Origin of the sequence: Streptomyces sp. NPDC051913, assembly GCF_044593635.1 — a bacterium.
Classification (GTDB): domain Bacteria; phylum Actinomycetota; class Actinomycetes; order Streptomycetales; family Streptomycetaceae; genus Streptomyces.
In genome coordinates, this window is the sequence record NZ_JBIUCI010000010.1 from 303,394 (window position 1) to 352,953 (window position 49,560).

Annotated in this window: 43 protein-coding genes (1 of these 43 only partly in view); 19 read left to right on the forward strand and 24 right to left on the reverse strand. The window is 70.2% G+C overall.

Annotated features, from left to right (window positions below; translation table 11 throughout):
* A protein-coding gene (locus tag ACIHIX_RS29560; RefSeq protein WP_399961360.1) for a CGNR zinc finger domain-containing protein crosses the window boundary here: on the forward strand, positions 1-68 show its final stretch. 523 nt of this gene lie to the left of the window's left edge; only the last 68 of its 591 coding nucleotides appear in the window; its start codon lies off the left edge, out of view; its stop codon occupies positions 66-68.
* Positions 69-168: 100 nt separating this feature from the next.
* Here the strand turns inward: ACIHIX_RS29560 and ACIHIX_RS29565 are convergent, their stop codons facing one another.
* Positions 169-1,512 carry a UDP-glucose dehydrogenase family protein gene (locus ACIHIX_RS29565; protein WP_399961362.1) on the reverse strand — a complete coding sequence of 448 codons (1,344 nt, stop codon included), beginning with the start codon at positions 1,510-1,512 and terminating at the stop codon, positions 169-171.
* Positions 1,513-1,716: 204 nt separating this feature from the next.
* Between ACIHIX_RS29565 and ACIHIX_RS29570 the strand changes: the two genes are divergently transcribed.
* Positions 1,717-2,874 carry an acyl-CoA dehydrogenase gene (locus tag ACIHIX_RS29570; RefSeq protein ID WP_399961364.1) on the forward strand — a complete coding sequence of 386 codons (1,158 nt, stop codon included), beginning with the start codon at positions 1,717-1,719 and terminating at the stop codon, positions 2,872-2,874.
* A 55-nt stretch (positions 2,875-2,929) separates the two neighbouring features.
* On the opposite strand, the gene ACIHIX_RS29575 is transcribed toward ACIHIX_RS29570, so the two are convergent.
* On the reverse strand, positions 2,930-3,478 hold the full coding sequence (locus tag ACIHIX_RS29575) for an acyl-CoA thioesterase (protein ID WP_399961366.1): 549 nt from the start codon (positions 3,476-3,478) through the stop codon (positions 2,930-2,932).
* A 119-nt stretch (positions 3,479-3,597) separates the two neighbouring features.
* Between ACIHIX_RS29575 and ACIHIX_RS29580 the strand changes: the two genes are divergently transcribed.
* Positions 3,598-4,911 (forward strand): LCP family protein, encoded by a 1,314-nt coding sequence (locus tag ACIHIX_RS29580; protein WP_399961368.1) that lies wholly within the window; start codon positions 3,598-3,600, stop codon positions 4,909-4,911.
* A 56-nt stretch (positions 4,912-4,967) separates the two neighbouring features.
* On the opposite strand, the gene ACIHIX_RS29585 is transcribed toward ACIHIX_RS29580, so the two are convergent.
* The 3 genes from ACIHIX_RS29585 to ACIHIX_RS29595 form a co-directional block, all read right to left on the reverse strand.
* Positions 4,968-5,336, reverse strand: a complete 369-nt coding sequence (locus ACIHIX_RS29585; RefSeq protein WP_399961371.1) for a four-helix bundle copper-binding protein — start codon at positions 5,334-5,336, stop codon at positions 4,968-4,970.
* A gap of 173 nt (positions 5,337-5,509) precedes the next feature.
* Positions 5,510-6,334, reverse strand: a complete 825-nt coding sequence (locus tag ACIHIX_RS29590; RefSeq protein WP_399961373.1) for an SAM-dependent methyltransferase — start codon at positions 6,332-6,334, stop codon at positions 5,510-5,512.
* 123 nt (positions 6,335-6,457) lie between these two features.
* The gene (locus ACIHIX_RS29595) at positions 6,458-7,909 is read right to left on the reverse strand and encodes an LCP family protein (protein WP_399961375.1); all 1,452 of its coding nucleotides are present in this window, start codon (positions 7,907-7,909) and stop codon (positions 6,458-6,460) included.
* A 140-nt stretch (positions 7,910-8,049) separates the two neighbouring features.
* Between ACIHIX_RS29595 and ACIHIX_RS29600 the strand changes: the two genes are divergently transcribed.
* Positions 8,050-9,078: a glycosyltransferase family 2 protein gene (locus ACIHIX_RS29600; RefSeq protein WP_399961377.1), complete on the forward strand. Its 1,029-nt coding sequence runs from the start codon at positions 8,050-8,052 to the stop codon at positions 9,076-9,078.
* A 70-nt stretch (positions 9,079-9,148) separates the two neighbouring features.
* On the opposite strand, the gene ACIHIX_RS29605 is transcribed toward ACIHIX_RS29600, so the two are convergent.
* From ACIHIX_RS29605 to ACIHIX_RS29660, 12 genes are all read right to left on the reverse strand, one after another.
* Positions 9,149-9,616, reverse strand: coding sequence for a hypothetical protein (locus ACIHIX_RS29605; protein WP_399961379.1), 468 nt, complete (start codon positions 9,614-9,616; stop codon positions 9,149-9,151).
* 48 nt (positions 9,617-9,664) lie between these two features.
* Positions 9,665-10,078, reverse strand: coding sequence for a spore-associated protein A (locus tag ACIHIX_RS29610; RefSeq protein ID WP_399961381.1), 414 nt, complete (start codon positions 10,076-10,078; stop codon positions 9,665-9,667).
* A gap of 35 nt (positions 10,079-10,113) precedes the next feature.
* Positions 10,114-10,533 (reverse strand): spore-associated protein A, encoded by a 420-nt coding sequence (locus ACIHIX_RS29615; RefSeq protein WP_355747234.1) that lies wholly within the window; start codon positions 10,531-10,533, stop codon positions 10,114-10,116.
* Between the two features lie 30 nt (positions 10,534-10,563).
* The gene (locus tag ACIHIX_RS29620; RefSeq protein WP_399961383.1) at positions 10,564-11,013 is read right to left on the reverse strand and encodes a hypothetical protein; all 450 of its coding nucleotides are present in this window, start codon (positions 11,011-11,013) and stop codon (positions 10,564-10,566) included.
* A gap of 14 nt (positions 11,014-11,027) precedes the next feature.
* Positions 11,028-11,504 (reverse strand): hypothetical protein, encoded by a 477-nt coding sequence (locus tag ACIHIX_RS29625; RefSeq protein ID WP_399961385.1) that lies wholly within the window; start codon positions 11,502-11,504, stop codon positions 11,028-11,030.
* Positions 11,505-11,624: 120 nt separating this feature from the next.
* The gene (locus ACIHIX_RS29630; RefSeq protein ID WP_399961387.1) at positions 11,625-13,193 is read right to left on the reverse strand and encodes an LCP family protein; all 1,569 of its coding nucleotides are present in this window, start codon (positions 13,191-13,193) and stop codon (positions 11,625-11,627) included.
* 273 nt (positions 13,194-13,466) lie between these two features.
* Positions 13,467-13,904, reverse strand: a complete 438-nt coding sequence (locus ACIHIX_RS29635; protein ID WP_399961389.1) for a serine/threonine protein kinase — start codon at positions 13,902-13,904, stop codon at positions 13,467-13,469.
* Positions 13,905-14,078: 174 nt separating this feature from the next.
* The gene (locus tag ACIHIX_RS29640) at positions 14,079-15,746 is read right to left on the reverse strand and encodes an LCP family protein (RefSeq protein WP_399961391.1); all 1,668 of its coding nucleotides are present in this window, start codon (positions 15,744-15,746) and stop codon (positions 14,079-14,081) included.
* A 114-nt stretch (positions 15,747-15,860) separates the two neighbouring features.
* The gene (locus tag ACIHIX_RS29645) at positions 15,861-16,238 is read right to left on the reverse strand and encodes a spore-associated protein A (protein ID WP_399961393.1); all 378 of its coding nucleotides are present in this window, start codon (positions 16,236-16,238) and stop codon (positions 15,861-15,863) included.
* Positions 16,239-16,510: 272 nt separating this feature from the next.
* Positions 16,511-18,259, reverse strand: coding sequence for an LCP family protein (locus tag ACIHIX_RS29650; RefSeq protein WP_399961395.1), 1,749 nt, complete (start codon positions 18,257-18,259; stop codon positions 16,511-16,513).
* A 230-nt stretch (positions 18,260-18,489) separates the two neighbouring features.
* On the reverse strand, positions 18,490-19,674 hold the full coding sequence (locus ACIHIX_RS29655) for an LCP family protein (RefSeq protein WP_399961397.1): 1,185 nt from the start codon (positions 19,672-19,674) through the stop codon (positions 18,490-18,492).
* Between the two features lie 200 nt (positions 19,675-19,874).
* Positions 19,875-20,630: a TIGR03089 family protein gene (locus ACIHIX_RS29660; RefSeq protein ID WP_399961399.1), complete on the reverse strand. Its 756-nt coding sequence runs from the start codon at positions 20,628-20,630 to the stop codon at positions 19,875-19,877.
* A 140-nt stretch (positions 20,631-20,770) separates the two neighbouring features.
* Between ACIHIX_RS29660 and ACIHIX_RS29665 the strand changes: the two genes are divergently transcribed.
* Together ACIHIX_RS29665 and ACIHIX_RS29670 are read left to right on the forward strand one after the other, a co-directional pair.
* Positions 20,771-22,162 (forward strand): N-acetylmuramoyl-L-alanine amidase, encoded by a 1,392-nt coding sequence (locus ACIHIX_RS29665; protein ID WP_399961401.1) that lies wholly within the window; start codon positions 20,771-20,773, stop codon positions 22,160-22,162.
* Positions 22,163-22,340: 178 nt separating this feature from the next.
* The gene (locus ACIHIX_RS29670) at positions 22,341-23,423 is read left to right on the forward strand and encodes a sugar phosphate nucleotidyltransferase (RefSeq protein ID WP_399961403.1); all 1,083 of its coding nucleotides are present in this window, start codon (positions 22,341-22,343) and stop codon (positions 23,421-23,423) included.
* Between the two features lie 151 nt (positions 23,424-23,574).
* On the opposite strand, the gene ACIHIX_RS29675 is transcribed toward ACIHIX_RS29670, so the two are convergent.
* The 4 genes from ACIHIX_RS29675 to ACIHIX_RS29690 all read right to left on the reverse strand — a co-directional run bounded on the left by ACIHIX_RS29675 (position 23,575) and on the right by ACIHIX_RS29690 (position 27,472).
* Positions 23,575-24,582 (reverse strand): DNA-3-methyladenine glycosylase family protein, encoded by a 1,008-nt coding sequence (locus ACIHIX_RS29675; protein ID WP_399961405.1) that lies wholly within the window; start codon positions 24,580-24,582, stop codon positions 23,575-23,577.
* Between the two features lie 68 nt (positions 24,583-24,650).
* Positions 24,651-25,988, reverse strand: a complete 1,338-nt coding sequence (locus ACIHIX_RS29680) for a coenzyme F420-0:L-glutamate ligase (protein WP_399961407.1) — start codon at positions 25,986-25,988, stop codon at positions 24,651-24,653.
* Positions 25,985-26,944, reverse strand: a complete 960-nt coding sequence (cofD, locus tag ACIHIX_RS29685) for a 2-phospho-L-lactate transferase (protein WP_399961409.1) — start codon at positions 26,942-26,944, stop codon at positions 25,985-25,987. The genes ACIHIX_RS29680 and cofD overlap by 4 nt, the downstream gene beginning before the upstream one ends.
* A gap of 33 nt (positions 26,945-26,977) precedes the next feature.
* The gene (locus tag ACIHIX_RS29690; protein WP_399961411.1) at positions 26,978-27,472 is read right to left on the reverse strand and encodes a cysteine dioxygenase; all 495 of its coding nucleotides are present in this window, start codon (positions 27,470-27,472) and stop codon (positions 26,978-26,980) included.
* 607 nt (positions 27,473-28,079) lie between these two features.
* Here ACIHIX_RS29690 and ACIHIX_RS29695 point away from each other — a divergent pair.
* The 3 genes from ACIHIX_RS29695 (at position 28,080) to ACIHIX_RS29705 (ending at position 33,685) form a co-directional block, all read left to right on the forward strand.
* Positions 28,080-28,343, forward strand: a complete 264-nt coding sequence (locus tag ACIHIX_RS29695; protein ID WP_010986447.1) for a WhiB family transcriptional regulator — start codon at positions 28,080-28,082, stop codon at positions 28,341-28,343.
* A gap of 180 nt (positions 28,344-28,523) precedes the next feature.
* On the forward strand, positions 28,524-32,162 hold the full coding sequence (locus ACIHIX_RS29700; protein WP_399961413.1) for a glycosyltransferase: 3,639 nt from the start codon (positions 28,524-28,526) through the stop codon (positions 32,160-32,162).
* Complete coding sequence (locus ACIHIX_RS29705; protein WP_399961415.1) at positions 32,159-33,685, forward strand: DUF5719 family protein; 1,527 nt, start codon at positions 32,159-32,161, stop codon at positions 33,683-33,685. Before ACIHIX_RS29700 ends, ACIHIX_RS29705 begins: the two co-directional genes overlap by 4 nt.
* 17 nt (positions 33,686-33,702) lie before the next feature.
* Here ACIHIX_RS29705 and ACIHIX_RS29710 read toward each other — a convergent pair whose 3' ends face one another.
* Complete coding sequence (locus ACIHIX_RS29710) at positions 33,703-34,155, reverse strand: metallopeptidase family protein (RefSeq protein ID WP_399961417.1); 453 nt, start codon at positions 34,153-34,155, stop codon at positions 33,703-33,705.
* 290 nt (positions 34,156-34,445) lie between these two features.
* On the opposite strand from ACIHIX_RS29710, the gene ACIHIX_RS29715 reads away from it, so the two are divergent.
* The 7 genes from ACIHIX_RS29715 (at position 34,446) to ACIHIX_RS29745 (ending at position 42,109) form a co-directional block, all read left to right on the forward strand.
* Positions 34,446-34,820, forward strand: coding sequence for a DUF3499 domain-containing protein (locus ACIHIX_RS29715; protein ID WP_399961419.1), 375 nt, complete (start codon positions 34,446-34,448; stop codon positions 34,818-34,820).
* Positions 34,821-35,001: 181 nt separating this feature from the next.
* A complete protein-coding gene (locus tag ACIHIX_RS29720; protein WP_399961421.1) occupies positions 35,002-36,618 on the forward strand; it encodes an L-lactate permease in 1,617 nt (538 codons plus the stop codon).
* A 102-nt stretch (positions 36,619-36,720) separates the two neighbouring features.
* The gene (locus ACIHIX_RS29725) at positions 36,721-38,085 is read left to right on the forward strand and encodes a phosphomannomutase/phosphoglucomutase (protein WP_399961423.1); all 1,365 of its coding nucleotides are present in this window, start codon (positions 36,721-36,723) and stop codon (positions 38,083-38,085) included.
* A 338-nt stretch (positions 38,086-38,423) separates the two neighbouring features.
* Positions 38,424-38,594 carry a Trm112 family protein gene (locus tag ACIHIX_RS29730; protein WP_078936097.1) on the forward strand — a complete coding sequence of 57 codons (171 nt, stop codon included), beginning with the start codon at positions 38,424-38,426 and terminating at the stop codon, positions 38,592-38,594.
* A gap of 82 nt (positions 38,595-38,676) precedes the next feature.
* A complete protein-coding gene (locus ACIHIX_RS29735; RefSeq protein WP_399961425.1) occupies positions 38,677-39,807 on the forward strand; it encodes an SIS domain-containing protein in 1,131 nt (376 codons plus the stop codon).
* 41 nt (positions 39,808-39,848) lie between these two features.
* On the forward strand, positions 39,849-41,000 hold the full coding sequence (manA, locus tag ACIHIX_RS29740; RefSeq protein ID WP_399961427.1) for a mannose-6-phosphate isomerase, class I: 1,152 nt from the start codon (positions 39,849-39,851) through the stop codon (positions 40,998-41,000).
* A 125-nt stretch (positions 41,001-41,125) separates the two neighbouring features.
* Positions 41,126-42,109 (forward strand): cation diffusion facilitator family transporter, encoded by a 984-nt coding sequence (locus ACIHIX_RS29745; RefSeq protein ID WP_399961429.1) that lies wholly within the window; start codon positions 41,126-41,128, stop codon positions 42,107-42,109.
* Positions 42,110-42,256: 147 nt separating this feature from the next.
* On the opposite strand, the gene ACIHIX_RS29750 is transcribed toward ACIHIX_RS29745, so the two are convergent.
* Complete coding sequence (locus tag ACIHIX_RS29750) at positions 42,257-44,356, reverse strand: fructose-specific PTS transporter subunit EIIC (protein ID WP_399961431.1); 2,100 nt, start codon at positions 44,354-44,356, stop codon at positions 42,257-42,259.
* Positions 44,357-44,827: 471 nt separating this feature from the next.
* Here ACIHIX_RS29750 and ahcY point away from each other — a divergent pair, with 471 nt between their 5' ends.
* Both ahcY and ACIHIX_RS29760 read left to right on the forward strand, forming a co-directional pair.
* Entirely contained in the window at positions 44,828-46,285 is a 1,458-nt protein-coding gene (gene ahcY / locus ACIHIX_RS29755) for an adenosylhomocysteinase (protein WP_399961433.1), read from the forward strand.
* Between the two features lie 137 nt (positions 46,286-46,422).
* Positions 46,423-47,037, forward strand: coding sequence for a hypothetical protein (locus ACIHIX_RS29760; RefSeq protein WP_399961435.1), 615 nt, complete (start codon positions 46,423-46,425; stop codon positions 47,035-47,037).
* A 33-nt stretch (positions 47,038-47,070) separates the two neighbouring features.
* Here the strand turns inward: ACIHIX_RS29760 and ACIHIX_RS29765 are convergent, their stop codons facing one another.
* A complete protein-coding gene (locus ACIHIX_RS29765) occupies positions 47,071-48,036 on the reverse strand; it encodes an RDD family protein (RefSeq protein WP_399961437.1) in 966 nt (321 codons plus the stop codon).
* 130 nt (positions 48,037-48,166) lie between these two features.
* Here ACIHIX_RS29765 and ACIHIX_RS29770 point away from each other — a divergent pair, with 130 nt between their 5' ends.
* Positions 48,167-49,174, forward strand: coding sequence for a stage II sporulation protein M (locus ACIHIX_RS29770; RefSeq protein WP_399961439.1), 1,008 nt, complete (start codon positions 48,167-48,169; stop codon positions 49,172-49,174).
* The last annotated feature ends 386 nt before the right edge of the window (positions 49,175-49,560 follow it).

Sequence of the window (49,560 nt, forward strand, 5' to 3'; positions counted from 1 at the left end):
GCGGCCGCTGGTGCTCGATGCAGGTGTGCGGGGCGCGCGCGAAGATGCGGCGCTACCGGGCCAAGTAGTTCACCGGATGCCGCACAGGCAGGTGGTGCAGAATGCAACAAGACGCCGGTTCGGCCGACTGAGCCTCGGCCGAACCGGCGTCGCCTTCCGGGGAAGGGATCAGGCGGTCGGCCGGCCCATCGCCCGGTACGTCCATCCGGCCTTCCGCCACAGCACCGGGTCCAGCGAGTTCCGCCCGTCCAGGATCAGCCGCACCGCCGCCGCCTCGCCGAGCGCCGCCGGGTCCAGCTCGCGGAACTCCCGCCACTCCGTCAGATGCAGGACGACATCGGCGCCGCGCACCGCCTCCACGGCCGAGTCGGCGTAGCCGAGGGTCGGGAAGAGCCGGCGGGCGTTGTCCATGCCCATCGGGTCGTAGACCGTGACCTGACCGCCCTGGAGATGGATCTGCCCGGCCACGTTGAGCGCGGGCGAGTCCCGGACGTCGTCCGTGTCGGGCTTGAAGGTGGCACCGAGCACCGCGACCCGCTTGCCCAGGAACGGCCCGCCACCCAGCGCCTGCCGCGCCAGCTCCACCATCTGCCCGCGCTGCCGCATGTTGATCGAGTCGATCTCCCGGAGGAACGTCAGCGCCTGGTCCGCGCCCAGCTCACCGGCGCGCGCCATGAAGGCACGGATGTCCTTCGGCAGACAGCCACCGCCGAAGCCGATCCCGGCCCGCAGGAACTTCCTTCCGATCCGGTCGTCGTACCCGATCGCCTCCGCCAGCTTGGCCACATCGCCGCCCGCGGCCTCGCAGACCTCCGCCATGGCGTTGATGAACGAGATCTTGGTGGCGAGGAAGGAGTTCGCCGAGGTCTTCACCAGCTCGGCCGTCGGGAAGTCGGTGACCACGAACGGCGTGCCCTCCGACATCGGCGTCGCGTACACCTCCCGCAGCAGCCCCTCCGCCCGCTCGCTGCGCACCCCGACCACGATCCGGTCCGGGTGCAGCGTGTCCTGCACGGCGAAGCCCTCCCGCAGGAACTCCGGGTTCCACGCCAGCTCGGCGCCCGCCCCGGCGGGGGCGTGGTCCGCGAGGTAACGGGCCAGCCGGTCGGCCGACCCGACGGGCACGGTGGACTTGCCGACGACGAGCGTGGGCCCGGAAAGGTGCGGCGCGAGCGAGGCGACGGCGGAATCGACGTACGACATGTCGCACGCGTACTCGCCGTGCTTCTGCGGCGTGTTGATGCACAGGAAGTGCACATCGCCGAAGGCGCCGACCTCGGCCCAGTCCTGGGTGAACCGCAGCCGCCCGCTCGACCCCTCGATACCGGCCACATGCTTGCGCAGCAGCTCCTCCAGACCGGGCTCGAACATCGGGGCCTCGCCCCGCTGGAGCATGGCGATCTTCTCCGGTACGACATCGAGCCCCAGCACCTCGAAACCGAGCTCGGCCATGGCCGCCGCGTGGGTCGCGCCGAGATAGCCGGTGCCGATCACGGTGATCTTGAGGGCCATGGATGCTCCAGAGGTGGACGGTGTTCGATGCGCTGACCGAGCATAGTCGGGGCGTGCGAGCCCGCCCCTCCGGGCAGCCTTCGGGGGCAGCTTTCCACCTGTCGCCAAGCTCACGTATCACTCCCGTGGGCGGCCCTCTAAAATTTGAGTTACTTAACGGTAATTAGCGTCGACCACCGCAGCGCACTGGGAGCGTGAGACACCTTGGCCGGATCGGCTGACTTCGACCTGTACCGCCCGTCCGAGGAGCACGACATGCTCCGCGACGCCATCCGCTCACTGGCCGAGGCGAAGATCGCGCCGCACGCCGCAGCGGTGGACGAGGAGGCCCGCTTCCCGCGCGAGGCCCTTCAGGCACTGGTCGCGAACGACCTGCACGCCGTCCACGTGCCCGAGGAGTACGGCGGCGCCGGCGCGGACGCCCTGGCCACGGTGATCGTGATCGAGGAGGTGGCGCGCGTCTGCGTCTCGTCCTCCCTGATCCCGGCCGTGAACAAGCTCGGCTCCCTGCCCGTCATCCTCTCGGGCTCCGAGGAGCTGAAGAAGAAGTACATGACCCCGCTCGCCAAGGGCGAGGGCATGTTCTCCTACTGCCTCTCCGAGCCCGACGCGGGTTCCGACGCGGCCGGCATGAAGACCCGGGCGGTCCGCGACGGCGACCACTGGATCCTCAACGGCGTGAAGCGCTGGATCACCAACGCGGGCGAGTCCGAGTACTACACGGTGATGGCGGTCACGGACCCCTCGAAGCGCTCGAAGGGCATCTCCGCCTTCGTCGTCGAGAAGTCCGACGAGGGCGTCTCCTTCGGCGCCCCGGAGAAGAAGCTCGGCATCAAGGGCTCCCCGACCCGCGAGGTCTACCTCGACAACGTCCGCATCCCCGCCGACCGCATGATCGGCGAGGAGGGCACCGGCTTCGCCACGGCGATGAAGACCCTGGACCACACCCGCATCACCATCGCGGCCCAGGCCCTCGGTGTCGCCCAGGGCGCCCTCGACTACGCCAAGGGCTATGTCCAGGAGCGCAAGCAGTTCGGCAAGGCCATCGCCGACTTCCAGGGCATCCAGTTCATGCTGGCCGACATGGCCATGAAGATCGCCGCCGCCCGCGCCCTGACCTACCAGGCCGCGGCCGCCTCCGAGCGCGGCGACAAGGACCTCACCTTCCAGGGCGCGGCGGCCAAGTGCTTCGCCTCCGACGTGGCCATGGAGGTCACCACCGACGCGGTCCAGCTGCTCGGCGGTTACGGCTACACGCGTGACTACCCGGTGGAGCGCATGATGCGCGACGCGAAGATCACGCAGATCTACGAGGGCACGAACCAGGTCCAGCGCATCGTCATGGCGCGCAACCTGCCGTAACGGCTGATCGCGAAAGGGGCGCCCGGAGATCCGGGCGCCCCTTTTCTCGTAGGCGTCAGTCCTCGAACCCCTCAGCCGCCCGCTTCTCCCGCAGCTCCATGATCGCGCGCCGCCGGGCCAGCCGATGGGTGCGGCGGATCTGGGCCTCCTGGTAGCGGCGCTTGTCGCGCTCGGTCTCCGGCACGACCGGCGGCACCAGCCGGGGCTTGCCGTCGGCGTCGACCGCGGCGAAGACGAGATACGCGGAGCCGACCTGGGTGGCCGGGTTCGACTCGTTCCAGCGCTCCGCCAGCACCCGCACCCCGACCTCCATCGAGGTCCGCCCTGTCCAGTTGACCTGGGCCTTCACATGGACGAGGTCGCCGACGCGGACCGGTTCCAGGAACGCCATCTCGTCCATGGAGGCGGTCACCGCGGGCCCGCCGCTGTGCCGTCCGGCCACCGCGCCCGCCGCGTCGTCGACCAGCTTCATGATCACGCCACCGTGCACGGTCCCCAGCAGGTTGGTGTCGGCGTGGGTCATGATGTGGCTGAGCGTGGTGCGCGACGCGGAGGTCGGCTTGCCCGGGATGTCGGACTCCGTCGAGGGGGCCTGATCTGTCATGGCCTCCACCTTATGCCGAGGCCTGGATCGCGGACTTTGTGTTGGGTTCGCAACAGCCGTGCCCTGATTTTCCTACGACCCTTGTAAAGGGCACAGCCCATCCCTGCACACTGGGCCCCATGAACGATTGGCCCGAGGCATGGTCCGACGAGAACCGCGGCGACCGGTACGGACGCGGCAGCGCGAGCGCACAGCCTGAGGGCGCGCGCGCCATGCGGCAGGTCCGCAGGCCCGCCTCGGGCGCGTACGGGGGCGGCCCCGGCCAGTCCGCGCCGCGCCAGTCCGCGCCGCCCTACGGCGGCGGGGTCCCGCAGCAGCCGGCGTACGGCAACGCCGGCTACGCCGACGACACCGCCGTGGACGGCTACGACAGCGGCTACAACACCGGCCAGGTCTACGGCGGTGGCGGCCCCGCCGGTCCCGGCGGCCGGGCCCGCGGTGAGCGGCCCGCGCCGAACTGGCGGCGCCGGATCAAGTGGACGGCGATCACGGTGGTGACCGTGCTCGTCGTGACGACGATCGGGACGTACTTCTGGGCCGACTCCAAGCTCAACCGCGAGGTCGACCTGTCCAAGGTCATCGACCGGCCGGACGCGGGCGAGGGCACCAACTACCTGATCGTCGGCTCCGACAGCCGCGCCGGCATGTCCGCCGAGGAGAAGAAGAAGCTCCACACCGGCTCCGCCGAGGGCAAGCGCACGGACTCGATGATGATCCTGCACACCGGCAGCAACGGCGACACGCTGATCTCCCTGCCGCGCGACTCGGACGTGGAGATCCCGACGTTCGTCGGCTCCGAGTCCGGCAAGACGTACAAGGGCACCGGCCGACACACCAAGCTCAACGCGGCCTACGCCGAGGACGGCCCCGAGCTGCTGGTCCGCACCGTCGAGTACAACACCGGTCTGCACATCGACCACTACGTCGAGATCGGCTTCGCGGGCTTCGCGAACATCGTGGACGCGGTCGGCGGCGTCGAGATCACCATCCCGAAGGGCGGCATGAAGGACACCAAGTCCGGCGCCGACTTCGAGGCGGGCAAGCAGACCCTGAACGGCGAGGAGGCCCTGGCCTTCGTCCGTACCCGGTACGCCCTCAAGGCCTCCGACCTGGACCGTACGAAGAACCAGCAAAAGTTCCTCGCGGCCCTCGCCAACCAGGTGGCGACGCCGAGCACTGTCCTCAACCCCTTCAAGCTCTACCCGACCATGAGCGCCGGCCTCGACACCCTCATCGTCGACAAGGACATGGGCCTGTTCGACCTCGCGGACATGTTCTGGGCCATGAAGAGCGTCAACAGCGGCGACGGCAAGTCCATGAACATGCCGATCTCCGGCTCCACCAACGGCAACCTCGTCTGGGACAAGGCGAAGGTGAAGACGCTGGTGGACGAGTTGAAGAACGACGAGAAGGTCACCGTCTCGGGCAACTGAACGACGCGGCTCAGGGCACCCCACCGGGTGCCCTGAGCCGTTTCAGGCCGAGGGCCTCACATCGTGGCGCCGGCCATCGTGCGACACATCTCCGCGCAGCGACGACACGCCTCCGCGCAGCGCATCATCATCGGGTCGTCCGGCATGGCCATACACGCTTCGGCACACATGTCGCACGCCTTGGCGCACATCGCGCACATCTCCGCCGACATCGGCGAGCGGCGCATCATCATGTCCGCGCACATGCGGGTCATCTCGGAGCAGTCCAGGAGCGCGCGCATGATCTGCATCTGGGCCTGCCCGCCCATCTGCATGCAGGAGCTCATGGCCTCCTCGCACATGCTGTGGCAGGACATGCACGCCTCGACGCAGTCCTGCATCTCCTTGCTCATGGCGGCCGTTCCGGTCATCGCGGGCTTGGTCATGGCTCCTCCTCGGGGGGTCGCGGAGCCCGGGGCGGGCCCCGTGTGCGTTTCCGTCCTACGCCCGCCCGCCGCCCGGCGCCATCGGGCGGACGGTAATAATCCGGAACGTAGTCGACGTAATCACCCCGATCCGGGCTGTTACGACACCGGTCGCCGCCGCGCCGCCATTGGGGTTACGGCTTCCTGCCCACCCCGGCGAAGTGCGTGACCTCGGCGATCTCGTCCTCCGGCCCCTCCGGCCGCCAGCGCGAGCAGGAGACGATGCCGGGTTCGAGGAGCTCGACGCCCTCGAAGAGGCGGGCGAGGTCGGCGCGGCTGCGCAGGGTCATCGGGGCCGAGCCCTGGCTGTTCCAGTACTCCACCGCCGACTTCATCGCCTCGCCGTCGACCTCGGTGGTGGGGTGGGAGATCACCAGGTGGCTGCCGGAGGGCAGGGCGGCCAGGAGCTTGCGCACGATCGCGACCGCCTCGTCGGTGTCCATGACGAAGTTGACTATGCCGAGCATCGTGACCGCGACCGGCTGGGTGAGGTCGAGGATCTCGGCGGCGCCCCGCAGGATCGCCTCCGGGTCGTGGACGTCGGCCTCGATGTAGTCGGTGGCCCCTTCGGGCGTGCTGGTGAGCAGGGCGTGCGCGTGGGTGAGGACGAGGGGGTCGTTGTCGACGTAGACGATCCGGCACGAGGGGTCGACGCGCTGGGCGACCTCGTGGGTGTTGTCGGCGGTGGGCAGACCGGTGCCGATGTCCAGGAACTGCCGTATGCCCGCCTCCGCGGCGAGATAGCGGACGGCGCGGGCCAGGAAGGCGCGGTCGGCGACGGCCGAGCGCGGCAGGGCCGGGACGAAGGACAGGATCTGGTCGCCGACCTCCTCGTCCACGGGGTAGTGGTCCTTGCCGCCGAGCCAGTAGTTCCAGATCCGGGCCGAGTGGGACACGTCGGTCCGCAGCCGGGCCATGCGGGCGACACCTTCGTCACGGGGCACTGCGGGGTCGGACATGGGTCTGGTCTCCTTCGGGCGGCACTGACCGGACGTGACCGGTCTGGATGCGCACCAAACTAGACACAAGTCATCAGTCCTGGCCGGAAGTTGACCGAAGTTCCGGACTTTCGGCGGCTGTGCCTACACACAGCCCACCTCGTCGCCCGTCACCACCCCGAACTCGCCCTGGTACGGGTCCTCCGCCCGCACCTTCCGCACCTGCCTGAAGTCCGCCCCGGCGATCACCTTCAGCATCGCCCCCTGCCCCGGCACGGGCCGCAGCTCGCTGCCCGGCAGGGCCGCGGCGAGGGACTTGGCGGAGCGGTCCCAGCGGGGGTCGTAGGCGATGACCGTGCGCTTGACCGTGCGGTTCGCCGAGGTCACCGGCTGGTGGGTGGTGCGGAAGCCGGTCGCGGCGAGCTGGGCGTCGACGCGCTTGCCGAGCCCGGCGGTGGCGGTGCCGTTCTCGACCTGGACGCGGATCTGCTGTGGGGCGACGGCGACCCGGACCGCCTTGCTCTTCGGCTTGTGCACGGCCAGCGGCTCGTCGTCGCGCAGGGCCTGGAAGAGGCGGCCTGCCTTCTTCGCGTCCCACTTCAGGGTGGAGCCGACGCCCTTGACGACGTACCCCATCTGCCCGATCGGGACCGTCGTGAACTCGGACGACGAGGGCGAGAAGTTCCGCATCGCCCGCCCCAGATCGAGGAGTTCGCCGGTGCCGAACTCCTTGTCGGCCCGCACCGAACCCAGCACGGCCCGCGTCACGTCCCGGAACTTCATGGGGTTCAGGAGGATGCCGGAGGAGGTCGCGCGGTCGATCAGCGCTGCCATGAAGCGCTGCTGGCGCTTCATCCGGCCGAGGTCCGCCGCCCCGTCGATGTGCCGGGAGCGGACGTACTGGAGGGCCTCGCCGCCCATGAGGGTGTGCGAGCCGGCGGGGAGGTCGAGGCCCGTGTACGCGTCCTTCAGCGGTTCGGTGGTGCAGATCCGCACGCCGCCGAGCACGTCCACCGTCTTCATGAAGCTGGTGAAGTCGACCTCCAGATAGTGGTCGATCTTCACGTGCGTCATCGTCTCGACGGTCCGCACGGTCAGCTGGGGGCCGCCCTCCGCGTAGGCCGCGTTCAGTTTGACGGGGTGGCCGTGGTGCTCCTCACCGGTGGTCCGGTCGGTGTGCGGGGGTGTCATCGCGTACGAGTCGCGCGGCAGGCTCACCACACTCGCCCGCTCCCGGTCCTCCGAGATGTGCACGATCATGATCGTGTCGGTGCAGTGACAGGGGGCGCCGCCGAGGCGGTACTTCTGCCGCTCGGCCTCGGTGATTTTGTCGCGTCCGTCGGTGCCGACCAGCAGCACGTTCATGCCGTGCCCGGCTCTCGGCCGGTTCTTCATGTCCTTGAAGGGGTCCACCCGCGCGATGTCCGCGTCCAGGCTGGAGAGGACGCCGTGCCCGATGCCGGCCGAGGCGAGGATCACCACGGAGAGCGTGGTCACCGCCCGACCGGCCCAACGCGGCTTCCGCCGTCGTACGGGTGGTTTCGGCCGCGGCCGGGGCCGGGCGGCGGCAGGGGAGCGGCGGGGCGGTGTGGACATGGGGGGCACCTCCGCGGGGACCGGACCTGAGGGCCTTACATGGGATCTTCAGCACCGTAGGCCGATACGATCTGCGGCCCGGGGCGCCGCCCCGACCGGGGCGCACCGGTGTCCCCCGTTCGCGGTAACGTGAGCCCCCTATGAACGCCAAGCCCGACGTGCAGCTCCCCGCCGTTTCTGTGATCATGCCCGTCCTCGACGAGGAACGGCATCTGCGCGGAGCCGTCCAAGCGATCCTCGCGCAGGAGTACGCCGGCGAGATGGAGGTCGTGATCGCCCTCGGTCCTTCCAAGGACCGCACGGACGAGATCGCCGCCGAGCTCGTACGGGAAGACCCCCGCGTCCACACCGTCCCGAACCCGACCGGCCGCACGCCCGCCGCCCTGAACGCCGCGATCAAGGCCTCCCGCCATCCGATCGTCGTCCGCGTCGACGGCCACGGCATCCTCTCGCCGAACTACATCGCGACCGCCGTACGGCTCCTGGAGGAGACCGGCGCGCAGAACGTCGGCGGCATCATGCACGCCGAGGGCGAGAACGCCTGGGAGGACGCGGTCGCCGCCGCGATGACCTCCAAGATCGGCGTCGGCAACGCGGCCTTCCACACGGGAGGACAGGCGGGCCCCGCCGAGACGGTCTACCTGGGTGTCTTCCGCCGCGAGGCCCTGGAGCAACAGGGCGGCTACAACGTGGAGTTCATCCGCGCCCAGGACTGGGAGCTGAACTTCCGCATCCGTGAGGCCGGCGGCCTGATCTGGTTCTCGCCCGAGCTGCGGGTGTCGTACCGCCCGCGCCCCTCGGTGAAGGCGCTGGCCAAGCAGTACAAGGATTACGGCCGCTGGCGGCATGTGGTCGCCCGCTACCACTCCGGCTCCATCAACCTGCGCTACCTGGCCCCGCCGGTGGCGGTGTGCGCGATCGCGGCCGGCCTCGTGGTGGGCGCGGCCCTGACCCCGCTCGGCTTCGTGATCCCGGGCGGCTACCTCGCGGCGATCGCCCTCGGCTCGCTCCCGGCGGGCAAGGGGCTGTCCCTGAAGGCCCGCCTCCAGATCCCGGTCGCCCTCGCCACCATGCACATGTCGTGGGGGTACGGATTCCTGACCAGCCCGAGGTCACTGGCGCGGAAGGTCATCGCGTCGCGGCGGCCGGCGGTGTTGACGGAGGCGTAACGGCGCTGGACTGGCCGAAGGCCCCCTTCCGGACTGCCGGGAGGGGGCCTTCGCCATGTGCCGGAAGGGCTCAGCCGCAGTGGAAGTAGCCCGACGGGGGGACGTGGTCCTGAAGGAAGTTGGAGCCACCGTTGGGCTTCCACATGTCGAGCTCGAAGGCGATGCAGGTGTTCCTGCCATTCACCTTGACGGGGCCTGCCTCGTAGCTGAAGTTGCCGTTGTCGTTGTCGTGCCCGCCGGCCTTGGACCACAGGTCCAGGTTCATGCGGGAACTGATGCCGTAGTAGGAGCCCGCCTTGACGGACCTCGCACAGTTGTAGGTGCCGTCCCAGTACAGGTAGGTCGTGGCGACGTGCGGGTGCGAACTCACCGAGTAGTCGTAGTGGTTGATCTGGTCGATCAAGGTCCCGCTACAGCCGGCGGTGGCGGCGGCGGACGCGGTGGGGGCGACGGCCATGGGGACAGCGACGCCCAGGCCGAGGGTCATCGCCGCGGTGGCGATCCAACGGGTGGTTCTGAACTTGACGTGCTTGGACATCAGTGGGAGACCTCTCATCTCGAGACGCAACGGCTTGAAAAGGGGGCCTCAGCCGCAGTGGACGCCGTAGTCGACGCGCGTGTAGTTGGAGGCCGCGGCGCCGCCCCAGTCGATGCACCTGCCGGCGGCGGAGACATAGAGCGGACCCGCGTAGTAGCTGTACGTGCCGTAGTCGACCTCGACGCCCTGCTTCCACACCGTGTCGGTGCGGTGCAGCCGCAGACGGGCGTCCAGGACCGTGGGCGTGCCCGTCCTGTCCGGGACCGTGACGACGCAGTTCTTGCCGGTGGAGCCGCTGTACGTGAGGTAGGCGGTTCCGTCACCGACGTCCATCGTGTCGATCACGCTGTAGCCGGACCCGCAGGTACCGGCGTAGGTGGCCGCCGAGGCGGTGCCGGTGGCGGCGATCGTTCCGGCTGCGGCGAGGCCGATGACGGCCGCGACGGAGCCAAGTCGCTTCATCTTGAACACGTTTGAATTCCTGTCGGTGGTGGGGCTCAGCCGCAGTGCACGTTGTAGTTCACATGCCAGGTCTCGGTGCCTGCGTTGCCGCCCCAGTCGATGCACCTGCCTGCGGCGGAGGCGTAGACCGGGCCCGCGTAGTACTTGAAGAAGCCCGCGTCGTACTCGCTGTCCGCCCAGTCGAGGTTGGTGCGGTGCAGCCGCACTCGGGCGTCCAGGAGCATGGTGGTGCCGGGTGTGTCGGAGACGGTGACGACACAGTTCTTGCCGCTGGAGCTGCTGTAGGTGAGATAGGCGGTTCCGGTGCCGACGTCCTTCGTGTCGATCACGCCGTAGCCGGATCCGCAGGCGCCGTTGTAGGAGGCCGCCGAGGCGGTGCCGGTGGCGGCGATCGTTCCGGCGGCGGTGAGGCCGATGACGGCGGCGGCGGAGCCGAGTCGCTTCATCTTGAGCATGTCTGAGTCCTTGTCAGTGCGCGGGCGGGTTCAGCCGCAGTGGTTGAAGCCACCGGCCGGAACCCGGTCCTGGAGCATGTCCGCGCCGCTGGTGCTCCACATGTCGAGCTCGAAGGCGATGCAGGTGTTCTGGCCGTTCACCTTGACCGGGCCCGCGTAGTACTTGAAGTACCCGCTGTCCGGGTCCGCGCCGCCCTTCTGGCTGTAGATGGTCAGCGACATGCGCGAGCTGACGCCGTAGTACGAGCCGACCTTGTCGGCGCGGACACAGTTGTAGGTGCCGTCCCAGTACAGGTAGGACGTCGCCACGTGGGTGCCGCTGTAGTTGTAGTGCTTGAGGGTGTCGATGACGCTGCCGGAGCAGCTGCCCGACGCGGCCGAGGCGGCCGGCGCGGTGGCCACGGGGCCCGCCACGGCGACACCGAGCAGGACCGTGGTGCTCGTCAGCCAGCGGGCGGCCTTGGACTTGAGGATGCTCATGTCGGATTCCGTTCTCAACCGCAGTGGAAGTAGCCGGAGTTCGGCACGTGGTCCTGGATGATGTTGTTGCCGCTCAGGTTCCACACGTCCGTCTCGACGGCGATGCACCGGCCCTTGCCGTAGAACTTGAAGCTCGCGTAGTAGAGGTACTGGCCGTCGTCACCCGGCGAGACGTAGCCGTCCTTGTCCGTCCAGGCGTCCACGGCGATACGCGACTTGACGCCGTAGTAGGAGCCCTGCTTCACGGCGGCGACGCAGTTGTACGTGCCGTCCCAGAACAGATAGGTCTTGGCGTACGTGGTGCCGTTGTAGGTGTTGTTCCAGCTGTCGATCTGGGACCCGTTGCAGCCGTAGGTGGCGGCGCTGGCGGCCGGAGCCGTGACCAGCGAGTAGCCGGCGATCGCGGACAGCATCATGACCAGAGACGTGACGGATCTGGCCGCCTTGCTCTTGAGCTTCAACTTCTCCCCCTGGAGCGCCTGTTGCTTCATTCGTGGTCGAAGAGCGCTCAAGATCCTGTCATGTTCAAGTAACAAATATGACCACGGTGTAAAGCATTGGCCAGAAATTGATCACCCTGGCCGAAAGCGCTCTCAGGGGGGAGGGGGCTGCTACCAGGTGTAGTCGGGATCGACGTGCATACAGGCCTTGGTGTCCGCGCCGTTGAAGGTGTCGTCCGACTCGGGCAACGAGTCGTCCTCCTTCGCGGCCTTGTACTTCGTCCCCGAGCGCCAGTCCGCACCGACGACCAGCGTGACGCCGGAGACTTCCGTCGACTTCTTCACCGAACTCATCGGGATTCCGAGGGACTTGGCGACTCGCTGGGCGTCGCCCTCCAGGTCGGCGCTCGGATAGCGGACGAGGGTCTTGTCCTCGCTGAGGATCACCGAGGAGTCCGCCTCGGACGCGGTGAAGCCCTTGCCGACGAGCAGCTCGGTCACATCGGTGGCACGTCCGCTCGCTGCCGCCTGCGTACTGGTCCGGGTGCCGTTCTGCACCTGCACGGCGATCTTGTCGTCCGCGGCCGCCGGATCGTCGGAGGTCTTGTCCTCCGTCGAGGTCTTCTTCTTGTCCTTGCCGTCGAGCGCGATGTCCTCACGGACGAGCCGGAAGACCTTCTCGGCCTCCTCCGGCTTGGGCACCACCCGGTTGCCGTCCGAGGCGTACTGCCACGGCATCGTCGTCATGGTGATGCGCTTCGTGGGGACCTTCCGCAGTTCCTTGCTCAGGTCGTACAGCTTGGTCACGGTGCCGAGCCCGTCGTCCACCGTCACTGCCTCGGTGGCCGTCTCGGCGAGCTTGCGCAGCTTGTTCGGGCTGCTCAGAGTCGCGTTCTCACGCAGTTCGCGGACCATCGAGTTCATGTACTGGTGCTGGGCCTTGGCCCGCGCGATGTCGGTGCCGTCCTCGAAGCCGTACCGGGTGCGCAGCCACTGGAGGGCCTGCTTGCCCTTGATGGGCGTGGTGCCCTCTTCCAGCCGCAGGCCGGAGCCGTGACCGGTTCTGGTGTGCGAGTAGATGTTGGCGTCCACGCAGACCGGTACGCCGCCGATCGCGTCCGCCATCGACACCACACCCGCGAAGTCGACCATGATGAAGTGGTCGATGTGGATGTCGGTCAGCTTCTCCCAGGTCGCCACCGTGCAGCCGGGGCCGCCACGACCGAGGGAGTCGTTGGTCATCGCCGAGGTGAGCGCCGAGTAGACCTTGTCGTTGTCGGGGTCGGTGCACTTCGGTATGTCGAGCAGGGTGTCGCGCGGCATGCTGACGACCGACATGTTGGAGCGGTCCGCCGAGAGGTGCAGCAGCATCTGGACGTCCGCACGCGGCGCGGTGTTGTACGTCTCCTTGGCGCCGCCGAGCTTCTGGTTCTCGGCGTTGTCCCGGGCGTCCGAGCCGATCAGCAGGATGTTCAGCGGCGTCTGACCGGCGGCGTTCGCCTCTGTCTTGGCCGCCCTGTCCTTCTCGTCGCCGATGTTCAGGTCGTCCTTCTTGATGTTGCCGTTGAGGTGCCGGTAGTAGAGGTACCCGGCGCCTGCGGTGCCGACTATCACCACCGCCAGCACCATCGCCGACCAGCGCAGGAAACGCCGGCTTCGCCGCCGGCCGCGGCCACCTCTGCCGCGCCGTCCCCTGCCGTGTCCGGCGGGCGGCTCCGTGCCCTGCGGTGTGAGAGACATCGTGTCCTCGACCGCGGGGACCTCTCCGCGCACGCTCTGCGCCAATTCCCTGTCCTCCCCACCCTGCGGACTGCCGAGCCTCCCCAAGCCCGACGACCGGCCTTTATGCCTCGTCCGCCTGGTCGGAAAGCGTACGCGAGAACCACTGTCGAATGCGGTGTCGAATTCCGATCGAGCTCTCGGACGTGAGCACGCTTCATCATTCTGCAGGGAGTTAGGAGTTTGCTGTGGGGTGCGACCTCGGCTCACACCCGCCGGGCCGCACCCGCCGGGTCAGTTGCAGCCCATGGCGTTGCTGGTCCATGTGAGCTCGGGCGAGGTGAGGCGGAGGTAGACGCAGGTGCTGGGTGCGTAGACGTACACGGGACCCGCGTACTTCGTGTAGTTGCCCAGGTCTTCGTGCCAGCTGCCACCGGCCGCCCTGATGCCCATGCCGATGCCGCTGGACCTGCCGTAGTCGGTGTTGTTGCTGTCCTTGACGTTGACGGCGCAGTTGTAGCCGGAGGACGGGTTGTAGAGCAGGACGCTCCAGTAGTACTGCTTCGGGATGCCCATGTCGCCGGCGTCGACGGTGACCGTGTACCCGGATCCGCACACCGATCGCGCCAGGCTCACGACGTCGCTCCTGGTCGACGCGCTCGCGTTCGTCGCCAGGGGGGCGACGACGAGGGCCAGTGCCGAGAGCATGACGGCGGCCAGTCTTCTGCGCATGGGGGACTCCTCGGTAGAGCGGGAAAGATCGTCCGGGTGATCTCACCATCGAACACGCGTCGCAATGTTGCTGTGAGGCCCCTGTGACCATTAACTGATCATGGAATGGCTTGTTCCGGGTGCCCGTGATCGCGTCCACCGCGCGCTTCACGGGCCACCGCTGCCCGCCGACGGTTACCAGCGGTACCGCTGGTACACGTCCATGCACTGATCGCTGTCCGCGCCGTTCATCTCGTCGGCGTTGCTCGGAAGGTCCCCGGCCTTCGGGGAGGACTGCTTCGGATAGGTCGTACCCGAGCGCCAGTCGGCGCCCACGACGACGGTGACACCGGAGACGTCGGTCGACCTCTTCACCGAACTCAGCGGAATTCCCAGTGACTTGGCGACCCGCTGGGCGTCGCCCTCCAGGTCCGCGCTCGGGAACCGCACCACGGTCCGCTCCTCGGCGAGCGCCGCCGAGGTGTCCGCCGAGGCCCGGGCGAAGCCCTTCTGCACGAGCAGCCCGCTGATCGCCCCGGCCCGCCCGGAGACCGGACCGAGCGTGGTGGACCTCGTCGCGTTCCGCACCAGGACACCGATCTGATCGTCGGCTGCCGCCGGGTCCTTGGAGACCCTCTCCTCGTCCGACTTCTTCTTCTCCGAGGGCGTGCCCTTGTCGTCGAACGGCACGTCGTCGCGGAGCATCTGCCACATCTTCTCGGCCCCGGCGTCGTCGGGGACGAGATGGTTCCGGTTCTGGTCGTCCTCGACGGTCGGCAGAGTCGTCATGGTGATCCGGTCCGCCGGCACGGACTTGAGCTGCATGCCCAGGTCGTACAGCTTCTTGACGCTGCCGACCTCCTCGGAGACGGTCAGCGACTTCGTGGCCGCCTCGGCCAGCTTCATCAGCCGCCCGGTGTCCGTGAAGACGTTCTGCTTCTTCAGCGTGCGGATCATCGAGTTCATGTACATGTGCTGGGCCTTGGCGCGGCCCAGATCGCTGTAGAAGGCATGGCGTGTGCGCAACCACTGCAACGCCTGCTTGCCCTTGACGTCCTTCCGGCCTGCCGTCATCTTCAGGCCGGAGCCTCCGGGCACGCCGGGCATCGGGCGGTCCCACACGTTCTGCTTCACACAGACCTCGACGCCGCCGATGGCGTCCGCCATGCTCACCACGCCCGCGAAGTCGATCGTCATCCAGTGGTCGATGTAGACGCCGGTGAGGTTCTGCCAGGTGGCCAGGGTGCAGCCGGCCCCGCCGCGGGCCAGCGACGTGTTGATGATGTCGTTGGTCGCCGGGTACGTGGCGCCCGTCTTCGGGTCCTTGCACTTGGGAATGTCGACGCGGGTGTCCCGCGGGATGCTCACCACCGCGGCACTCTTCCGGTCCGCGGACAGGTGGATCAGCATCTGCACGTCGCCCAGCGGTGGGTTGCCGCGAGTGTCCTTGCTGCCACCGAGCTTCACGTTCTCGTCGGAGGAGCGGCTGTCGGAGCCGATGAGAAGAATGTTCAGCGGGGTCTGGCCGGCGGCGTTCGGCGCGGCCTTGTTCGCCTTGGAGTCGCCGCTGCTGCGCTCACCCTTCTCGATGTTGCCGTTGAGGTGCTGGTAGTACAGGTAACCGGCGCCCGCCGTGCCCAGTATCAGCACCGCGAGCGTGGTCGCGGACCATCTGAGCGCGCGATGACCGCGTCGCGGTCGCCGTCTCCCGTGTTGTCCAGCGCCCTTCGGTCCTGAGGCCTTCGGCTCTGCGCCCTTCGGTCCCGCGCCCTCGGACGGGCTGTCGGTCCGACCCCGTCCGAGAGCGGGCTCGACGCCCGAAAACGTGCCTCTTCCCTGCCCCCGCACACTGTTCTGCGGCACCGTCCCACCCTCCCCGCCCCACACCTGACATGGCCCTGTCTTGCGTCAAGTGAGACGTGAGACAGGGCCACTTGGTGCATTCAAGATTCATCATTCTGCGGTGGGACGCGAGGCTCAGCCGCAGTGCACGTCTTCGTAGACGGCCAAGCCGTGGTCGGCCCCCGTGCCACCGCTCGTGTAGTTGAGCTCGCCGTAGATGTCGATGCAGCTGCCGGCGGCGTAGACGTACAACGGGCCTGCGTAGGAGGTGTAGTTGGAGTTGGTCCCGTCGAGCTTCCAGGTGCTGGACCCGCTCTTGCGGATGCCCGCGATGATGTGGTTGCCCCCGCCGACCTCGCTGTCGTTCGCGCGGGTGATGACGCAGTTGTTCCCGTTCGAGCTGTTGTAGTAGACGTCGATGTAGCCGACGGTGGGATTGGGGTACCAACCGTCCTTGATCGCCCAGGACTTCAGGAAACCGTAGGAGCTTCCGCAGTAGTTGACCCGGGACATCGCGTCAGCCTGTCCGGCTGAGATGCCTACCAGTCCGGCCGTCAGCAGCGTGACTGCTCCAGCCGCCGAAGTGATCCGCGTGCGCAACAGACCGCGCATAGCAACCTCCAAGGATCTCAATAGAGTTGACGCGCGATCAGTTAACCTGCGGACGCCACGGCCCGGTGATCAAGACAGTCTTTTGTGACCTTCGCCTCACGTGGGGCGGGACAGCGAACGGGCCCGCCACGCGTCCGGTTCGACGTGTGACAGGCCCGTGAGACCGCGGTCTCTCAGCTAGCGCACTTCACCTCGTTCGCCGTGGTCTTGTCCACGTTCACCGGCGCCGCGGTGGAGTTCATCTTCACCCCGGCGCCCTTGAAGTCCTCACCCAGCGTCAGCGTGATGGTCGGCAGACCCTGGGAGTTGGTGACGCTCTTGCCCGGCTTCATCATCGACCCGGACAGGCCCATGATCGCGGCCAGCCTGCGGGCCTGATCGGCCTGGTCGGGGGCGTACTCCAGCGTCGTCTTCGCCTGGGAGGCGCCGGCGTTGCCCGCGTTCTCCGACTTGGTCACGCCCGCCTCGGTCTGGAGGTAGGTGAGCTCCTCCTGGGCGCTGCCGGCCGCGGCACCACCGTTGAGGATCCGCACCCGCACCTCGGAGGCGTCCGACTTGCTGCCCTTCAGCCGGGCGGCGACGGCGGCCTTCTCCTTCTTCTCCTTGGCCTTGACCGCGGTGAAGGAGGTGTCGCTCTTGATCATGTTGAAGACCTGCGAGGCGTTCGGCTCAAGGGGCACGACGGTCGCCTTGACCACCTCGGCGGGGTTGTCCTTGACCGGGACCGTGGTGAAGGTGATGTTCTTCATCGGCACCTTCTTCAGCTCCAGGGCCACGTCCTTGAGCGTGCTGGCCTTGCCGATGCCCGTGTCGACGGTGAGCGCCTTGGTGGCCGCGTTGGCCAGCTTGATCAGCTTCGTGGGGCTGGTCAGAGTGTCGCCCGAGGTCATCTTGCGCATCAGCGAACTCATGAACTGCTGCTGGACCTTGATGCGGTCCAGGTCGCCCTGGTTGCCGAAGCTGTGCCGGGTGCGGACGAAGGCGAGTGCCTCCTCGCCCTCGATGGTGTGCTTGCCGGCCGACAGGTTCAGATGCGAGTCGGGGTCGTTGACGTCCTTGGCGAGACACACCTCCACACCGCCCACCGCGCTCGTCAGCGTCTTCACCGCGTTGAAGTCGGCCATCGCGAAGTGGTTCACGTCGATGCCGGTGAGCTCCTCGACCGTCTTCATGGTGCAGCCGGGGTTGCGGCCGAACTGACCGAGGCTGGTGTTGAAGCGCTTGTCCTGGGTGCCCGGGATGACCTTCGTGGTGCCGTCCTCGGTGACCTCGCAGTCCGGTACGTCGACGATCAGGTCCCGGGGGATGCTCATCGCGGTCGCGTTCGTACGGTCCTTCGAGACGTGCAGCAGGATGTTGGTGTCGGCGTGCCCGACGCTGCCCTTGTCGCCGTAGCCCCCGTTGCCCGAACCGGTCCGCTTGTCGGTGCCGATGATCAGGATGTTGAAGGCCTCGTCCTTGCTGAAGCCGTCGTCGGCCACGTTGCCGACGTCCTCGGTGGTGACGTTGCCTTCGAGGTGCTTCAGATACAGGTAGGCGGCTCCCGCCGTGCCGACCAGCACGAACGCCATCACACCGCCGGTCCACAGCAGTATTTTCTTGCCGCGCGCCTTCTTCTTGACCGGCCGCCGGTTGCGGCGCCCGGGCGGCGGCTCCTCCGGCGCACCACGCCGGCGACGGGGCGGCGGTACGTCACGGCCGGGGGCGTCGGCGGGCGACGTCCGTCCCGGCGCGGCCGTTCTGCCGCGCGGCGCTCCGGAAGGGCCCGCCGCACGAGAAGTCGTTCTGCTGCGTGGTCCCGGAACCGCTGATTGCGGTGCGGAAGGAGTCAGTCGCAGTTCGTATTCGCCAGTGTTCGGATTGAGCACCCACTGGTCTGCGGGGTCGATGTCGTCCGCCCGCCCACGGCCTTGCGCGTCCACGGTTGTCTCAATCCTCCGTCGGGGCCACGCGGCGCCTTCCCCCTCAAAGGCGCTCGGGTCTCGGTCTCACAGTGCACGACCTCAGGAAGACCTATCGGCCTGCTGCACCGGATCGCTCACACTATCCGGCCAGTTCATCGGCAAGCGACGACGGTGACAAATTCCACGTCCCTACAACTGGGCAATCCACCCATTTCCTTGAACAGATGTACGTCGCCTTGGTAATCGCTTTACTTACAGGTGTCCTCGGCGGCCGTGTTTCCGCGAAACGTGGGCGCGGGTGAAGTCGTCGCGGCGGGCCGGTCGGCGCCGGACTTCTTCCGCGGAACCTCCTTGGCGACCGCCACCGGCGCGTCCGTGCGCAGCCGGGCGAACAACTGCTCCGCCTCGGCTTCCACGAGCTGGTCGCGGTTGGCGTTGTAGGCGTACGACTCCCTTGGCACGGTCAGGAATTGCACACGTTCGGTGGGGATGTCGCGCAGCCCCCGCACGAGGTCGTACAAACCACGCAAGCTCGCCAGATCCGGGTCGGTGGTGAGCGACGAGGTGGCCGCGTCCAGCACCGGATAGAGGCGGACCGGATTCAGCAGGACGTCATTGCTCTGCACCTTGTTGACGAGGGCCCCGAGGAACCGTTGCTGCCGGTCCATCCGGTCGGTGTCGCTGCCGTTGCCGATCGACTTGCGGGCGCGGACGTAGCCGAGGGCCTGCTCCCCGTTGAGCGTCACCTTGCCCGCCGGGAGCTTCAGCTTGGCGGCCTTGTCGTTGATCGGCTTCGTCAGACAGATCTCGACGCCGTCCACCGCGTCGACCATGTCCTTGAAGCCGTGGAAGTCGACGACCATGTGATGGTCGATCCGGACGCCGGTCAGCTTCTCCACGGTCCGGATGGTGCAGGCCGAACCACCCTTCTGGAAGGCGTAGTTGAACATCGCGAACATCGGCTCGGTCCGGCTGCCGTCCGGCTCCAGACAGGCCGGTACGTCCACCATCAGATCACGGGGGAGCGAGACGGCCGTCGCGCTGCGCCGCCCCGCGGACAGGTGCAGCAGGATCGTCGTGTCCGACCGCTCGGTCCCCGAGTCCCGCCCGTAGCGCGCGTTCCCGTCCCCGGAGCGCGAGTCCGAGCCGATCACCAGGATGTTCTGCGCGTCCTTGACGAGCGCGGTGGGCCGCTCCTTCTCGTACCGGGCGAGTTCCGCGGCGGCGGCGTCGTCGGGCGTGATGTTCCCGTCGAGCTTGGCGTAGATCGCCCACCCGGCCCCGACGGCCGCCACGACGAGGACCGTCACCCCGACGGCCCCGCCTCGCAGCCAACGGCGCCGGCGCCGCCGTATCAGCCCCCGCCCCGTGGCGGACGCCCCCGCTCCCGGACCGAGGGTGCCTTTGCGGGGCGTACCTGCGGTGTCGGTCACGGCTGATCCACCCCTCATGACGTACGAGCGTGTGGTGCGGTTCGCTCTTACGACCATGGCGTGGAGGGCGGGGGGAGGCGTGTCGGGTTAGGCCGGACGGGCGACTGAGGGCACCTTTTGAAGGTCGGCGCGGAGGACGCTTTCAGGGGCGCGGGGAACTGCGCGACCAGCCACAACGGACCCGCACCCACCAAACAACCTCAGTGAGCGGTAGCAGTCACCCGCTCACTCTCCACCCGCTTCGCCAGCCCTTCCTCCCCCAACCGCTCCAGATTCCGGCACAACACCACGGACCCCCCGGTGGCCAGCGGCGAGTACAGCCCCGCGCACAGCCCCTCCCAGGTGTCGTACGCCAACCCCGACAGCAGTCGCGAGCCGGGCCCGGTAAGCCCGAGACCGGACGCCTCCGCGGAAGCCCGCTCCACCACCTCCGCCCCGCTGAACTCCCGCCCGGCCACGACGAGCGCGGGCTCGTCGGGGTCGACCGGTGCGAACGGGGCGAACCGGTCGCCCTGCCCCGGCACCTCGACCGCGTAGTCGGCGAAGCCGTCCGGGGTCTGCGGGAAGCGGCCACCGAGCGGGCGCAGCGCGAGGGCGATGCGCGAGCCCGAGCACGCGCGCGCCGCGTCCAGGGTGTCGGGCCCGCTCACCACGATGTCCGCGGCCTTCGGATCGCCGGCGACATCGGCGACCACGCCCACCGAGGAGCACGCCAGCAGCCACACCGCCGTCTGCCAGTGCGCGGGCAGCAGCAGCGCGACCCGGTCGCCGGGCTCCGCGGAGAGCTCGCCCTGGAGGAGATTGGCGGTCTTGGCCACCCAATTGGCGAAGGTGGCGACGGACAGTTCGACGCGTTCGCCCGTGGCGTCGTCGTAGAAGGTCACCAGGGGGCGTCCGGCGTCCGCGGCGAGCGCGGAACGCAGCAGGTCGGCAGGGGTGCGATCGGTGGCGTTCACCCGGGCAAGCGTACGCGGGCGCACGGCGGGGCGACGACGGACCGGCCCGCTGCCGGCTCACCGGTTCGGGGGAACGGGAGCCGACGATCCGTCAGTTCCCGGATGGACAGATATGTATGACTATGTCCAACATTGTTGGCATGCGCGGATTTCTTGCTTCCTCGATCGGTGTCACCTGTGCGGCCGCTCTCGCCCTGCCGCTGACCCCACCCGCCGCCGCGACCGTCGCGCGCCCGGCGCCGACCGCGCAGGTGTCGGCCCGGAGCGTCGGTTCCGGCGCCGCCTCGGCGGCGGTCCCCGGCAGCACCCAGTCGCTGCCGCTCACCCCGCTCGGCGCCGACCGCTCGCTCGGGTCGGCCGCCGTCCAGGGCCTGCCCCGCCGCGATGTGCACCGCTTCTCGATGGTCGGGGTCGTCTGGGACGACCCGGAGACCGCACTGCACGGCCGCGTCGAGGTACGCGCGCGTGCGCTCGACTCGGGTACGTGGTCCGCCTGGCAGGACGTCGAGACGCACTACGCGGACGACGGCGCCGACCCCGACACGGCCGAGCGCACCTCGGGCCGGGTGCGCGGAGCGACGGCACCGCTGTGGGTCGGTGACTCGGACGGCGTCGAGGTACGAGTGCGTGCCGCGGCCGAGACCCGCGAACTCGGCGCCGAGGCGACCGCGCTGCCGTCGGGGCTGCGCCTCGAACTCGTCGACCCCGGCGAGGCCGCCCTCCCGCAGGGCACCCCGGCAGGCGGCCCCCGGACTCGTGGCGGTCTCGGCGCCGAGGCCCCCGAGGCCGTCGCCGCCTCCGCCGCCAACGCCGCGCTCGCGCCGCTCGGCGCCACCGAGATCCCCGCGCTCGACCGCGCGCGGACCGAGCGGGAGATGGTCTCCCTGCGGGCCGGCGAACTGACCGAGCGGCAGCGGGCCGAGCCGAAGATCGGCCCGCGTCCGCGCATCGTGACGCGGCGCGGCTGGGGGGCGAACGAGAACCTGCGCGAGAGGAAGTTCGTCTACACGAAGAAGGTGAAGGCGGCCTTCGTCCACCACACCGCCACCGGCAACGGCTACCGCTGCTCCCAGGCCCCCTCCGTCATCCGCGGTATCTACCGCTACCACGTCCGGAGCATGGGCTGGCGTGACATCGGCTACAACTTCCTCATCGACAAGTGCGGCACCATCTACGAGGGCCGCGCCGGGGGAGTGGCGAAGCCGGTCCTGGGCGCCCACACCCTCGGCTTCAACACCAACAGCATGGGGATCGCCGTCCTCGGCACCTTCGGCTACACCCGCCCCACGTCCGCCGCGGTGAAGGCAGTGGCCCGCGTGACGGCCTGGAAACTGGGGCTCTACGGTGCCAATCCGCGCGGCAAGACATACCTGAAGTCGGGCGGTGGCAACCTCTACCGCAAAGGCACGAAGGCACGACTGAACGTCATCTCCGGCCACCGCGACGGCTTCTCCACCGCCTGCCCCGGCTGGCAGCTCTACCGCAAGCTCGGCTCGGCCCGCTCGACCGCGGCGCGCTACCAGGGGAGGTGACGGGAGGAGGGCGAGGGGGACGGAGAAGTGTGAGGGGGACGGCGAAGTGTGAGGAGGGCGGAGAACCGCACTGCCGTCGATTCCGTCGATGTCGTCGAAAGCGCCGCACAACGGTCTGCATACACTGACCGGCCGAAAGACAGTTCGGCCGGTCACCGGCAGGAAGCAGAGACGACAGGTGACAGAAGCGATCCTCCTGGTCGGGGGCAAGGGCACGAGGCTGCGTCCGCTCACGGTGCACACGCCGAAGCCGATGGTCCGCGCGGCCGGGGTCCCGTTCCTCACACATCAGCTGGCGCGGGCGAGAGCGGCGGGCGTCGACCACATCGTCCTGGCCACGTCCTATCTGGCCGAGGTCTTCGAACCCCACTTCGGCGACGGCTCGGCACTCGGCCTCCACATCGAGTACGTCACCGAGGAGGAGCCGCTCGGCACGGGCGGAGCGATCCGCAACGTGGCCTCCCGCCTCCACTCCGGTCCCGACGACCCGGTCCTGATCTTCAACGGCGACATCCTCACGGGCCTGGACATCCGGGCCCTGGTGGCCACGCACGAGTCGACGAACGCGGACGTCTCGCTCCACCTGACGAAGGTCACGGACCCTCGTGCCTACGGCCTGGTCCCCACGGACGGGACGGGAAAGGTCCTGGCCTTCCTGGAGAAGCCGCAGTCCCCCGAGGAGATCGTCACCGACCAGATCAACGCGGGCGCGTATGTCTTCCGCCGCTCGTTGATCGACACCATCCCGGCGGGCCGACCGGTCTCGGTGGAACGCGAGACCTTCCCCGACCTCCTCGCGGCCGGCGCCCACCTCCAGGGCATGGTCGACTCCACGTACTGGCTGGACCTGGGCACCCCGGCGGCCTTCGTACGAGGCTCAGCCGACCTGGTCCTGGGCCGCGCCCCGTCCCCGGCGGTCCCCGGCCGCTGCGGCGACCGTCTGATCCTCCCCACGGCCCGCGTGGCCCCGGACGCCAAACTCACCGGCGGCACGGTGGTGGGCGAGGGCGCGTTCGTGGCCGAGGGCGCCCGCGTCTTCGGCAGCACGATCCTGCCCGGCGCCGTGATCGAACCCGGCGCGGTCATCACGGACTCCCTGATCGGCACCCGCGCAAGGATCGGCGAACGCTCCGTCCTCAGCGGCACGGTCATCGGAGACGGCGCGGTGGTGGGCCCCGACAACGAACTCCGAGACGGCGCCAGGGTGTGGTGCGACGCCCACATCCCGGCGGGGGCGGTGCGCTTCTCGTCGGACCAGTAGGCGCGGGCGGCGCGGGTTCGTTGTGGGTCACGCTCGAACGCGGCTGCGGGTCGTGCCGCCCAGGGGCGCGGGGAACCGCGCGACCAGCCACGACGCACCCGCAGCCGCCCCACCACCCAGCCCGTCCGGCGGGGGCGAAGGGGCAGCGCCGTCACAACTGCCCGATATCCCCCCGCGGCATCCGAGGCGCCCGCCGCGCCGGCGTCCGCCCACTCAGCAGAATCAGCCGCGCCGCCCGATGCCGCTGCCCCGCATAGGGCTCCAGCAACGACAACATCACCGCGTCATCCGCATCCCGGTCGCCCGCGAGCGCCCACCCCACGATCCCCGGCAGATGCAGATCCCCCACGGTCACCGCATCCGCTGCCCCATGACTGCGCTGCACCACTTCCGCGGACGTCCACGGCCCCACCCCCGGCACGGCCTCCAGCCGAGCCTGAGCGTCCTCCGCCGACATCCCCACCGCCTGCTCAAGCCGCGCAGCAACCCGCACAGCCCGCAGAATCGTCGACGCCCGCTTGTTGTCGACCCCGGCCCGATGCCACTCCCACGACGGAATCAACGCCCACGTCCGAGGCGCCGGCATCACCCACAGCCGCCCCCCGGCAGCGGGCCCCGGCGCCGGCTCCCCGAACTTCCGTACCAGCGACCGCCACGCCCGGTACGCCTCGTCGGTCGTGACCTTCTGCTCCAGGATCGACGGGATCAAGGACTCCAGCACCAGCCCGGTCCGCGTCAGCCGCAGCCCCGGCCGGCGATGCCGCGTCACCGCCAGCAACCGGTGCCGGGGCACGAAGACGGACGGATCGTCGGCGGCCCCGAGCAGCTCGGGCAACCGGTCGAGCAGCCACCGCGCCCCCGGCCCCCACGCCTCCCCGCGGACCGAACCGTCCCGCCCCGCGGCGACCCGCAGCGTCCCCGGCCCGGCAGGCGTCAGACTGGCCCGCCACACCGACCCGTCCGGCATCGCCCGGAACGTCGGATCGGCGGGCCCGCGCCGCAACGGCCCGAGCACCAGCCCCAGCTCCAAGGGCCACTCCGGCACGAACGTCCGCACCAGCCCCGGCGCCGAGGCAGGCCGCGGCACACCTTGGGACACGGCGACATGCCCACCACGCACCGTCGTACGAGTGGGCCGCGGAGCGAACCGTCCAGCCACGAATGAGTCCTGGGAGAGAGGAAGAAGTTCTGCGGGAGACCTACGAGCCTAGAGGCACACGAGCCTCCTCACCGCACCTCGATGAACATCCCCGCATCCCGCTCGGCCCGAGCCCTCGGCTCCTCCGCCGGATGCCCGACCGCCACGGCCCCCATCGGATCCCAGTCGCCCGGCAGCCCCAGCACCTCCCGCACCACGTCCCGGCAGAACATCGTCGACGACACCCACGCCGACCCCAGCCGCTCCCCGGCCAGCGCGACGAGGAAGTTCTGCACCCCGGCCCCGGTCGCGACGACGAACATCTCCCGCTCGGCCGCGTCCCGCCGCGGATCGCCGTACGTGTGCGACCCGTCCATGACCAGACACGGCACCACCAGATAGGGCGCCTTCCGCAGCACGTCTCCGCGGCGCACCCGCTTGGCGATCGACTCCTCGCTCTTGCCGTCCCGCCGCAGATCCGCGATCCAGGCGTCCCGCATCGCGTCCAGCAGCTCCGTCCGCGCGGCCTCGGACTCCAGCAGGACGAAACGCCACGGTGTGGTGTGATGCGGCGCCGGCGCGGTCACGGCCGCGGCGACCGCCCGCCGCACCGCACCGCCGTCGACCGGCTCGTCCGTGAAGGCCCGTACCGTACGCCGCTGGGTCACCGCCAGCCGTACCGCCTCGGAGGTGCCCAGCCGGAACATGTCGTCGCGCGCGCCGCGCACCATGGCACCCGCCCCCTCCCCGTGCTCGACCGACACCACCTGCGCCAGCCCGCGCACCACGGCGACGGGCCGTCCGGCGGCCTTGCCCTTGACCAGGTCACCGGCCGCGGCCAGTTCGTCGGCCGTGGCGACGACGGTGGCGCTCAGCGGGTTGCCGTACGCGTCCGTGCCCCCGCGCAGATCGTCGAGCACCCGCACCCCGGCGGCCCCGATCGCCACGTCGGTGAGCCCCGCGCGCCAGGGCCGCCCGAAGGTGTCGGTGATGACGACGCCGACGTCGACCCCGAGCAGCTCGCGCAGCCCTTCCCGTACGGCACGCGCGGAGGCGTCCGGGTCCTCGGGCAGCAACAGGACGGTCCCGGCCGGAGTGTTGGAGGCGTCGACCCCCGCCGCGGCCATGATCAGCCCCTGCCGGTTCTCGACGATCCGCAGGGCGCCGCGTCTGGCCACCACCCGCACGGTCTCGGCGTCGATGGCCGCCTCCCGGTCGGCCGCCTCGACGATCCGGCCCTCCGCCTTGGAGACGATCTTCGAGGTGACGAGCAGCACGTCACCGTCGGCGAGACCGGGCTCGGCGGCGGCGATCAGCTTGGCGAGGTCGTCCCCGGGCGCGATCTCGGGCAGCCCGGCCACGGCCCACGCGCGGAAGGCGTCCGCGCTCAAGTCCGTGCTCGCGTCCCCGCTGACATCTGCGCTCAAGACCCCCGCACCTCCTCCGCCAGCGCCAGCGCCTCCCGGGCCATCTGCGTGCTCGCGTCGAGGTCCGTCATCATCAGCGGTACGGCCCGGCAGCGGATGCCGGCCGCCTCGACGCGCTCCACGGAGGCCGCGTCGACGGTGTCCACGAGCCAGCCGTCCAGCAGCCCCGAGCCGTAGTGCTCGGCCACGGCAGCGGCCGACGACTCCACGCCCACCGCCGCCAGCACCTTGTCGGCCATGCCGCGCACGGGCGCGTCCCCGACGATGGGGGAGAGGCCGACCACGGGAACGCCCGCCTCGGCGATCGCCTCGCGGATGCCGGGCACGGCCAGGATCGTGCCGATGGAGACGACCGGGTTGGACGGCGGGAAGAGGATCACGTCCGCCTCCGCGATCGCCTCCAGGACGCCGGGCGCGGGCTTGGCCTGCTCCGCGCCCACCGGCACGATCGCCTCCGCCGGCACCGAGGCCCGCAGCCGTACCCAGTACTCCTGGAAGTGGACCGCCTTGCGCTCGCCGTCGACCTCGACGGCGACATGGGTCTCCACGCGGTCGTCGGACATCGGGATCAGCCGCACGCCCGGCTTCCAGCGGTCGCAGAGCGCCTCGGTGACCGCGCTCAGCGGGAATCCGGCGCCGATCATCTGCGTGCGCACGATGTGGGTGGCGAAGTCCCGGTCGCCGAGCCCGAACCACTCGGGGCCGACGCCGTACGCCGCGAGCTCCTCCTTGAGGTGGAAGGTCTCGTCGGCCCGGCCCCAGCCCTGTTCCTCGTTGATGCCGCCGCCGAGCGTGTACATCACCGTGTCGAGGTCCGGGCAGACCTTCAGTCCGAAGAGGTGGATGTCGTCCCCGGTGTTGCCGATGACCGTGACGTCCGCGTCCGGCACGGCCTGCTTCAGACCGCGCAGGAAACGGGCACCGCCGATGCCGCCTGCCAGAACCACGATTCGCATGGGACAAGCATTGCAGGCGGGTACGACAACGCGTCAGGCAGTCACCGGACGCGCCGTGCAGGCGTGCGCACCGTGCATCGGCATCTCGGTCAGGCCCGGGTAGTACACGTGCAGGCTGACCGCCGGCTCCAGCGCGTCGTTGACGACCTCGTGCACATAGCCCGGCGCGAACACCCGCTGCGCGCCGGTCGCCAACGCGCGCGTGCCGCGGTCGGTGCGCTCGGTCAGCTCGCCCTCCAGGACCGTCAGCACTCCGGAGGAGCGGCCGTGGTCGTGCAGCCCGCTGCCCTGTCCGGGCACCCAGGACAGCAGCCAGACCTCGTAACCGGGGCCGGTGCGCAGCCGGTGGTACCAGCGCGTCGTGGCGTCGTACTGCACCAGGTGCTCCCACTGGGAGCGGTCGGCGGCGATGGAGCGGGCCAGGCCGACGAACTCCGCGACGGTCGAGGGGTGCTCGCGCGGGGGCTGGAGGAGGTGAGGCACCTCAAGGATGTCGCCGGCGATCTGGAGGTCGTTGTCGCTGTTCATGGGATGGGGCGGTTCCTCAGTGAAAGAAGGTCAGACAGAGGGAACGGGAAAGGCCGAGTCCCGGGGGATTCGGCCTTCAGCTGGAGCGGGTGTCGTGCACCGGGGCTCAACAGCTGTGACAGCAACAGCTACAGCGAGCGCGGGCAGCACCGTGCGACCCGGCGGTGCGGGTCGTGGTGAGTGCCAAGTTCGCGAGCATGCCCACTAGGACAGCGGTTCACACCGGCACTGTCAACTCGACACCGGCATGTGGGACTGCTTTCACCTCATCCGGTTCATCTGAGAGGTGAAAGGTTTGTTCACCCGTCTACCGGGACACATGGCGCACAACCGGCGCGCAAGGAACGGGAACGAACTCCTGGGCGTCCTTCTCCGTACAGGTCCTGCACGGGTTCGGAAGCCCCGCGGGTCCCATCTGCTTGTCAAGGTTTATGGCGATTTGAACACTTTCCGCTAGGCCTTGGTTCCGCAGAGTGAATAAGGGGCCCAATAGCAGATCTCGGCTTGACTCGCCCGGAGCAGCACACTTGTAATTTCACTCGTGTCGTTCAGCCGACATCGGTAACGGCTACATCACGGGGACGCGAAAGACAGACGAGGGGCGCACATGACCGAGCTGGTGCAGCAACTGCTGGTCGACGACGCGGACGAGGAACTCGGCTGGCAGGAGCGCGCGCTGTGCGCCCAGACCGACCCCGAGTCCTTCTTCCCCGAGAAGGGTGGCTCCACCCGTGAGGCCAAGAAGGTCTGCCTGGCTTGTGAGGTCCGTTCCGAGTGCCTCGAGTACGCCCTCGCCAACGACGAGCGCTTCGGCATCTGGGGCGGCCTGTCCGAACGGGAGCGGCGCCGCCTGAAGAAGGCCGCGATCTGACCGACCGGCGTCACCTCGCACGTACATACGGGACTTACGGCCCGTCGCAGGTGGGTTGTCCACAGGCGGCGGGCCGCCGCTGTGCCCAGCCGATAGTGTGGTCGCTCGTCCGAGACGCCCCGCTGCCCCCTCGGGGCACAGGCGTCCACCGCAGTCCACCGAACCGGGGCCCGTACCTCGATGTCCGTGCACAGCCACACGGCAGCCCACGACGCTGCCACTCCTGAGTTCCCGCGTCATGTGGTGACCGCGGTCCTCGTCGCGCACGACGGCGCCCGCTGGCTGCCCGACGCGCTCGCCGGGCTGCTCGGCCAGGAGCGCCCCGTCCAGTTCGCGATGGCCGCCGACACCGGCAGCGCCGACGCCTCCGCGCAACTGGTCACCGACGCCCTCGGCGCCGACCGGGTGCTGCACCTCGCCCGCCGTACCGGCTTCGGCCAGGCCGTCGAGGAGGCCAACCGCACCGCACCCGTCCTCACCCCGGACGAGCTGCCGTACCTCAAGCGCCCCAGCGGCTGGGACCCTGTCACGCGCACATGGCGCGACGACGCCTACGACCTGCCGGAGCTCCCGCACGGAGAGCCGGTGCAGTGGCTGTGGCTGCTGCACGACGACTGTGCCCCCGAACCCGACGCCCTGGCCCAGCTGCTGCGGGTCGTCGACCAGGAACTGGAGCTCGGCCGGGACGACGTGGCCGTCGTCGGCCCCAAGCTCCGCGGCTGGTACGACAGACGGCAACTCCTGGAGGTCGGCGTCACCATCGCCCACTCCGGGCGCCGCTGGACCGGCCTCGACCGCCGCGAACAGGACCAGGGCCAGCACGACCACGTCCGGCCCGTGCTCTCCGTCTCCACCGCCGGCATGCTCGTCCGGCGCGATGTCTTCGACGCGCTCGGCGGCTTCGACCGGCGCCTGCCCCTGATGCGTGACGACGTCGACCTGTGCTGGCGCGCCACCGCCGCCGGCCATCGCGTCCTCGTCGCCCCAGAGGCGGTCGTCCGCCACGCGGAGGCGGCCTCCCGCGAGCGCCGCGCCGTCGACTGCGTGGGCCGCACCGCCGCCTCCCCGCACAAGGTCGACAAGGCGGGCGCCGCCTACACCCTGCTCGTCAACAGCCGTACGGCGGTCCTCCCCTGGGTCCTCCTGCGCCTCGTCGTCGGCACGGTGCTCAGGACGGTCGCCTATCTCGTCGGAAAGGTCCCCGGACAGGCCCTCGACGAGATCCGCGGCCTGCTGAGCACCCTGCTGCGGCCCGAGCGGATCATCGCCGGGCGCCGCAGGCGCGGCACATCGGTGGTGGACAAGGACGAGATGCGCCCGCTGTTCCCGCCACCCGGCGCGACCGTGCGGGCCACCGTGGAGCAGGCCGCCGGCAGCTTCTTCGGCAGCTCCGACCCCGAGGCGACCTCGGGCGCGGGACGCCATGGCGGCGCCGTCGAGTCCGGGCCCGGGGGCGACGACGCCGACTTCCTGGAGATCGAGCAGTTCGCCCGCGTCAAGCGCATCGCCCGCAAGCCAGGGCCGGTGCTCTTCCTGGTGCTGCTGCTCGTCTCGCTCGTCGCCTGCCGTGAACTCCTCGGCTCCGGCGCGCTCTCGGGCGGTGCCCTGCTGCCCGCCCCGGCCGACTCCGGCGAACTGTGGTCGCGCTACCTGGACGCCTGGCATGCCGTCGGCGCCGGCGGCACTCCGTCCGCGCCGCCCTACCTGGCGATCCTCGCGATGCTCGCCTCCGTGCTCTTCGGTTCGACCGGGCTCGCGGTCACCGTCCTGCTCGTCGGTTCGGTGCCGCTGGCCGGGTTCACCGCCTACTTCGCCTCCCGGCCGCTGGTCGAGTCACGGCTCCTGCGCGCGTGGGCGGCCGTCGTCTACGCCTTCCTGCCCGCGGCCACCGGCGCCCTCGCCGGCGGCCGCATCGGCACCGCCGTCCTCGCGATCCTGCTGCCGCTCATCGCGCGCGCGGGCATCGCGGCCGCCGGCCTGACGAACGCCTCCGACGCGCGCGGCAGTTGGCGCGCCACCTGGGCGTACGCCCTGCTCCTGACGGTCACCACCGCGTTCACGCCGATCATCTGGCCGATCGCGCTGCTGCTGGGCCTCGGCGTCCTGGCCGTGCGCCGCACCGACATCACCGCCTACGGCCTGCGCTTCTTGGCCCAGCTCGGCACACCGCTGCTGATCCTCGCGCCCTGGTCGCTGACGCTGCTGCCGTTCGGCTTCTTCGACGAGGCCGGCCTGAAGTACGGCTCCTCGGCCGCCTCCGCCCTCGACCTCCTCGGCGCCAGCCCCGGCGGCCCCGGCACGGTCGACGGGCTGATGCTCATCGGTGTCGTCCTGGCCGCGCTGGCCGCCCTGCTGCGCTCGGAGCGCCAGTTCGGCATCTGGACGGCCTGGGCGGTCGCCCTTGTGGGCCTCGTCTTCGCCGCCCTCTCCAACGGCTCCACCTGGGCCGGGCCCGCCACCCTCGTCTACGGCATCGCCCTGCTGGCCGCCGCGATGCTCGGCGCCGACGGGGCCCGCTCGCGGGTCGCCGAGCAGAGCTTCGGCTGGCGTCAGCCGGTCGCCGCGCTGATCGCCTTCGCCGCCGCCGCGGGCCCCCTGCTCGTCGCCGCCGGCTGGATGATCGGCGGCGCCGACGGTCCCCTGGAGCGCCGCGACCCGGTGCAGGTGCCCGCGTTCGTCGCCGAGGACGGCAACAACCGCGACCGGGCCCGCACCCTCGTCCTCGACAGCGACTCCGCGGCCCATGTCGGCTACATGCTCGTGCGCGGCTCGGGCGCCCGCCTCGGCGACGGTGAACTGGCCGCCGCCGACGGTGAGAACACCCAGCTCGACAAGGTCGTCGCCAACCTCGTCGCCGGCTCCGGCGCCGACCAGTCCGACCAGCTCGGCAAGTTCGCGGTGCGCTACGTCCTCGTCCACAAGGGCGCCCCGCGCGAGGTGACCCGCGTCCTGGACGCCACCCCGGGCCTGTCCCGGCTCAGCGAGCAGAACGGCAGCGCCCTGTGGCGGGTCGACCAGGACGTCGCCCGCGCCACCATCGTCGCCGGCTCCGGCGCCCCGACGCTGGTCGCCGCGGGACCCGTGGAGATCCACACCACGATCCCGGCCGGCGCCGACGGCCGCACCCTGCGCCTCGCCGACACCGCGGCCGAGGGCTGGACGGCCACCCTGGACGGCAGGCCGCTCACCGCGACCACGGTCGACGGCTGGGCCCAGGGCTTCGAACTCCCGGCCGCCGGCGGCAGACTGGACGTCGTCTACGACGACCCGATCACCCACACCGCCTGGCTGTGGGCCCAGGGCGCGCTCGCCCTGGTCCTCGTGGTCCTCGCCCTGCCCGGCCGCCGCCGCGACATCGACGACGACCTTCCCGAGGAGGAGCGGGCGATCCCCGCACAGGCGACCGAGGGCGAGGGCCGCCGCGCCCGCCGCCTGCGCGCCCAGGCGGAGGCCGAAGAGGCCGCCCAGAACGACGAGCCCCTGTCTCCTCCTTCGGAGGAGACGCCGGTCCCGGTCCCGCAGCAGCAGTCCTACGGTGACTGGAACCAGGCGAGCTACGCGGGCGCCGAGTACAACACCTACGCCGGTGACCAGTACCAGTCCGCCCCGCAGCAGTACCCGGCGGGCGGCTACGACCAGCAGGGCTACGCGGACCCGTACCAGGGCGGCCAGTACGACCCGTACGCGTACGGGGGCCAGGCGCAGCAGCCGTCGTACGACCAGTACGGGCAGCCGTACGACCAGGGTTACGACGCCACGTACGACCCGGCGCAGCCGCAACAGCACGACGGCGAGCGTCCCGACGGGAGCCAGCAGTGAACCGCACCACCGTGTCCCTGATCGCCTGCGCGACCGCTCTCGCCGCCGTCACCGGCTTCGCCTCGCTCAACGCGCCCGACGCGTCCGGCACGAACACCGCCCGGGCGGCCGCCGAACTGCCCGTGGAGCGCACGAGCCTGCTCTGCCCGAGCCCCAGCCTCTCCGACCTCGCCGACACGTCCTACACGTCCTTCACGCCCGTCACCAAGGGCACGGGAAGCGACGGCAAGGCCGAACTCGTCTCCGCGGCGCAGGAGTCGGGGGACACCGACACGACGGACGGCAAGAAGGACGGCAAGGAGACCGACGACAAGGCGGGCGAGAAGGCGGCCAAGCCGGTCCTCACCGCCAAGGACCCCGGCACGCCCGACACCGAGGACGCCTCCGGCGGTGACTCGCCCGCGCTCATCGGCACCGCCGAGGGCAGGTTCGCGCCCGGCTGGACCGTGCAGGAGACCACCGAGGTCGCCGCGGGCACCGGACGCGGCCTCCAGGGCGTCAACTGCTCCGGCGCCGACACCGAGTTCTGGTTCCCCGGCGCCAGCACCGCCGCCGACCGCACCGACTACGTGCACCTGACCAACCCCGACGACTCGGCTGCCGTCGTCGACATCCAGCTCTACGGCAAGGACGGCGCCATCGACTCCTCGGTCGGCGAGGACATCACGGTGCCACCGAAGTCCAGTGAGCCGATCCTGTTGTCCACGCTCGTCAGCGACAAGCAGACCAATCTCACCGTCCACGTCAGCGTCCGCAGCGGGCGCGTCGGCGCCGCCGTGCAGGCCCTCGACGACAAGATCGGCGGCGACTGGCTGGCGGCCGCCACGGACCCGGCGGGCAGCCTCGTCCTGCCGGGCATCCCCAAGGACGCAACGGCCGTACGCCTGGTCGCCTTCGCGCCCGGCGACGCCGACGCCGACCTGAAGGTCCGCCTCGCCTCGCCGTCCGGCTCGATCACCCCGGCCGGCAACGAGACGCTGCACGTCAAGGCGGGCATGACGACCGCGGTCGACCTGGGCGCCGTCACGCGCGGGGAGGCCGGTTCGCTGATTCTGACACCGACCGGCGAGTCCGTACCGGTGGTGGCCGCGCTGCGGGTCACCCGAGGCAAGGGCGACAAGCAGGAGACGGCGTACATCCCGGCCACCCGCCCGGTCGGCACGCGCGCGAGCGTCGCCGACAACAGTTCCAAGGGCACCACGCTGTCCCTGGTGGCCCCCACCGGCACCGCGAAGGTCAAGGTGACCGCGTCGGCGGGCAGCGACGGCGGCACGGCCGCCTCGAAGACGTACACGATCAAGGGCGGCACCACCCAGGACGTGGAGCTGCCCGCACCGAGCGGGCTGAAGGGCACGTACGCGCTGACGGTGGAGCCGGAGTCGGGCGGCCCCGTCTACGCGGCCCGCACCCTGGCGGCCACGGAGGACGGCATCCCGGGCTTCACGGTCCAGACGCTGCCGGACGACCGGGGCATGGTCGCGGTGCCGGAGGCGGACGAGGACCTGTCGGTGCTCCAGAAGTAGCCCGCGCGGGCCGCTTCTCAGTCCTCGTCGCCGTAGCGCGGATCGACCGTCTCCGGGGTCAGCCCCAGCAGCTCGGCGACCTGCTCGACGACGACCTCGTGCACCAGGGCCGCGCGTTCGTCGCGGCCCTTGGTGCGGATCTCCACGGGGCGGCGGTACACCACCACGCGCGCGGGGCGTCCCTCGCGCGCGGGAATCGTCCCGCCCAGGGGGACCGCCTCGTCGTTGAAGGTCCGGCCGTCGAGGCGGGGCACCTCCAGGACCAGGAAATCGATGTCGGCGAGCTGCGGCCAGCGCCGCTCCAGACGCTCCACGGAGTCCTGCACCAGATCCGCGAACACCTCGGCACGGCTGGCCGCGAGCGGCACCTGGGGCGGTGCGATCGGGCCGCGCATGCCCCGGCCGTGGCGATCACGTCGGCGGGGTCCGGGGCCGGTGGCACGGGCAGGGGGCGGTACGGGGCTGTCCATCACTGCTGAAGCGTAGTCCCCTGGTGGGGCATGTCGCCGGATGACCATTCCAGCCAAGGTTGGGCTCATTTCTGTATCTCTCCGGGACCGGCGATCTCATGGCAATTGACCTTGTTTGTGCCGAGTGGTGACCGGACGCCAGGTCGTCCGGAATCTTGGAAAGCGGTATCTATGCAGGTCGGAACGGTGTGTTCGGAGGGGCGTGTGGGCCGTTTCACACCACGACACGGTGGAGTGACCTGAAGGGGAGTCGTCGCGGCCCGCTCAAGAGTGCGGTACCGTCCAACGTCGTGAGCCCTGTACGTCGCTGTTCGCGCACCGCTTGCGGCCGCCCCGCCGTCGCGACGCTGACGTACGTCTACGCCGACTCGACCGCGGTCCTCGGCCCGCTCGCCACCTACGCCGAACCCCACTGCTACGACCTGTGCGCCGAGCACTCCGAGCGCCTCACCGCCCCGCGCGGCTGGGAGGTCGTCCGGCTTCTCGACGGTTCGGCCCCCGCCCGTCCCAGCGGCGACGACCTGGAAGCGCTTGCCAACGCGGTCCGTGAGGCGGCCCGCCCGCAGGAGCGCGCCGCCCGGGCCGGTGGCGGGGGACGCACGGCGGACCCCATGGAGGTCGCGCGGCGCGGGCATCTGCGCGTGCTGCGCTCGCCCGACAACTGACCTCCCGGTCGGCAACCACCCTCTTTCCGTGTGCATTTGGTGCACGTTCCGCTCAGTGACGCACGCCCATTGACGACTGCTTGGCGCGGACACGACCATTCCGGAAGCCGAAACGAGAAATCGCTTTCCGCATACCGGAATCGAGCGCGCCCGGACGCGGAACCGGATCGGGGAGGCGCCCGTGTACGTCCAGGAACTGGAACCCGTCGCCGACTCACTGGGCCTGTCCGCCCTCGTCGCCGCCCTGCCCCTGGTGATCGTCCTCGTCCTGCTCGGCGGCGTCCGCCTCAAGGCCCATCTCGCGGGCCTCACAGGGCTTCTGACGGCCGTTCTGGTCGCCTGGCTCGCCTACGGCATGCCGCTGGGCCAGACGCTCTCCAGCGGCGCCCAGGGAGCCGTCTTCGGGCTCTTCCCCATCCTGTGGATCGTCGTCAACGCCCTGTGGGTGTACCGGATGACGGTCCGCACCCGGCACTTCGACATCCTGCGCCGCTCCTTCGGGCGGCTCTCCGACGACCCGCGCATCCAGGCCCTCGTCGTCGCCTTCTGCTTCGGCGCCCTCCTGGAGGCCCTCGCCGGCTTCGGCGCGCCCGTCGCGATCTGCTCGGTCATGCTCGTCGCCCTCGGCTTCGACCCGGTCAAGGCGGCCGTCGTCGCCCTCGTCGCCAACACCGCGCCCGTGGCCTTCGGCGCGATGGGCACACCCGTGGTGACGCTCGCTCAGGTGACGGGACTTCCGCTGGACACCGTGGCCTCCGTGGTGGGCCGTCAGACACCGCTGCTGGCCCTGGTGGTGCCCCTCGTTCTGGTGTACCTCGTGGACGGGCGGCGCGGGTTGCGCGACACCTGGGTGCCCGCCCTGGCGTGCGGAGTCGCCTTCGCGGTCGCCCAGTTCGCCGCCTCCAACTACCTCTCCGCGCAACTCGCCGACATCGGGGCCGCCTTGGCGGGTGCGGCCGCCCTGGTGGCCGTACCGCACGCGCGCGTGCCCGCCGAGGAGTCCGTACGCGCGTCCGTGCTGACGGGCGCCAGGAGCGAGGAACTCGACGAGGACGACCCGCGCGGAGAGGTCGTACGCGCCTACGCCCCCTACGCGTTGATCATCGTCATCTTCTCGATCGCGCAGATCCCCGCGGTCAAGGACTGGCTGGCGAACGCGACCCAGACCTACGACTGGCCCTTCCTGAACGTCGTCGACGCCGACGGCGACCCCGTCGGCGGCAATGTCTTCACCTGGCCGATCGTCTCCACCGGCGGCACCCTCGTGCTGCTCGCCGGCCTGTGCACGGCAGTCGTCCTCGGTGTGCACGCGCGCGTGGCCGTCAAGGAATGGCTCGCCACCGTCCACGAGTTGAGGTTCGCGATCCTCACCGTGACGAGCGTCCTCGCGCTCGCCTACGTCATGAACCTCTCCGGACAGGCCGCCACCATCGGCCACTTCGTGGCGGCGGCGGGCGCCGGACTCGCCTTCCTGTCGCCGGTCCTCGGCTGGTTCGGCGTGGCCGTCTCCGGCTCCGACACCTCCGCCAACGCGCTCTTCGGGGCGCTCCAGGTGACCGCCGCACGCGAGTCGGGACTCTCCCCGGAGCTGCTGGCCGCCGCGAACAGCTCGGGCGGTGTCCTCGGCAAGATGATCTCCCCGCAGAACCTCACCATCGCCTGCGCGGCCGTCGGCCTCGCCGGCCGCGAGGGGGACCTGCTGCGCAAGGTGCTGCCATGGAGCCTCGGACTGCTCCTGGTGATGTGCCTGATCGTCGTCGGGCAGAGTTCGCCGGTCCTGGACTGGATGCTGCCGTGACCTGAGGTTACGTTCCTGGGTCCACTCGGTGGACGGGCGGCACGCTGTCCGTGGGGGAGGGTAGTTTGGGCCGACCGATAGGACTTTTTGGAGGGTTGGCCGGTGGCCGTTGATCTGTCACAGCTCGTGAAGGCGTACGACGTGCGCGGCATCGTCCCCGACCAGTGGGACGAGTCGCTCGCCGAGCTCTTCGGGGCGGCCTTCGTCCGGGTGACCGGCGCGAGCGCGATCGTCATCGGGCACGACATGCGGCCCTCGTCCCCCGGCCTGTCCGGCGCCTTCGCGCGCGGGGCGGCAGCCCAGGGCGTCGACGTCACCGAGATCGGCCTGTGCTCCACCGACCAGCTGTACTACGCCTCGGGTGCGCTGAACCTGCCGGGCGCGATGTTCACGGCCTCCCACAACCCGGCCCAGTACAACGGCATCAAGCTGTGCCGCGCGGGCGCCGCCCCCGTCGGCCAGGACACCGGCCTCACCGAGATCCGCGAGCTCGTCGAGGGCTGGGCCGAGTCGGGCGCCCCCGCCCCGGCCGCGACCCAGGGAACGGTCACACGGCGCGAGACGTTGGAGGACTACGCGGCCCACCTGCGCTCCCTCGTCGACCTGACCGCCATCCGCCCCCTGAAGGTCGTCGTCGACGCGGGCAACGGCATGGGCGGGCACACGGTTCCCACGGTCTTCGCGGGCCTGCCCCTGACCCTCGTCCCGATGTACTTCGAGCTGGACGGCACGTTCCCGAACCACGAGGCCAACCCCCTCGACCCGGCGAACCTCGTCGACCTGCAAAAGCGCGTCCGAGAGGAGTCCGCCGACCTCGGCATCGCCTTCGACGGCGACGCCGACCGCTGCTTCGTCGTCGACGAGCACGGCGACCCGGTCTCCCCGTCGGCCATCACCGCCCTGGTGGCCGCGCGCGAGCTGGCCAGGAACGGCGGCAAGGGCGTGATCATCCACAACCTGATCACCTCCTGGTCGGTCCCGGAGGTCGTCAAGGAGAACGGCGGCACCCCCGTCCGCACCCGCGTGGGCCACTCCTTCATCAAGGCCGAGATGGCGACGTCCGGCGCGATCTTCGGCGGCGAGCACTCGGCGCACTACTACTTCAAGGACTTCTGGAACGCCGACACCGGCATGCTGGCCGCCCTCCACGTCCTCGCCGCCCTCGGCGGCCAAAAGGGCCCGCTGTCCGGCCTCGTCGCCTCCTACGACCGCTACACCGGCTCCGGCGAGATCAACTCCACGGTCGCCGACCAGCAGGACCGCCTCACCGCGATCCGCTCCGCCTACGAGGGCCAGGAGGGCGTGACCCTCGACCACCTCGACGGCCTCACCATCACGACCGCCGACTGGTGGTTCAACGTCCGCCCGTCCAACACGGAACCGCTGCTGCGGCTCAACGCGGAGGCCAGGGACGAGGCGACGATGACGAAGATCCGGGACGAGGTACTGGCGATCATCAGGGCGTGAGGCAACGAGGTCTGGGCCCGCTGCGTTGCCTGCTCGGCTGCGGGCAGCCGCTGCACCGCCCTGGCGGCGGGCACCTGCCCGTCCGCCGTAGCTGCGGGCAGCCGTGACGCTGGGGCGGCACGGGTGGGCGCGGCGGCACCCCGCCAGCGCGGGCAAGCGAAACCCCGCCCACCCGCACGCGACCGACGCCGGTCACTCACCCACCGACCCCGCTCGGCCCAGCCCCGGTCACCGCGCCGACCCCGGTTATCCACAACCCCGGCACCCACCCCCCACCGGCGGTACGCTGACCAGGCACATCCGCTCACGCAGCCGTACCGCCCCCGAAGGGAACCCTCATGCCGCTCGAAGCCGGCCTCCTGGAGATCCTCGCCTGCCCGGCCTGTCACGCCCCTCTCGAGGAGCAGGACACCGAGCTGATCTGCACCGGCCAGGACTGCGGCCTCGCGTACCCGGTCCGCGACGGCATCCCGGTCCTCCTCGTCGACGAGGCCCGCCGCCCCGCGTGACGATGCCGCCCGGCCCCCGAAGGCCTGACGGGGCCCCGCGCGTGTAATCGACGAACCCGGCGATCGGAGGAGTCTGCCGCCCATGCTCGACGAATCGCTGCTCGACACCCCCGAGGCGCTCTCGGAGGCCGACCGCCGCGGCCTGCTGCGCGGCGCCGCCGAAGCAGGCGCCCGCGTCCGCACCGCTGCCCGGCACGCCGCCGAGGCCGGTGTCAACGAACTCAAGCCCGACGGCCGCCCCCGCGCGGTCCTCATCGCGGGCCCCGGCGCCGCCGCCACCCACGTCGCCGACCTCCTCGGCACGCTCGCCGGCGCCGGCAGCCCCGTCATCCGCCTCGCCCCCACCGGCGTCGCCCCCGCCGCGGGCGCCCTGCGCTGGGAGCTCCCGGGCTGGACCGGCTCGGTTGACCTGCTCCTGATCGCCACCCCCGACGGCACCGAACCCGGCCTCTCCCTCCTCACCGACCAGGCCTACCGCCGCGGCTGCACGGTCGTCGCCGTGGCCCCCGCCGGCACCCCGCTCACCGAAGCGGTCGAGGGCGCCCACGGCCTGTTCGTACCGCTCGCGACGGCCCCGTACGAGCAGGACGGGCAGCAACTCGCCGCGTCCGCCCCCGGCGTCCTGTGGGCGCTGCTCACGCCGCTGCTCGCGATCCTCGACCGCACCGGCCTGCTCGCCGCCCCGCCGGACGTGCTGGAGAAGGTCTCCGACCGCCTGGACCACATCGCCGAGCGCTGCGGGCCCGCCATCGCGACGTACAGCAACCCGGCGAAGACCCTGGCCGCCGAACTCGCCGACGCGCTGCCGGTGATCTGGACGGAGGGCGTCTCGGCCGGCCCGGCGGGCCGCCGGTTCGCCGCCGCGCTCGCCGAACTCTCCGGCCGCCCCGCCGTGGTCGCCGAACTGCCCGAGGCGCTCGCCGCGCACAGCACGCTGCTCGCCGGCCCGCTGGCCGCCAGCGCCGACCCCGACGACTTCTTCCGCGACCGCGTGGAGGAAGCGCCCGCGCTGCACGCACGCGTGGTGCTCCTCCGCGACCGCCCCATCGGCGGCCTCACCGCCGCCCCGGCCGCCCGTGACCTGGCCCTGAGCCACGACACCCCGATCAGCGAGCTCGAACCGGAGGAAGGCGCCGAACTGGAGACCCTCGCGGAACTGATCGCCATCACGGATTTCGCCGCGGTTTACCTGGCGCTCGCCTCCGGAGCCTGATCATGCCCGGGACGCCCTGACCGTCGTACAGAAAGAACCCGATGGACCGCCTCGACAACACCGTCCGCCCCTACGCCTGGGGTTCCACCACCGCCATCCCCGACCTCCTGGGCATCACGCCGAGCGGCGAGCCACAGGCGGAGATGTGGATGGGGGCCCACCCCGGAGCCCCCTCGCGCACCGCGCGCGGCACGCTCGTCGAGGTCGTCGAGGCCGATCCGGAACGGGAGCTCGGAGCCGCGGCCGTCGCGAAGTTCGGCCCGCGCCTGCCCTTCCTGCTCAAGATCCTCGCCGCCGGCGCCCCGCTCTCCCTCCAGGTGCACCCCAACCTCGCGCAGGCCAAGGAGGGTTACGAGGACGAGGAGCGCCGCGGCATCCCCGTGGACGCCGGGCACCGCAACTACAAGGACGCCAACCACAAGCCCGAACTCATCTGCGCGCTCACCGAGTTCGACGGCCTGTGCGGCTTCCGCGACCCGAACCAGGCCGCCGAACTGCTGGCCGGCCTCGGCGTCGACTCCCTCAAGCCGTACGTCGACCTGCTGCACGCCCACCCCGAGGACGCCGCCCTGCGCGAGGTCCTCACGGCCGTCCTCAGCGCCGACCGCGAGGAGATGGCCCGTACGGTCACGGAGGCAGCCGCCGCCTGCGCCCGCCTCGGCGGCGCGTACGCCCCGTACGCGGACATCGCCCACCACTACCCGGGCGACCCGGGCGTCATCGCGGCCATGCTCCTGAACCACGTCCGACTGCAGCCCGGCGAGGCCTTGTTCCTCGGCGCCGGCATCCCGCACGCCTACCTGAACGGTCTGGGTGTCGAGATCATGGCCAACTCGGACAACGTCCTGCGCTGCGGCCTGACCCCCAAGCACGTCGACGTCCCCGAACTCCTGCGCATCGTCCGCTTCGAGGCCGCCGACCCCGGCGTGCTGCGCCCGGAGGCGTCCCCGGACGGCGAGGAGGTCTACGAGACCCCGATCGACGAGTTCCGGCTGTCGAGGTACGTCCTCCCCGAGGGCGGCGCCGCCCATGACCTGACGCGCCCGACCTCGCAGATCCTGCTCTGCACGGCGGGTTCGGTCCGGGCGGGGGAGCACGAGCTGAGCCCTGGTCAGTCGGTGTTCGTCCCGGCGGGCGAGAAGGCCGAGGTGTCCGGGACGGGCACGGTCTTCCGGGCAACTGTGATCGTATGACCGGCACTGTGGACACCTGACGAGTCGCCCCCGGGCAGGGCTGCAACAATGGCCCACCGGCAAAGCGCGGGCAAAGGCGGAAAAGGCCGAGCCCGGGACGGCGTACGAAGGGATAACGCGAACACATGAGCGCGTCAGGCGGTACCAAGGCGATCGTGGCGGCACTCGGCGCCAACCTCGCGATCGCGGCATCGAAGTTCGTGGCGTTCGCGTTCAGCGGTTCCTCGTCGATGCTCGCCGAGGGCGTCCACTCGCTCGCCGACTCCGGCAACCAGTTCCTGCTCCTGCTCGGCGGCAAGAAGGCCCAGCGCGAAGCCACCCCGCAGCACCCGTTCGGCTACGGCCGCGAGCGCTACATCTACGCCTTCCTCGTCTCCATCGTCCTGTTCTCGGTCGGCGGCATGTTCGCCATCTACGAGGGCTACGAGAAGATCAAGCACCCGCACGAGGTCGAGCACTGGTACTGGCCGGTCGGCGTCCTCGTCTTCGCGATCATCGCCGAGGGCTTCTCCTTCCGGACCGCCATCAAGGAGTCCAACGAACTGCGGGGCTCCCAGACCTGGTCCCAGTTCGTCCGCCGCGCCAAGGCGCCCGAGCTGCCCGTAGTCCTCCTTGAGGACTTCGGCGCGCTCATCGGCCTGGTCCTCGCCCTCGGCGGCGTCGGCCTCGCCCTGATCACCGGCGACGGCGTCTGGGACGGCATCGGCACCCTCTGCATCGGCATCCTGCTCATCCTGATCGCGCTCGTCCTGGCCGCCGAGACCAAGTCCCTGCTGCTCGGCGAGGCCGCGGGCGTCGACGAGGTCAAGAGGATCGAGACCGCGATCGTCGACGGTGACACCGTCACGGGCATCATCCACATGCGCACGCTCCACCTCGGCCCCGAGGAGCTCCTGGTCGCCGCCAAGATCGCCGTCCAGCACGACGACACGGCCACCGAGGTCGCGGGCGCCATCAACGCGGCCGAGGCCCGTATCCGCGAGGCCGTCCCGATCGCCCGCGTCATCTACCTGGAGCCCGACATCTACAGCGAGGCCGAGGCCGCCAAGGGCCCCGACCGTGAGGCCACACCCGGAGGACCGGCCCAGCAGCCCACCGCCGGCCACTGACGACCGAGGGCCCGCCGGATCCCGGCGGGCCCTCAGTTCTTCCTCCTCGCTCCTCACACCTGCATCACCCAGGGCGGCGGCCCGCACCCTGTGCCGTACGACCAGAGCGGCGATCCGGGCCCGACACACAGACCCGCTGAGCGATCGTCACCCCACCTCGCTCAACACCCCAAGCACCGCCGCCGCGTCCGCCGCGGCCGTGAGCCGCTCCCGGAACCCGGTGTCCATCAACTTCCGCGACAGCAGCGCCAGAATCCGCAGATGCTCGTCCCCCGCGGCCGCCTCCGGCACGGCGATCATGAACACCAGCTTGGCCCTCGTACCGTCCAGGGACCCCCACTCGACCCCCTCCGCGGACCGCGCGAACCCGACGACAGGAGCCGTCACCGCATCCGTCTTGGCATGCGGAATCGCGATCTCCTCACCGAGCCCGGTCGTGCCCTGCGCCTCCCGCCGCAGCGCCGTCGCCACCAGCTCGTCCACGTCAGCGACCCTGCCGCTCCGCGCCAGCAGCCCGGCCATCTCACGGATGGCGGCCTCCTTGCCGTCCGCATCGAGTCCGACCTTCACGGTCTGCTCGGTGAGATACCCGGAGAGCACTTCGGCATCGCCCGGAGCGGCTGACGAGGCAGCGGCGGGCAAGGCGGATGGAGAGGCGGGCGAGGTGGTCGGCGCGGGCGCCGCGGCCACGCTCCGCTGCGCCACTACGCCGACGGCGTCCGGCGCCACTCCCGCACCCGCCCCGACCAGCACCGGCTCGGGCCCGGCCACCGCCACGCCGTCGACCGCATCTCCACGCCGCCTGCGCTCGCTCACGTCCACGAGGCCGACGGTCGTCAGCGCCGTGACGACCGTGCCGATCACCACAGCCACGAAGAACATCGGCACACCGCTGACCGCGCCGAGCACCGCCACGATCGGCCCGCCGTGCGGCACCGCGTCCTCGACCCCGGCGACCCCGGCGATCGCGCCGGCCACCGCGCCGCCGAGCATGTTGGCCGGGATGACCTGCGCGGGCCGCGCCGCCGCGAACGGGATCGCGCCCTCGGAGATGCCGAAGCACCCCATGAAGAGCGCGGCGAGCCCGGTCTCCCGCTCCTGTTCGGTGTAGAGCCGCTTGCGGATCAGCGTCGCGAGCCCCTGACCCAGCGGCATCACCGGGATCGCGGCGGCACACATGCCCATGACCGTCTGGTTGCCGGTCGCGATGAGACCGGCGCCGAACAGGAACGCCGTCTTGTTGACCGGTCCGCCCATGTCGAACGCGATCATCAGCCCGAGGATCGCGCCCAACAGGATCGCGCTGGTACCGGTCATACCGCTGAGCCAGTCGGTCAGGTGCTCGAACACCCAGGAGATCGGTTTGCCGAGGACGTAGATGAAGAACAGCCCGAGCGCCGTGGTCGCCACGATCGGGATCACGATGATCGGCATGATCGGCTGCACGAACTTCGGGACCTTGACCTTCTTGATCCACAGCACCAGATACCCGGCGAGGAAGCCGGTCACGATCGCCCCGATGAAACCGGCGCCCGCCTTGGAGTCGTAGAGCTCACCGGTGTTCGCTATCCAGCCGCCGATCATGCCGGGGACGAGGGCGGGGCGGTCGCCGATGGCGTACGCGATGTAGCCGGAGAGGATCGGCACCATCAGCGTGAAGCCGATGACGCCGATGTTGTTCACGTCCATCCAGAAGGAGTCCTTCGGGATGACCAGACCGCCGGACGGGTCCGTGTGCCCGCCGAGCGAGAGGGAGATCGCGATCAGCAGGCCGCCGACCACCACGAACGGGATCATGTAACTGACCCCGTTCATCAGCGCCTTGTACCCGACGCTGCGTTCCTTCCCGCCGGACGAGGCCACCGCTGCTGCCGCGCCGGCCTGGTGCACCGGCGCCGACCGGACCCGCTCGATCAACTGCTCCGGATGGTGAATGCCCTCCGCCACCCCGACCTTGAGGACCCGCTTGCCGGCGAAACGGCTCAGATCCACGTCCTTGTCCGCAGCGACGATGATGCCGTCCGCGGTTCTGACATCGTTGTCATCGAGGACGTTCTCAGCCCCGATCGATCCCTGGGTCTCCACCTTCATGTCGATGCCGCGGCTCTCGGCGGCCTGCTGAAGCTTCTCCGCCGCCATGTACGTGTGCGCGATGCCGGTCGGACACGCGGTCACCGCGAGCAGCTTCACTCTCTGCCGCTCGCCACTGCCACTGCCCGTGGGGGGAGGGCCGGCCGGACTGGTCACGTCGATCTCCTAACGCCTTTGTCACGCGGAACGCCGTCCCTGACGCCCCGCGAGATCGATCAGCTGGTCCCGATCTCTTCGCATCGTCCACCACCCCGCCGACGAGCCCAAAGAAGCGAAAAGCTCCTGTTCGACCCTGTCTGCTGGTCCCGCTCCGGCGACCGGGGGTGTCCCGTTATCGCTGTCCCGTCCGGCGCTCCCCATGCCTAGGGCATCCCTTGAAGGACGCTATGGGTTCGGAGGTGGACTGGGGACGGCCCCTCGTACCGGTGTAGCTTGGGACGAAGCCAGACGTCGCTGCTGATGGCGGTCGGGCGGTCCCACCGCGGACCGACCGAGGGAGAGAGGGCCTCCGACGGACTGCGCTGCGCGCACCGGGCATGCCTGTGTCCTCTTTTCGGGCACCCCTGTGTCCGCCGCCGCGCAGACCAGCCGTACCCACCTCGCCCCAACCCCGAGGAGCAGCTAGCAATGACGACTGTCGAAAACCGACAGGACTTCAAGGTCGCCGACCTCTCCCTGGCCGAGTTCGGCCGCAAGGAGATCACCCTCGCCGAGCACGAGATGCCCGGCCTGATGGCGATCCGCAAGGAGTTCGCCGCCACCCAGCCGCTGGCCGGCGCCCGCATCATGGGCTCGCTGCACATGACCGTGCAGACCGCCGTCCTGATCGAGACCCTGGTCGCCCTGGGCGCCCAGGTCCGTTGGGTCTCCTGCAACATCTTCTCCACCCAGGACCACGCGGCCGCCGCCATCGCCGTCGGCCCGAACGGTACGCCCGACAACCCGCAGGGCATCCCGGTCTTCGCCTGGAAGGGCGAGACGCTGGAGGAGTACTGGTGGTGCACGGAGCAGGCGCTGACCTGGCCGAACACCCCCACCGGCGGCCCGAACATGATCCTCGACGACGGTGGTGACGCCACCCTCCTCGTACACAAGGGCGTCGAGTACGAGAAGGCCGGCAAGGTCCCCTCGGTCGACACCGCCGAGAACGACGAGCACCGCGTCATCCTCGAACTCCTGAACCGCACCATCACCGAGGGCTCCCAGAAGTGGACCCAGCTCGCCTCGGAGATCCGCGGCGTGACCGAGGAGACCACCACCGGCGTCCACCGCCTGTACGAGATGCAGCGCGACGGCCAGCTGCTCTTCCCGGCGATCAACGTGAACGACGCCGTGACGAAGTCGAAGTTCGACAACAAGTACGGCTGCCGCCACTCCCTGATCGACGGCATCAACCGCGCCACCGACGTCCTCATCGGCGGCAAGACCGCCGTCGTCTGCGGCTACGGCGACGTCGGCAAGGGCTGCGCGGAGTCGCTGCGCGGTCAGGGCGCCCGTGTCATCGTCACCGAGATCGACCCGATCTGCGCCCTCCAGGCGGCGATGGACGGCTACCAGGTCACGACCCTCGACGAGGTCATCGACAAGGCCGACATCTTCATCACCACGACCGGCAACAAGGACATCATCATGGCCAGCGACATGGCCAAGATGAAGCACCAGGCCATCGTCGGCAACATCGGCCACTTCGACAACGAGATCGACATGGCCGGCCTCGCCAAGATCCCCGGCATCGTCAAGGACGAGGTCAAGCCGCAGGTTCACACCTGGAAGTTCCCCGACGGCAAGGTCCTCATCGTGCTGTCCGAGGGCCGCCTGCTGAACCTGGGCAACGCGACCGGCCACCCGTCGTTCGTGATGTCCAACTCCTTCGCGGACCAGACGCTGGCCCAGATCGAGCTGTTCACCAAGCAGTCCGAGTACCCGATCGGCGTGTACACGCTGCCCAAGCACCTGGACGAGAAGGTCGCCCGTCTCCACCTGGACGCGCTCGGCGTGAAGCTGACGACGCTCCGCCCGGAGCAGGCCTCCTACATCGGCGTCGAGGTCGACGGCCCGTACAAGCCGGACCACTACCGCTACTGAGCCACCCGCACCTCAGCAGCACCACCTCCGAGGCAGGCCCCCGCACCCCCGTGCCGGGGGCCTGCCCCTTTGGCCGCCGTGGCCGGACCAGCCCGCGCCGCCACGCCCGGACCAACCCGTCAAGACCCAGGACCCCCATGCCCCGCGGCCGATATTCGCTTCATGATCCGCACGATCACACCCCCCTCGCGGAAGAGCACTTCCACTGCGCCCCCGGCCCCGCCGGCTGGCGCTACGTCTCCCAACTGACCACCCCCACGGGCGACCACACCGGCTCCGTCGACCTCGCCCTCGACGAACTCGGCCGCCCCATCCGCCTGGAACTCCATGCCGCCGGCTGGCAGGTGCGCGGCGCCGCCCTCGACGGGGTCACCTGGGTGCGCACCGACCCCACAGGGGCTCACGCCACGGAAGGCAATGTCCGCGCCCACGCCTTCACCGGCACTTCCCCCGCCTTCCTCATCGCCACCGCCCGCCTCCTGCGCCTCACCCCTTCCACCTCGGCCACCCGCGTACGGCTGGTCGCCTTCACGGATCCGGTCCTCGCCCCGCGCACCGTGGACCAGTCCTGGGCCCTGCTGAAAAGCGAAGCACACGCCACTGACAACGGCCCGCTGACCGTGGACGAATACCAGGTCACAGCCCTGGACACCGGCGAACAACACACCGTGCACATCGCGGGAGACGTGGTCCTCGCGGCACCCGGCGTCGAGCTGGAGGACCTGGAATCGCCGCCGACCGTGTTCCCTTGAGACCGGGCGCGGAGGAGACGGCGTGAGGGCGGCCTAGGCGGGGGGCGCGAACCCGGTGCGGGGAAGCGCGGACGGCGCCGCCTCGGACTCGTCCCGGCGAGCCTCGGGCTCGTGGGCGACGGCAGGCTGAGGAGCCGCCGCCGCAGCGGACGAAGGAGCTTGAGCAGGGGACCAGTTCTGCGCCGGCGCGTACGCGTACGCCCCCGGCCCCCCGACCGGAGAAGCAGGCACCCCGCCCCCGGTCATCGCACGGCTTGCGAAAGCCCGCCGTACCTCTCGGGCCTGCCGCTCCTGCACGACCGCCGCCAGATAGGCCGCCGACGGAACACCGTGCGGCGCCGGAGTCCCCGTATGCGCGACGACGTCCGCGGCCAGCCGCTCGGCCATGGCCGAGCCGACCTGCGGATCGAGCTGCTGCATCCGCGCCAGGTACTGACGAATGGCCAGCCACAGCCCGTCGGGAACCGACGACAGATCGAGCCCGGAGAACCGCCCGGCCAGCCAGGGCGGCGGCGGAGGCAGAAAACCCGAGGTCGACACCGGCACCCGTTCCCGTACGACGAGAGTCCCCGCGAACACGTCCCCGAGCCGCCGCCCCCGAGCGGAGACCAGAGACGCGATACAGGCGACCACCCCGAACGTCAGCAGGATCTCGATCACCCCGATCCCACCCCGCACCAGAGCGTGCCGGAACCGGATCGGCCCACCGTCGTCCCGGACCACCCGCAGCCCGCACGCCATCTTCCCGAGCGAACGACCGTGACTGAGCGTCTCGACGGCGATCGGCCCGCCCACCATCACCAGCACGAACGCGGCGAGGGACACCGCGAACTGGGCCGCTTCGTCCAACGAGGACGTCGAAGCCACCAGAGCGACGGTCACGAGGATGTAGGCGACAACGGCCACCAACAGATCGAGCAGTACGGCGAGCGCCCTGCTCGGCAGCCTCGCGGGACGCAGTTCCAGCGCCACCGCCTCGCCCGTCACCAGCTCACTCACGCCCGCCGTCCTTCCCCTGACCCACCCCGAGAACCGTCAGTCTGCCAAGCTGAGGGCGCATCGCGCCCCAGTACGACAAGCTGACACCGCGACGAGCCGCCGACGACCCTCCGAGGAGCAGCCGAAACCGATGGACCTCGACGTCTTCGTCTCCGCCCACAGAGCGGAGTGGGATCGCCTGGACGCCCTGCTCCGCCGCCAGCGCAGACTCACCGGCGCCGAGACCGACGAACTCGTCACTCTCTATCAACGCACGGCCACCCACCTCTCGCTGATCCAGTCCAGCGCTCCCGACCCCCAGCTGACGGGACGGCTCAGCCAACTGGTGGCACGCGCGCGTAGTGCCGTCACAGGCACCCGCCGAGCCTCCTGGAGAGACGTCACCCGCTTCCTGACCCACGGTTTCCCGGCAGCGGTCTACAGGGCGCGCCACTGGTGGGTCCCCACCGCGCTTCTCTCCACAGCCGTAGCGGTCCTCCTGGGCTGGTGGATCGGCACCCATCCCGAAGTGCAGTCCTCCATAGCGGCGCCCAGCGAACTGCGCGAGCTCACCCGCCCCGGTGGCCAGTACGAGACGTACTACTCCAGCCACCCGGCAGCCTCGTTCGCCGCCCAGGTCTGGACGAACAACGCGTGGGCCGCTGCCCAGTGTCTGATCCTGGGCGTGTTCCTCGGGCTCCCGGTCCTGTGGATCCTCTTCCAGAACATGCTCAACCTCGGTGTCGGCTTCGGCCTGATGTCCTCGGCCGGCCGCCTGGACACCTTCCTCGGCCTCGTCCTGCCGCACGGCCTTCTCGAACTGACCGCGGTCTTCGTCGCCGCGGGCACCGGCCTGCGCCTCGGCTGGACCGTCATCGACCCCGGCCCACGCACCCGGCGAGCAGCCCTCGCAGAAGAGGGCCGCGCGGCGATCGGCATGGCGATCGGCCTGGCCCTGATCCTCTTCGTCTCCGGTGCGATCGAAGGCTTCGTCACCCCCTCTGGCCTGCCTACCTGGGCCCGCATCACCATCGGAGTCGTCGCCGAGGCGGCCTTCCTGGCGTACGTCTATGTAGTGGGCGGTCGCGCGGCTCGCACCGGCGAAACGGGCGACGTCGAGGCCGCTGAACGCAGCGCCGCCGTCCCCATGGCCGCCTGATGTGCGTGTGGGGCTGCTGAGCTGCTAGTCTCCTCTTCGCCCCACAGGAGCCGTTGACACGGAGCTGGTGGGGAGGTAGATTCGAACAGTTGCCTGGAACTGGATCTCATCCGGTCGGCGACAGTGAGTGTCTGTCTGCTTCTAGAAATATCAATTTCGAAGAAGCCCCCTCCCGATGATTCGGAAATGAGCAGTCGGTCAGACCGGCGCGAAACTTCTGATAAAGTCGGAACCGCCGGAAAGGGAAACGCGAAAGCGAGAACCTGGAAAGCACCGAGGAAATCGGAACCGGAAACGGTCTGATAGAGTCGGAAACGCAAGACCGAAGGGAAAAGCCCGGAGGAAAGCCTGAGAGAGTCTCTCGGGTGAGTACAAAGGAAGCGTCC

Coding starts and splice junctions, on each gene's coding strand:
- ACIHIX_RS29605 (WP_399961379.1), bottom strand. CDS start 9,616: ATGTCCAAGCACGTCAAGTTCAGAACCACCCGTTGGATCGCCACCGCG.
- ACIHIX_RS29645 (WP_399961393.1), bottom strand. CDS start 16,238: ATGTCCCGGGTCAACTACTGCGGAAGCTCCTACGGTTTCCTGAAGTCC.
- ahcY (WP_399961433.1), top strand. CDS start 44,828: ATGACGACTGTCGAAAACCGACAGGACTTCAAGGTCGCCGACCTCTCC.
- ACIHIX_RS29630 (WP_399961387.1), bottom strand. CDS start 13,193: ATGTCTCTCACACCGCAGGGCACGGAGCCGCCCGCCGGACACGGCAGG.
- ACIHIX_RS29615 (WP_355747234.1), bottom strand. CDS start 10,533: ATGCTCAAGATGAAGCGACTCGGCTCCGCCGCCGCCGTCATCGGCCTC.
- ACIHIX_RS29595 (WP_399961375.1), bottom strand. CDS start 7,909: ATGTCCACACCGCCCCGCCGCTCCCCTGCCGCCGCCCGGCCCCGGCCG.
- ACIHIX_RS29760 (WP_399961435.1), top strand. CDS start 46,423: ATGCCCCGCGGCCGATATTCGCTTCATGATCCGCACGATCACACCCCC.
- ACIHIX_RS29590 (WP_399961373.1), bottom strand. CDS start 6,334: ATGTCCGACCCCGCAGTGCCCCGTGACGAAGGTGTCGCCCGCATGGCC.
- ACIHIX_RS29575 (WP_399961366.1), bottom strand. CDS start 3,478: ATGACAGATCAGGCCCCCTCGACGGAGTCCGACATCCCGGGCAAGCCG.
- ACIHIX_RS29610 (WP_399961381.1), bottom strand. CDS start 10,078: ATGAAGCGACTTGGCTCCGTCGCGGCCGTCATCGGCCTCGCCGCAGCC.
- ACIHIX_RS29710 (WP_399961417.1), bottom strand. CDS start 34,155: ATGGACAGCCCCGTACCGCCCCCTGCCCGTGCCACCGGCCCCGGACCC.
- cofD (WP_399961409.1), bottom strand. CDS start 26,944: ATGCGAATCGTGGTTCTGGCAGGCGGCATCGGCGGTGCCCGTTTCCTG.
- ACIHIX_RS29665 (WP_399961401.1), top strand. CDS start 20,771: ATGCGCGGATTTCTTGCTTCCTCGATCGGTGTCACCTGTGCGGCCGCT.
- manA (WP_399961427.1), top strand. CDS start 39,849: ATGGACCGCCTCGACAACACCGTCCGCCCCTACGCCTGGGGTTCCACC.
- ACIHIX_RS29735 (WP_399961425.1), top strand. CDS start 38,677: ATGCTCGACGAATCGCTGCTCGACACCCCCGAGGCGCTCTCGGAGGCC.
- ACIHIX_RS29620 (WP_399961383.1), bottom strand. CDS start 11,013: ATGAGCATCCTCAAGTCCAAGGCCGCCCGCTGGCTGACGAGCACCACG.
- ACIHIX_RS29600 (WP_399961377.1), top strand. CDS start 8,050: ATGAACGCCAAGCCCGACGTGCAGCTCCCCGCCGTTTCTGTGATCATG.
- ACIHIX_RS29690 (WP_399961411.1), bottom strand. CDS start 27,472: ATGAACAGCGACAACGACCTCCAGATCGCCGGCGACATCCTTGAGGTG.
- ACIHIX_RS29700 (WP_399961413.1), top strand. CDS start 28,524: ATGTCCGTGCACAGCCACACGGCAGCCCACGACGCTGCCACTCCTGAG.
- ACIHIX_RS29635 (WP_399961389.1), bottom strand. CDS start 13,904: ATGCGCAGAAGACTGGCCGCCGTCATGCTCTCGGCACTGGCCCTCGTC.
- ACIHIX_RS29770 (WP_399961439.1), top strand. CDS start 48,167: ATGGACCTCGACGTCTTCGTCTCCGCCCACAGAGCGGAGTGGGATCGC.
- ACIHIX_RS29585 (WP_399961371.1), bottom strand. CDS start 5,336: ATGACCAAGCCCGCGATGACCGGAACGGCCGCCATGAGCAAGGAGATG.
- ACIHIX_RS29695 (WP_010986447.1), top strand. CDS start 28,080: ATGACCGAGCTGGTGCAGCAACTGCTGGTCGACGACGCGGACGAGGAA.
- ACIHIX_RS29730 (WP_078936097.1), top strand. CDS start 38,424: ATGCCGCTCGAAGCCGGCCTCCTGGAGATCCTCGCCTGCCCGGCCTGT.
- ACIHIX_RS29745 (WP_399961429.1), top strand. CDS start 41,126: ATGAGCGCGTCAGGCGGTACCAAGGCGATCGTGGCGGCACTCGGCGCC.
- ACIHIX_RS29565 (WP_399961362.1), bottom strand. CDS start 1,512: ATGGCCCTCAAGATCACCGTGATCGGCACCGGCTATCTCGGCGCGACC.
- ACIHIX_RS29625 (WP_399961385.1), bottom strand. CDS start 11,504: ATGAAGCAACAGGCGCTCCAGGGGGAGAAGTTGAAGCTCAAGAGCAAG.
- ACIHIX_RS29580 (WP_399961368.1), top strand. CDS start 3,598: ATGAACGATTGGCCCGAGGCATGGTCCGACGAGAACCGCGGCGACCGG.